Raw genomic sequence first — 55,591 nt, 5'->3', positions numbered from 1 at the left:
CGCAAACTGCGCCGTACCGCGATGTACTCGTCCGCGGCGGTGCTTTCCGTTGTCGCGCTGGGCCTGGCCGGCGGCGGCGACGATGATGATGGCGGCAACGATACCGCCTCGGCCCTGACCCGTCTGGCCAGCGTGCCGCTGGGCGCCGAGATCACCGGCATGTTCCTGAACGACGAAGGCGACATGTTCTTCAACGTCCAGCATCCGTCATCCGCGAATGTCGCGCCCAACGACCTCGCGACCGTGGGTGTCATTGCCGGCGCCAACCTGCATGACCTGCCGGAGAACTTCACTGAATCGCCGGTGCCCACCACGGCCCTGGAAAAGCAGAGCGTGATGACCGCCGTCGGCCAGTACCAGCCCCTGGGCCAGGAAGGCCAGACCTTCGGTGGTGACCTGCCGTTCGGCCTGGGCGCCATCGTGGCGGCCGATGGCGTGACCCGCGTCGCCCTCTCCGACGACCCGGACTTCAACGCCTACCTGCCCGACGCCACCGCTGCGGCCGGTGAGACCCGCGGCTACCTGTTCAGCAACTGGGAATACCGTCCCGGCGGCATGAGCCGCCTGCACATCGAGAAGGATTCCGGCAGCGGCGGCTGGCGGGTGCTCGAGGCCCTGAACATCGACTTCTCGGCCGTGCAGGGTACCTGGGTCAACTGCTTCGGCACGCTGAGCCCCTGGGGCACCCCGCTGACCTCCGAGGAGCTCTATTTCGACGATACGTCGATCTGGAACGACGGGACGGACAGCGGTGTGCAAAACCTCGCCGCCTATCTCGGTTACCCGACGGATGGCACCGGTGCCTGGCCGAATCCGTACCGCTACGGCTACATCGTCGAGATCACCAACCCCGGGGAGGCCGCGCCCGCACCGGTGAAGCTGTTCGCCCTCGGTCGCTACTCTCACGAGAACGCCGTGGTCATGCCCGACCGGCGCACCGTCTACCTGAGCGACGACGGTGGCAACGTGGTGTTCTTCAAGTTCGTGGCGGATACCGCGGACGACCTGAGCGCCGGTACGCTGTATGCCGCCCAGGTCACCCAGGATGCGGGCGTGACCGACCCGGCCGAAGCCGGCTTCGACATCACCTGGATCGAGCTGGCCCACGGCGATGCCGCCACCATCGAAACCTGGATCACCGAGTACGACGGCGTGACGGTCGCCGGCTACGCCGACGGTGGCTCCAGCTACATCTCCGACGCCGATGTCTGCGCCTGGGCGGAAGACAAGGCCGGTGTGGATCTCGCCTGTGACGCCACCGGTGGCGTTGCCACCGACGACCGCGCCGCGTTCCTCGAATCCCGCAAGGCCGCCGCCGCCCTGGGCGCCACCGCGGAGTTCAACAAGATGGAAGGCGTGAACATCAACTACGCCGGTGCGGCCGACGGTTCCATTCCGTACATGTACATGGCCATGTCCGACGTGTCCGGTGGCATGAGCGACGGTGCGGGCGACATCGCGGTCGATGCCAACCGCTGTGGCGTGGTCTACCGCATGGAGTTCGTGGACGCCGCCGGCGGCGACTACGACGTCACCCGCATGGAGCCGGCCGTTGCCGGTGGTCCGTACGACGCGGCGCTTACCGTCAACCAGTGTTCCGTCGACAACATCTCCAACCCGGACAACCTGCTGGTGATGAACGACGGTCGCGTCATGATCGGTGAGGACACCAGCCGCCACGAGAACAACATGCTGTGGGTCTGGAACCCGGCTGCCGCCGAGTAAGCACTAGGACCCAATCAGCATATCGGCTTTATTACCTTGGGGCGGCCTTGCCGCCCCTCTCTTTTTCATGCGAGGTGAACCCAGATGGCTACCGTTGCCTCCAGAGAACACCGTTTCCCGTACCGGCGGCTTGCCGCCATCGCGTTAATCCTTTTCGTGGCGACGCTGATCGCCTGCAACCAGGACGGGCAGAATGGCGACACCCAGGCCGAGGGCATCGAGCGCCTGTACAACGCCGAGGCCGTGGTGCCCCCCCAGTGCTATACACGCACCGAGGGGCGCTTCAATGCCTGTTATACCTGTCATCAGACCTATCCCTTCGAGTCGCGTCCCAACGTCATGAACGACGGCGACCTGCAGGCCGAATACAGCTTCTCGGACACCGCGCTGACCAATCACTGGCGCAACCTGTTCGTCGATCGCAGTGCGGCCATCGCCGAGACGCCGGACGCCGAGATCCTCGCCTACGTCGAGGAGGACAACTACAGTGACCTGCCGGCGCGGCTGCGCGAGCGGGGCTGGGGCGGGTACATACCCGATATCGAAAACCTGCATCTCGGCCCGGAGGCATTCGACGCCGCCGGGTTTGCGAAGGACGGCAGCGGCTGGGTCGCCTTCAACTACAAGCCGTTGCCCAGCACCTTCTGGCCGACCAACGGGTCGACCGACGACGTCATGATCCGTCTGCCGGAGGCCTTCCGTACCGACATCGGCGGGCAGCCGTCCCGGCCGGTCTACCAGGCCAACCTCGCGATCCTCGAGGCCGCGATCAAGTCGCTCGACCGGATCGAGACGGTGCCCCTCGACGAGGCGGTGCTCGGTGTCGATCTCAACGGTGACAATGCCTGGACCGTGGTGACCGAGATCGAGCGACCCGCCTACTACGTGGGCGCGGCCGAGACGGTGAGCGTCGCCGAGATGCTGTACCCCGAGGGCACCGAGTTCATTCACACGGTGCGCTACGTGGGTGTCGACGACACGGGTGAGATTCACGTGCCCAGGCGCATGAAGGAACTGCGCTACATGTACAAGCTGCGCTTCATGCCACCGGAACTGCTGGAGTCCGTGTACGACCGCGAGCATCAGGAAAAACTCGAAGGCCTGTTGCCCACGTACGTGAACCTGGGCGATCGGGGCATGGACAACGGTTTCGGCTGGCTGGTGCTCGGCTTCATCGAGGACATGCAGGGGGAGCTGCGTCCGCAGACACACGAGGAACAGCTCTTCTGCATGGGCTGCCACACCACCATCGGTTCGACCATCGATCAGACGTTCTCGTTTGCCCGCAAGATCACCGGCCCGGCGGGCTGGGGCTACATCGACCTGCGTGGCATGCAGGACGCGCCCAACATCGGCGAGATCGACGGCGAGATCCTCACCTATCTCAAGCGCGTGGGCGGCGGCAGCGAGTTCCGCGAGAACGAGGAGATGCGCGAGCGCTGGTTCAACGAGGACGGCAGTGTCGACGAGGCCGCCGTGGCCGCGGCCGATGTCTATACGCTCATCACGCCCAGCCGCGAGCGTGCCCTGGCGTTGAACAAGGCCTATCGCGTCATCGTGCGGGAGCAGAGCTACATCTACGGGCGCGACGCGACGATCACGCCGGCGGTGAACGTCTACGACGTGGTCGATCCCGAGACCGCGCCGACCCTGCCGCCCGAGTACCAGTACGCCTGGGACATTCGCCTGGACTGGTCCGCCCCGAACTGACGGCCCGACCCGCGTTCGCTGGTATCATGGCCCTCGATTTCTCATCGAGGGCCTTTTTTTGACCGCTGCAACCCAATCGCCGGCACCGATCACCGACCTCAAGGGCGTCGGGCCCAGGCTCGCCGAGAAGCTGGAGCGCCTCGGCGTGCACACGGTGCAGGACCTGCTGTTCCACCTGCCGCTGCGCTACCAGGACCGCACGCGCGTGGTGCCCGTCGGCAGCCTGCGGCCGAACCAGGAGGCGGTGGTGGTCGGCACGGTCGATCACACCGAGGTGGTGCTGCGCCGTAGGCGCATGCTGCTCGCGCACCTGTCCGACGGCACGGGCGCGATCCTGCTGCGCTTTTTCCACTTCAGCCGCGCCCAGCAGGAGGGGCTTGCCCGCGGCACGCGCATCCTCTGTTTCGGCGAGGCCCGCGCGGGGGCCAAGGGCCTGGAGATGGTGCACCCGGAGTACCGGCGCCTCGCTCCGGACGAGGACCCGGCGGCCGACGAGGCCCTCACGCCCATCTATCCCACCACCGAGGGCCTGCACCAGATCGGGCTGCGCAAGCTGAGCGACCAGGCACTGGAAGCCGTGGACACCCTGCCCGACCTCTTGCCCGAGGCCCTGGTCGACCAGGCCGGCCTGCCGGGGCTGCACGCGGCCCTGCGCTACGTGCACCGCCCGCCGCCGGAGGCCAACGTGGCCGAGCTCCTGGACGGCCGTCACCCGGCCCAGCAGCGCCTGGCCCTCGAAGAGCTGGTGGCGCACAACCTGAGCCTGATGCGCATGCGCGCGCGCGTCGACCGCCAGCCCGCGCCGGTGATCGACGACGGCGAGGCCCTGGTGGGGCGGTTCCAGGCCGCACTGCCGTTCGCGCTCACCGGCGCCCAGCGGCGGGTCATCGACGAGATCCGTCACGACCTCGCCGCCGGCCACCCGATGCTGCGCCTGGTGCAGGGCGACGTCGGTTCGGGCAAGACGGTGGTCGCCGCCTCCGCCTGCCTGTTCGCGGTGGCCAGCGGCTACCAGGCCGCCGTGATGGCCCCCACCGAGATCCTGGCCGAGCAGCACTACGCCGCCTTCCGCCAGTGGCTGGAACCGCTGGGCATCGAGGTGGCCTGGCTCTCGGGCAAGCAGAAGGTGGCCGCGCGCCGCGCCATGCAGGAGAAGGTCGCGGGCGGCGACGCCCGGGTGGTGGTGGGCACCCACGCCCTGTTCCAGGGCGAGGTGGCCTTCCACGACCTGGGCCTCGTGGTGATCGACGAGCAGCACCGCTTCGGTGTGCACCAGCGCATGGCCCTGCGCGAGAAGGGCGCGCAGGACGGGCGCCATCCGCACCAGCTCATCATGACCGCCACGCCCATCCCCCGCACGCTGGCCATGACCGCCTACGCCGACCTGGACTATTCCGTGATCGACGAGCTGCCGCCGGGGCGCACGCCCATCAAGACCGTGGTGCTGGCGGACAGCCGCCGTGACGAGGTGGTCGCGCGGGTGGCTGCCGCCTGCGCCCAGGGCCGTCAGGCCTACTGGGTGTGCACGCTCATCGAGGAGTCCGAGGCCCTGCAGGCCCAGGCCGCCGAGGACAGCTATGCGCAGCTTTCGGAGGCCCTGCCCCAGCTGTCCATCGGCCTGGTGCACGGACGCATGAAGCCGGCCGAGAAGGAGGGCGTGATGCAGCGTTTCAAGACCGGCGCGATCGACCTGCTGGTGGCCACCACCGTGATCGAGGTGGGTGTCGACGTGCCCAACGCCTCGCTGATGGTGATCGAGAATGCCGAACGCCTGGGCCTGTCGCAGCTGCACCAGTTGCGCGGCCGCGTGGGGCGCGGCACCGCCGAGTCGAGCTGTGTGCTCCTGTACCACCCCCCGCTGTCGCATACCGCGCGCCAGCGCCTGCAGGCCATGCGCGAGACCACCGACGGCTTCGAGATCGCCCGCATCGACCTCGAACTGCGCGGCCCGGGCGAGGTGCTGGGCACCCGCCAGACCGGCATGATGCAGTTCCGCATCGCCGACCTCCTGCGTGACCAGGCCCTGCTGCCCCGGGTCCAGCGCACTGCCGAGCGGCTGTTGCGCGACCACCCCGAGCACGTCGACCCGCTCATCCGCCGCTGGGTGGGAGAGGCGGTGCAGTTCGGCAATGTGGGGTAGCGGCGGCCGCTGTCCGTGATCCGTTGTTGAAAGGCGGGTTTGCTACAGAGGGCACAGAGGTCACAGAGTAAAATCGTCGGCATACCAGTCTCTGTGGCCATTGGGCGCGCCCGCCGCGCTGGACCCCCGCCTCCGCTGGGATGACGATGTACAGACAACGGACAACGGACAACGGACAACGGACGAACCCCATGCACCTCCACCACGCCCACCCCTGGTCCGTCACCCCCGCCGAGGCCCGCGCCATCCAGGCGCGGCTGCGCGGGTATGTGGTCACCGAGGACCGGCTGGATCCGGTGCGACAGGTGGCGGGGGTGGACGTGGGCTTCGAGGACGGAGGGCGGACGACGCGGGCGGCGGTGGCCGTGCTGACCTATCCGGGGCTGGAACCGCGGGAGGAACGGATCGCGCGGGTGCCGACCACCTTTCCCTACGTGCCGGGCCTGCTGTCGTTTCGCGAGATCCCGGCCGTGCTCGCCGCGCTGGCGCTGCTTCCGGCCCTGCCCGACCTGATCCTCTGCGACGGGCAGGGCATCGCCCATCCCCGGCGCCTGGGCATCGCCAGCCACCTCGGTGTGTTGCTGGACCTGCCGACCATCGGCGTGGCCAAGTCGCGCCTGCTCGGCACCCATGCCGAGGTGCCGCTGGAGAAGGGGGGCTGGGTGCCGTTGCTGGACGGCGGGGAGGCCATCGGCGCGGTGCTGCGCACGCGGGCGAACGTGAAGCCCGTCTACGTCTCGCCCGGACATCGCGTCTCGCTGCCCACCGCCATCGACTACGTGATGGGCTGCCTCACCCGCTACCGCTTGCCGGAGACGACGCGCCGGGCCGACCGGCTGGCGTCCGGGCGTTGACTCTCACCAGTGCAGGGCGCGCAGCTGCGCGGTCTTTTTCACCTGGTGGTCGTGCATGCGTGCCAGGATGTCGGCAAGGGTCTGCACCGCGCGCGTGACATAGGGTCCCTTGTTCAGCATCACGCACTCGGCACGGTTGGCCATGGCCGCGTCGGTGAGCTCGGGGCGCGAGACCGTCCCCTTCTTCACCAGCGTCTCCAGCACCTGCGTGGCCCAGACCACCGGGATGTGTGCGGCCTCGCAGATCCACAGGATCTCCTCCTGCATCTCGGCCAGGCGCTCGGGCCCGAGCTCCACGGCCAGGTCGCCGCGGGCGATCATGATGCCCAGCGGATGTCGGCCGATGGTGGAAAGAATGATATCAGGCAGGTTGCGCACCGCCTGGCGGGTCTCGATCTTGGCGATGATCGGCATACCGGCCGCGTCCCGCTTCGCCAGTTCCTGCATCAGCAGGCGCATGTCCTCAGCGCTCTCGACGAAGGAATATCCCACGGCATCGGCCTCCCGGGCGACCATGTCCAGGTCGGCCAGGTCCTTCGGCGTGAGCGAGCAGCCATGCATCGGGTTCTGCGGGAAATTGATGCCCTTGTCCGCGCGGATGAGACTGCCCCCGGGCCTGGCCTGGGTGATGCGCAGGAGCAGTCCTTCCTCTCGCACCTCCAGCACCTGCGCGCCGATGGTGCCGTCATCGAACCAGACCGGGTCGCCTGGCGAGACGGGCGGCAGGGCGAGTTCGCCCATGCAGCCGATGGTGGCCGGCGTGGAGACGTGGCCGGCGGCATCGACCCGGGCCGGGTGCCCGGGCGCCTGGTCGCGGCGCAGTAGCAGGGGGTCGTCCCGATACACCCGCAGCTCGACCGGCTCCAGCGTGAAGCCGGTGAAGTGGAAGCCGTCCTCGTGATTCGCCTTGCGCCCCTGTGCCCGCCGTTCCAGGCGTACGCGGGTGCCGGCGTCGATGTAGCAGGACTTGCCGCAGCTGCCCAGCCAGCGGCCGGGCCCGAGTTCGCGCTCGATGGTGATGGCACGCTGCTTGGCACGGGTATCCTCGAAGGCGAGCCGGTCACCGACACGCAGCTGGGCACCGAGGGCGGCCGGCAGGCCCAGGCGGGCGTCGGTATCCGGCACCAGGCCGCCCTCGTCGATTTCCGACGTACAGAGCAGCACCGTGGCGGGGCGGCGAATCACGCCGCGTACGTCGCGGTGGGGGCGGATGTGCAGTGGGCGCGTGTAGGACTCGAGCGGGCCGGTGCGCAGCTTCGGGCCCGCCAGGTCCATGACGACCTGGCAGGGACGGCCGAGTTCGGCCGCCTGCGCCCGCACGTGCCTGACCATGCGCTGGCGCAGCTCCGGGGTATCGTGGGCACAGTTGATGCGCGCACAGTCCATGCCGGCCTGTAGCAGCTCGCGCACGTGGACTGGGTCCTCGGCGGCCCGGGTGGCGAGCGTGACCATGATACGCACCGCCCGTGCGGGGTGTGAAAGGCCGAGCACCCGCTCGGCATGGCGTGCCAGCCGGTCGCTCCCCTCCTCGAAGCCGACGGTGGGGCAGGCGGGCCGAGCCATGGGCGGGTCGCGCTGTAGTGCGCGTGAAAGCAGCTGGATCACCTGGTCGATGGTGCCGAGCACGTGCGCCTCGCTGCGCCCGAGCGAGGAGAGGCCGTTGCGCGCCAGCGCCTGCTGCAGCGGACGCCGGTCGAATTCGCGCAGGGCCAGGTACTGCGCGAGATTGCAGGCGCTGTCGCGCGAGCCCGGCAGCTCGAAGCCGTCCGTGTATGCCGCCAGGCGTTCCACCGAGCGTCGGTCGAGATGGGTACGCAGGGCCAGCAGCTCGTCGAGCAGGGCCTGTAGTTCCGCGGTGTTGGCGGTTGGTGTGTTCTGGTGGCTCTCGCCCATGCGGCCACTCTTAGCAGGCGGCGGTGACAGTTTGATGTCACCGTGACCTGTCGGGTGACTGTCACAAACACGGACTATGCTCGTGGGATGTCCAGTCTCCCGCACACCGCATGAACCGGCTGCACGAGAATGCGCTGACACGTCCGGCGCCCGAGGTCGTGCTCGGCCTGATGACGGAGCGGTTTGCCGAGGCAGAGGAGGCGCTGGCGCGGATCCAGATCGATGGCGACGAGGAGGCGGTGCACGATTTTCGCGTGGCCGTGCGTCGCCTGCGCTCGCTCGAGCGGGCCTATCGGCCCTGCCTGGCCGGCGGCGCATTGCGCAAGCTGCGCAAGCGCCTGGCGCGGGTGACGGAGGCGACGGGTCGTGCGCGTGACCTGGAGGTGCAGCTCGCCTGGCTGGCGCAGGAGCGCGAAATCATGCGGCCCCACGAACGGGTCGGTTTCGACTGGCTGCAGCAGCGCCTGGGGGCGGCCCGGCAGGCCGAGCGTCGGCGCCTGCGCAAGCGGATCGGCAAGCATTTCGGCAAGCTCAGCGCGAGCTTCGCCCGGTTGCGTCCCGGCGGGAAGGAGCATCAGCCTTTCGCGGCGGCGGTCGCCGGACGGGTGCAGGCGGTGATGGACCGGCTGGGGGTATCGCTGCGTGCGTTGCGCACCGTGGATGATGCCCGCTGTGCGCATCGCACCCGCATCGAGGCCAAGCGCCTGCGTTACCTGGTGGAGCCCCTGTGCGGCCTGCTGGCTCCGGCCGACGAGGTGGTGGATACGCTCAAGACCCTGCAGGACCTGCTGGGCGAGGTGCATGACCGGCAGGTCCTGCGCCTTATGCTGCGCGAGGCCGCCGAGCAGGCGGGGGCCGAGCATTTCCGCCGGCTGATCGAACTCTCGGCGACCCATGATCCGGAGGACCCGCTGTGTCAGGCAGCGCGCGAGCAGGATGAACGGGCGGGCCTCGCCCGGCTGGCGCGCGAGGCGGCCGAGCAGCACGACGACCTGATGCTCAAGCTGCGTGCGCAGCTTGAATCCGGTCTGATCGCCGAGCTCGAGGGCCGGGTCGGTGGGCTGCTGGATGCACTCGACGCCGCCTGACGGCGGCGGCCTTCTCTACGCGCTCAGTCCCCGGCCCTGGCGTAGGTCCCCACCAGTTCCGCCTGGGCGATGACGTGATCGATCATGGCCTCGGTGATGTCGAGCTTGGTCAGGCCCTCGCGTTCGTCGATCACGGTATCCAGGGCGTAGAGCTTGAAGAAGTAGCGGTGTCGGCCGATGGGCGGGCAGGGGCCGCCCCAGTCGTTGCGCTGCCAGTCGTTCAGGCCCACGGCGGCGCGCGGCGGGGTGGTGGTGGCCTCGTCCAGGCCGGTGAGGTCGGGCGGCAGGTTGTACAGCACCCAGTGTACCCAGGTACGCTGCGGCGCCTTCGGGTCCGGCGCATCCGGATCGTCGACGATGAGCACCAGGCTTTTCGCCTTCGCCGGCACCTCCTCGAAGATCAGCGGCGGCGAGACGTCCTCGCCCTCGCAGGTGTAACGTGCGGGGATCGGCTGGTTGTGCTCGAACGCCGTGGAACGGATGCGCATGGGGTCTCCTCGACTGCTTTGCGATTCGCCGACTATAGCCGACCGCGGCCGTTCAGTCGCCCCGCCGCGACCAGACCGCGGCGAGCGCCGCCCCCGAGAGGTTGTGCCAGACCGAGAACAGGGCGCCGGGCAGGGCCGCGGCCGGGGCGAAGTACTTGGCGGCCAGGGCCACGGCCAGGCCGGAGTTCTGCATGCCGACCTCGATGGCCAGGGTGCGCGCGATGCGGCGGTCGAAGCCGAACAGCCGTCCCGCGGCATAGCCGGCCGCGAGGCCAAGGGCATTGTGCAGGATCACGGCGAGCAGCAGCAGGGCGCCGAGGCCGGCCAGCCGGTCGGCGTTCAGGGCCACCACGATGGCGATGATGAGCACGATGGCGGCGATGGAGACTGCCGGGAACACCTGCTGGACGGCAGCGAGCCGCCGGCCGAGGAGGGTGTTGGCCGCCACGCCCAGCGCCACGGGCAGGAGGACGATCTGCGCCACCGAGACCAGCATGGGCCCGACCGGCACCTCGATACGCTGACCCACGTACAGCCAGGTGAGCAGCGGGGTGGCCAGCACGGCGAGCAGGGTGGAGAGCGTGGTGAGCGTGATGGAGAGCGCCACGTCGCCGCGCGCCAGGTAGCAGATCACGTTGGAGGCGGTGCCGCCCGGGCTCGCGCCCACCAGCACCAGCCCCGCCAGCAGCGCGGCCGAAAGCCCCAGCGCCTCGCCCACTCCCCAGGCCGCCAGCGGCATGACCAGGAACTGCAGCCCGAGCCCCAGGCCGATCAGCCCCGGGCGCCCGAGTGTCTCGCCGAAGTCCGCGGGGCGCAGCGTCATGCCCATGCCGAACATCACCAGCGCGAGCAGCCAGGGGATGGCGGGCTTGAGGGCGGCGAAGGGCGCGGGCAGCGCCCAGGCCAGCAGGGCGAAGCAGATGGCCAGGAGCGGGAACAGCAGGATCGCACGCATGCGGGGGTCAGGCCAGGTAGATGGCGTCACCGTCCACCCGCAGCGGCACGGGCGTGAGGTGCTGTCGCTTGCAGGGTCCGCCTATGCACAGGCCGTCCTCGATGCGAAACAGCGCGGCATGGGTGGCGCACATGATGTACTCGCCCTCGCCGTCCAGGTACTCGTCGGGCTTCCAGTCCAGCGGGCCGCCGGTGTGCGGGCAGCTGTTGCGGTAGGCATGGACGGCCTGGCCGCGACGCACCAGGAAGATCTCGGTGGGCGCGCCGTCGATCACCACCTCGAAGCCCTTCGAGCCCGGATCGGCGAGGTCCTGGATGTGGCAGAGTGCGTCGGTCATGGGCTCAGAAGGCAAGCTGGTTGGTATCCAGACCGGTGAAACCCGCCTGGCCCACCTTGTGGCCGGCCAGGCGGCAGGCCATGGTGAGCGCCGCCCCCAGCGGGTGGCCCGAGGCCAGCGCGGCGATGAGCCCGGCGTTGAAGGTGTCGCCCGCGCCCAGGGTGTCCAGCACCGCGGGCGGCGGGAAGGCGGGACTCCGGTAGCGCTGGCCGTTGCGGTCGCGGCCGATGGCGCCGTCCCCGCCCCAGGTGCAGGTCCAGATCGCCTGCGGTGCCTTCGCCTGCCAGGCATCGAGGAAGGCCTCGGGGTCGTCGAAGCCCGCGGCGCGGGCGAAGGCGCGCGAGCAGAGGATGACGTCGGCATGGGGCAGCAGGCTCTCGATGCCGTCGCGGTGCTTCTCCAGCTCCAGCGATACGGGCTGGTCGGCGAGCCGGCGCCGCGCGGTGGCGAGCATGCGCTCGGTCTCGGCCGGATTGCGGCCCTCGAAGTGCAGCCAGTCGAAGGCCTCGACGGGGATCCCGGCGAACTGCGCGTAGTCGAACTCCGGCAGGTTGCGGTAGTGCACGATGGTGCGCGAGCCGTTGGTCTGGTTCAGGCAGATGTAGGAGGTGGGCGACTTGCCGCCCTCGACGCGGGCGCAGTAGCGTGTGCTCACGCCGTGGTTGGCGAGGTCCGCCTCGATGCGGTGGCCGTCCGGTTCGTCGGCCAGCACCCCGGCGAAGTCCACCCGGTGGCCGAGCTGGGCGAGCACCACGGCGGTGTTGGCGGCGTTGCCGCCACGCGCGATGCGCTGACCCGTGGCGCGCAGCTCCTCGTCCTCCTGCGGGTAGTGGTCGACGAGGTTGACGATGTCCAGGGTGGCGATGCCGACGGCGAGGATGTGGCTCATGCGCGTGGGAGACCTTCAGCGGTGTGACAGGGGCGGCGACGAGAGGCTAACCTAGCACAAACCGGCATCCCAGATGGAGCCGGCAACCCGGACGGAGGAATGGACGATGGCGAACAAATCCCGCTTTGCCACCGCGAACGAGGCCGAGGCCGTCTTCTACGGCAGCATCGAGGCCGGTGACCTCGACATGCTCATGCAGGTCTGGGCGGACGACGACGGCATCCTCTGTATCCACCCCGGCGGCGGACGCCTGGCCGGGCGCGCCGCCATTCGCGAGAGCTGGCGCTCGATCCTAGCCAACGGCAGCGGCATGCGCTTCGTGCTGACCGACGAGCAGGCCACCCTCGACGAGGACCTGGCCGTGCACGCCGTGAAGGAGACCATCACCCTCAGCAACAACTCGCAGGGCGTGATGCTCGCCACCAACGTCTATCGCCGGGTGGGCGACAGCTGGCGCCTGATCATGCATCATGCTTCCCCCGAGCCGCCCCGGCAGGAGGCCGAGGCGCCCCCGCCGTCCCGCGGCACCCTGCACTGACAGCGATCGACCATGACCGAGACCGTCTTCCATACCCCCGACGAGGCCGAGGCCGCCTACTACGCCGCCTTCGAGGCCGCCGACCTCGACGCCATGATGAACGTCTGGGCCGAGGACGAGGCCATCGTCTGCGTGCATCCCGTGGGCGGGCATCACCTGCGCGGCCAGGGTCACGTGCTGGAGGGCTGGGTGCACGTCTTCTCGCGCGAGCTCGACATGAAGATCACCCTGAGCGACGTGGTGAAGACCGTCACCGGCGACCTGGCCGTGCACTCGGGGCTGGAGAACATCGTGCGCGCAGGCGACCCGAGCGTGAGCGGCGTGGTTGTGTTCACCAACGTCTACCGGCGCTACGAGGACGGCTGGAAGATGGTCCTGCACCACGCCTCGCCGGGCCCGCGCGAGATCACGGTCAAGGCCCCCGAGGGCTTCATCGACGACTACGACGCGAGCCGCCTGCACTGATCAGTGCAGTTCCCGCTCCGGCGCCTCCAGCCGCGCATCGTCGAAGGCCGCGTCGATGGCGCGGATGAGGGCGGCCAGTTCCGCATACCCTGCCTGCGAGGCCCCTTCCTGCTGGTAGCTCAGGCGCAGCGGGCCCAGCGCGTTCACCAGCGCCGCACGTTCCACCCGCGTATCCACCGAGCTGACGGCACACCAGTCGACCAGCGTCTTCAGCAACGGGCCATAGGCCGCATCCGGATGCACGCCCTCCTGTACGGCGGCGAAGGTCTCGGCCGGCGCGCCGGCGAGCACGCGGTGGTCGCAGTAGGTGTCGATGCGGCGCAGGAATTCGGCGAAGGTCATGGCCTCAGGCGTCAGGCGTTCGTTCGGCCGCCTGGCGGTGGTTGAAGTGGCGGGCCAGGGTCTCGCGGTGGTGGATGACGAACAGGGCCAGCAGGATGGTGGGGATGCCGAGCCCCGTGGTGTAGAGGAAGAAGAAGAACCAGCCCTGCGCCTCGACCACCAGACCCGAGAAGCCGCTGATGATCTTGGCCGGCAGGGTCATGAGCGAGCTGAACAGGGCGTACTGCGTGGCTGTGTAGGCGCGGTTGGTGAGGCTGGAGAGATAGGCGATGAAGGCCGAGGTGGCGAAGCCCGCGCCGAGGTTGTCGGCGCTGATCACCACGGCCAGCATCACGAGCGTGGGTTCGGAGATCGCCAGCAGCGAGAACAGCAGGTTGGTGGCGGCCACCAGGATGGCGCCGACGAACAGCGGCCACATCACCCCGAAGCGCGCCACGGCCAGGCCGCCGGCCAGGGCGCCCACGATGGTCATGACGAAGCCGAAGAGCTTGGCGATGTTGGCGATGTCTTCCAGGCTGTAGCCCAGGTCGAGGTAGAACGGGTTGGCCATGGCGCCCATGCTGATGTCGCTGATGCGGTAGATGGCGATGAGCAGCAGGATGGCCAGCCCGTACCAGCCGGTGCGGGTGAAGAACTCCACGAACGGCCCGATCACCGCGCGCGCGAACCAGGCCGCGACGCGTCGCGGCCGGCCCTCGCCCAGCCCGTCGAGGTGCAGGGCGCGGTTGATGCCGGCCTCGAGCTCGCTCACCGCCTCGCTGTGCGCATGCACGGGCTCGCGGATCAGCAGCGTGGTGACGATGCCCACCAGCATGAGCGCGGCCATGACGAGGTAGCTCAGGCTCCAGGAGAGGTAGCTCGCCAGGTAGAGCGCGCCGGCCCCCGAGGCCAGCGTGGCCACGCGGTAGCCGAAGACATAGGCCGCCGCCATGGCGCCCTGCTGCGCATCGGCCGCCGCCTCGATGCGGTAGGCGTCGATGGTGATGTCCTGGGTGGCCGAGCTGAAGGCGACGAACAGCGCGATGCCGGCGAAGAGCCCGAGCTGGGCGACCGGGTCGGTGAGGGCCAGCAGCACCAGCCCGCCGGCGATGCCGAGCTGGGCGGCGAACATCCAGCCGCGGCGCTGGCCGAGCAGGCGCGAGAGCAGCGGGAAGCGCAGCCGGTCCACCACCGGCGCCCAGAAGACCTTGATGGAATAGGTGATGCCGATCCAGGCGAAGAAGCCGATCACGCCGCGCTGCACCCCGGCCTGTGCCAGCCAGGCGGTGAGCGTGGAGAACACCAGCAGGAACGGCAGCCCGGCCGAGAAGCCGAGGAAGTTCATCGCCACCACCTGCGGGCGCGTGTAGACGCGCAGGGCCTCGCCCCAGTTGCGGGCGCGGGCGTTGCCGCGGGGCGCCGGGCGTCCGGTTTCGTGCGAGGGTGGCGTGGGTGCTGGCATAATGATCGGCAAGCTTACCAGAACCCCGCCCACTGCCGAGCCCCCGAATGGATGCCGTCAACCAGCTGATCCTCGTCGCCGCCGGGCTGCTGCTCATCAGCATCCTCGTCAGCGTGCCCTCGCGCCGGGTCGGCATGCCGCTGCTGCTGGTGTTCCTCGCCCTGGGGATGCTGGCCGGCGAGGAGGGGCCGGGCGCGATCCGCTTCGACAACTACCAGGCCGCCTATCTCATCGGCTCGGTGGCGCTGGCCATCATCCTCTTCGACGGCGGCCTGGGCACGCGGGCGGCGAGCTTTCGCGTCGGCCTGCGCCCGGCACTGAGCCTCGCCACCCTGGGGGTGCTGATCACCGCCGGCGTCACCGGGCTGGTGGCGACCCTGGTGTTCGACCTCAACTGGCTGCAGGGCCTGCTGGTGGGCGCCATCGTCGGCTCCACCGATGCGGCGGCCGTGTTCGGGCTGCTGCACGCCCAGGGCCTGCGCCTCAAGGAGCGTGTCAGCGCCACCCTGGAGATCGAGTCCGGGGCCAACGATCCGATGGCGATCTTCCTCACCGTGGCCCTGGTCGAGCTGCTGGCTGCAGGGGCCACCGGGCTGGACGCCGGGGTGCTGGTGATGCTGGTGCAGCAGATGGGGCTGGGCCTGGTGTTCGGCTACGGCGGCGGGCGCCTGCTGGTCTATGTCATCAACCGCCTGCCCCTGGCCACCAGCCTCTATCCCCTGCTGGCGCTGGCCGGCGCCCTGGTGATCTTCTCCTTCACGCTGAATCTGGGCGGCAGCGGCTTTCTCGCCGTGTACGTGGCGGGGCTGGTGCTGGGCAACCGGCCGCTGCAGGCCAACCTCGGCATCCAGCGCTTTCACGACGGCATCGCCTGGCTGGTGCAGATCGCGATGTTCCTCATGCTGGGCCTGCTGGTGACGCCCAGCGCACTGCTCTCGGTGGCCCTGCCGGCCCTGGCGGTGGCGCTGGCGCTGATCTTCATCGCCCGCCCGCTGGCCGTGTTCATCTCCCTGGCCCCCTTCGGCTTTCCGCTCAAGGAGCAGCTGTTCGTCGGCTGGGTGGGGCTGCGCGGGGCGGTGCCGATCATCCTCGCCCTGTTCCCGCTGCTGGCCGACTTGCCCAACGCCCAGCGCTATTTCGATGTGGCCTTCTTCGTGGTGCTGGTCTCGCTGGTGCTGCAGGGCTGGACGCTGGCCCCCGTGGCCCGCTGGCTCGGGCTGGAGGTGCCGGCCACCCCGGGCTGGCACCGGCGCCTGGAGCTCGACCTGCCCGGCCAGATCGATTACGAGATGGTGGTCTACATGCTGACCGAGGACAGCCCGGCCCTGGGGGAGACACCAGCCGGCCTGTCGCTGCCGCCGGGGACCAGCGTGGCCGGCCTGATCCGCGGCGACAGGGTGGTGTCGGGCTGCGAGGCCGAGCGGCTCGCGGTGGGCGACCAGCTGCTGCTACTCGCCCGCGGCGACGACGTGGAGGCCCTGGACCGCCTGCTGGCCACGGCGAAGGTGCCGGAGCACCTGCGCGAATCGCGCTTCTTCGGGGAGTTCGTGCTCGATGCGGGCGCCACGCTGGGCGACGTGGCTGCCGTCTACGGCGTGGACGTGGCGGACGGGGCGCGGGCCACCACCCTCGCCGATTATCTCGCCCAGGCCTTCAAGCGCCGGCCCGTGGTCGGCGACCGCGTGCCGCTGGGCAACCTCGAGCTGGTGGTGCGCGAGATGGAGGGCGAGGTCATCACGCGGGTGGGCCTCAAGCTCACGCGCTGAGGGTGACCGTAGGCAGGCCGCCTCAGATCGTCCAGTCGTAGTCCATGATCAGCGGGGCGTGGTCGGAGAAGCGCTCGTCCTTGTAGATCGATGCCGACTGCACCTTGTCCTGCAGGCCGGGGGTGATGACCTGGTAGTCGATGCGCCAGCCGACGTTCTTCGCCCAGGCCTGGCCGCGGTTGGACCACCAGGTGTACTGCTCTGCCTCCTGGTTGACCACGCGGAAGGCATCGACGAAGCCGGCGCGGCCGAAGAGCTCGTCCATCCAGGCCCGCTCGTGCGGCAGGAAGCCGGAGTTCTTCTGGTTGCCCTTCCAGTTCTTGAGGTCGATCTCCTTGTGGGCGATGTTCCAGTCGCCGCAGATCACGTACTCGCGGCGCTTGCGCCGCAGGCCCTTGAGGTAGTCCATGAAGTAGGCCATGAAGCGTTCCTTGGACTCCTGGCGGTGGTCGCCGGAGGAGCCGGAGGGGGCGTACAGCGAGCAGACCGAGAGCTTGCCGAAGCGCGCCTCGATGAAGCGCCCCTCGTCGTCGAACTCGGGCGCACCCATGGCGGTGATGACCTCGTCGGGCTCGCGGCGCGCGTACAGTGCCACGCCGCTGTAGCCCTTCTTCACCGCATCGACGTAATAGCAGTAGTAGCCCTGCGGCCAGAAGGCCTCGTCGCCGAGCTGGTGTTCCTGGGCCTTGGTCTCCTGGATGCAGACCACGTCCGCGTCCTGCCCGGGCAGCCAGTCGAAGAAGCCCTGGCGCGCGGCGGCGCGGATGCCGTTGGTGTTGACGGAGATGATGCGCATGGCGTTCCGGCGGTGGTTGGCAAAGCCGGGACTGTATCGGCGCCCGCCGGGACTGTCAAAAGCCGGCCTGTCCGGCGTCGGGCGAGCTGCTACAATGGCGGCCCTTCGATCCATGCCAGCAACGGGCCGTCAAGATGAAAGACTACCAAAAAGAATTTCTCGGTTTCGCCATCGGTCAGGGCGTGTTGCGCTTCGGCGAATTCACCCTGAAGTCCGGGCGCACCAGCCCCTATTTCTTCAACGCCGGGCTGTTCAACACGGGCGGGGCACTGGCTCGCCTCGGGCGCTACTACGCGCAGGCCATCGTCGATGCCGGCATCGGGTTCGACATGCTCTTCGGTCCGGCCTACAAGGGCATTCCGCTGGCGGCGGCCACCGCCATCGCGCTGGCCGACCACCACGGCCGCGACGTGCCATACTGCTTCAACCGCAAGGAGGCCAAGGATCACGGTGAGGGCGGCAACCTCGTCGGTGCGCCGCTGGCAGGCCGCGTGCTCATCGTCGACGACGTGATCACCGCCGGCACCGCGATCCGTGAATCGGTGGACATCATCCAGGCGGCGGGCGCCACGCCCGCCGGCGTGCTGATCTCGCTCAACCGCCAGGAACGTGGCCGCGGCGAACTGTCGGCCATCCAGGAGGTGGAGCGCGACTACGGTCTGTCGGTGGCGAGCATCGTGGACCTGTCCGACCTGCTGGCGTTCATCAAGGACCAGCCGGGCGAACTGGCCGGGTTCGTGGACCGGGTGGAGGCCTACCGCGCCGAGTACGGCGTCTGAGCGGGCGGTCGCGGATCGGCGGGCAGGGCGTCCGTCGCTCCGCTATCGCCTGGTGCCGTGTGGCGGGCATGGCCCGCCCTATCAAATACGTCGGCAACGGTCCTTCCCCGGGCACAGGGCGGCCTGTGGCCGCCGCGCACCGGACCGGATGGCAGGCTCTGTCAGCCGATGATGAGCTTGGCGCCCACCGCGAGCGTCACGACCTCGAAGCCGCGCTTGATCCAGCGGTTGCCCTTCTTGATGGCCAGGTGCGCGCCGAGGTAGCCCCCCAGCAGCGAACCCAGCAGCAGGGCCGGCAGCCAGTCCCAGGCGATCTCGCCGAGCAGGCCGAGCGTGAGTGCCCCCATCCCGTTCCAGAACAGCCCCACCAGGATCAGCGTGTAGGTGACGGCGGCACGGTAATCCAGCCCGAACCAGCCGATCAGCCAGAGCGTGACGAACAGCCCGGTGCCCGAGGTGAGCGAGCCGTTGAGCGCGCCAATCAGGAACAGAACGCTACCGCCTATCAGAAAACCCCGCCGGTCGCGGTGCTTTCGGCGGGCCTCCTGCCCTAGACTGGGGCGCAGGATGGAATAGATGCCGAGCGCACTGGTGAGGATGCCCAGGGCGATCTCGGCCGCGCGGTCCGGTACCGAGAGGATGATGCTGGCCCCGAGCACCACCCCGGGCAGGCCGCAGATCAGGATGAAACCGGCGAAGCGCCAGTCGATGCCCCCCTCGCGCCGGTGACGCAGGGTGGCGCCAAGGCCGAGGGCCACGCTCGCGACCTTGTGGGTGGCCAGGGCGACGGGAAACGGCAGGCCGAGAAAGATCAGTGCCGGCAGCTGGACGAGGCCCGCGCCCCCGCCCGAGAAGGCGGAAAACAGGTTTGCGACGAGCGCGATGACAAACAGCCAGAATTGCTGGACGAGATCCAAGATGTGGCCCCGGGATGAATGGTGGGGCCGCCTAATCTGCTCTATAACAAGGCGGAGTGCAATGAACGTCAGGAGAGTACGGGTGATGCGCCACACGGCAATCGCGCTGGTCATTGCCGGGACACTGGTCTCGGGTAATGCCTGGTCGGCGCTGTATCGCTGGGTGGACGAGGACGGCACCGTGCACTACAGCGACAAGCTGCCGCCCGAGGCGATCCAGCGTGAACGCGAGGTGCTGGACGACCAGGGCCGGCGGGTGAACATGTATCCGGCGGCCAAGACCCCGGCCCAGAAGGCCGAGGAGGCGCGTCAGCGCGAGGCGGCCGCGGCCGAGCAAGCACGTCTGGACGAAGAGAAACGCAAGGATCGTGTGCTGCTGCAGACCTTCACCACTGTGGAGGAGATCGAGATGGCGCGCGACGACCGCCTGGCCCAGATCGAGGCGCAGATCGCGATCACCGAGAGCAAGCTCGAACGCCTGCGTCGCGAGCAGAACCAGCTCAAGCAGCGGGTCGAGGCCATCGAGAAGCAGGGCAACCCGGTGCCGCCGCAGCTGCAGGAAAACTACGACACGGCCCGTCAGTCGCTGCTCGACAACGAGAAGTTCCTGCAGGAGCGCCGTGCCGAGCACACCGAGCTCGCGGAGAAATTCGCCGCCGACATCGAGCGGTTCAAGGTGCTGAAGGCCGAAGAGGCGGACGGCGGGCCCCGCTAGGCCCCGCCGTCTGCGCGGCTCAGCTGCGGATCAGGGTACCGACGCCCTGGTCCGTGAACAGCTCCAGCAGTACCGCGTGCTCCACGCGTCCATCGATGATGTGCGCGGTCTTCACCCCCGAGGCCACCGCATCCAGCGCGCAGCGGATCTTCGGCAACATGCCGCCGTGGATGGTGCCATCCGCGATCAGGTCCTCCACCGCGCTGGCCGACAGCCCGGTCAGCAGCTTGCCTTCCTTGTCCAGCACGCCCGGCGTGTTGGTCAGCAGCATGAGCTTCTCCGCCCCCAGTACCGAGGCGAGCTTGCCGGCCACCAGGTCGGCATTGATGTTGTAGGAGGTGCCGTCCTCGCCCACGCCGATCGGCGCGACCACCGGGATGAAGTCGCCGTTATCCAGCATGTGCACGATGCCGGGGTCGATGGAGGCGACCTCGCCGACATGTCCGAGGTCGATGATCTCCGGCTCCTGCAGCTCCGGTGACTTGCGCGAGATTTTCAGCTGGCGGGCGCGGATCAGGCCGCCGTCCTTGCCGGTCAGGCCGACGGCGCGTCCGCCGATCTGGTTGATCAGGTTGACGATCTCCTTGTTCACCAGCCCGCCCAGCACCATCTGCACCACGTCCATGGTCTCGCGGTCGGTGACGCGCATGCCCTCGACGAACTCGGACTTCTTGCCGAGCTGTTCCAGCAGCCTGCCGATCTGCGGCCCGCCACCGTGAACGATCACCGGGTTGATGCCCACCTGCTTGAGCAGGACCACGTCACGCGCAAAGCTCTTCTTCAGGTCTTCGTCCACCATCGCGTTGCCGCCGTACTTGATGACGACGGTCTTGTCGGCGAAGCGCTGGATGTAGGGCAGGGCCTCGATCAGGACCCGGGCGATGTTGTGGGCGTTCTTGGTGTCCATGGGCTCGGTGTCGGTAAGGGATTCAGTGGGGCACAAGTATACGGGATTGCGTCGCCGGTTCAGAACGGCAGGGCCAGCGTCGGGTCCACGGCCAGCAGCTTTTGCCGGAAGAGGTCCTGGATCCGGGCGAGGTGGGCTGCCTCGTCCGCCTCGAAACGCAGCGTGAGCGTGGGCGTGGTGTTGGAGGCGCGTACCAGGCCGAAACCCCAGGGGAAATCCGCCCGGATGCCGTCGAGGCAGCTGACCTCGGCGCCGGGAAAGGCGACGTCCTCGCTCAGGCGCTGCATGAACTGGTGCTGCGCGCCCTCGTGGTCGAAGCGGATCTGCAGTTCGGGGGTGGCCGGGTCGTGGGGCAGTACCGCGAACTGCTGGCTGACGGGCGCGGGGTCGGCGGCCAGGATCGTCAGCAGCCGGGCACCGACATAGATCGCGTCGTCGAAACCGTACCAGCCGTCGCGATAGAAGAAGTGACCGCTGAGCTCGCCGGCCAGCAGGGCGCGGGGCTCCTCCGCGAGCCGGGCGCGCAGGAAGGAGTGGCCGCTGCGGCTCATCAGCGACTCGCCGCCATGGGCGCGGATCACGGCGGGCAGGTGGCGCGAGCACTTGACGTCGTGGATGACCACGGCCCCCGGGTGTCGTGCCAGCAGGTCGATGGCCAGGCGCATGAGCACGCGATCGGGCCAGATGATGTCCCCCCGTTCATCCACCACGCCCAGGCGGTCGCCGTCGCCGTCCAGCGCCAGGCCGAGGTCGCAGCCCTCGCGGCGCACCGTGTCGATCAGGTCGGCGAGGTTCTCCGGCCGCGACGGGTCGGGGTGATGGTGGGGGAAGCGGCCGTCCACCTCGCAGTGGCACTCCACCACCTGGCAGCCGAGCCGGCGCAGCACCGCGGGGGCCACCGCGGCGGCGATGCCGTTGCCGCAGTCCAGCGCCACCTTAAGCGGGCGGGCCAGCCGCAGGTCGCGCAGTACGCGATCGAGGTAGGCGGCCGTCACCTCGGACTGCCTCAGGCCGCCCTGGCCGTGCGTGTAGTGTGCCTCCTCGATGCGTGCCCGCAGGTGCTGGATGCCGTCCCCGTGCAGGGCGCGGCCGGCCAGGGTGAACTTGAAGCCGTTGTAGTCGGACGGGTTGTGGCTGCCGGTGACCATCACGCCGGTACCGGTGCCCAGGTGCTCCAGGGCAAAGGAGAGCACCGGCGTGGGCACCTCGCCCAGGTCGATGACGTCCACGCCGCACTGGCGCAGACCCGCGATGAGGGCGGTGGCCAGGGGCTGGCTGGAGGGGCGCGCATCGCGTCCCACCACCACCTCGGGGAAGTCGCGCGCCCGTACCTCGCTGCCGAAGGCCCGGCCCAGTTGCCGGGCGATGCCGGGGGTCAGCGTCTCGCCGACGCGGCCGCGCACGTCATAGGCGCGAAACAGGCTCGCGGGGACGCCGGGCATCAGGCCTGTCAGTGGCGGCCCGAGGAGCCGAAGCCGCCTTCGCCGCGCTCGCTCTCGTGGAATTCGTCCACGACCTCGAGCTGCGCCTGCACGACCGGTACGAACACGAGCTGGGCGAGGCGCTCGCCGGGGGCCAGGCTGAAGGCCTCGCGGCCGCGGTTCCAGCAGGAGACGAAGAGCTGGCCCTGGTAGTCCGAGTCGATCAGGCCGACCAGGTTGCCGAGCACGATGCCGTGCTTGTGACCCAGCCCGGAGCGCGGCAGGATCGTCGCCGCCAGGCCCGGGTCGCCGATGTGGATGGCGATGCCGGTGGGTACGAGGTGGGTGTCGCCCGGCTCGAGGGTGATGGCCTCATCGAGGCAGGCGCGCAGGTCCATGCCGGCCGAGCCGGGGGTGGCATAGGCGGGCAGGGGGAATTCGCTGCCGATGCGGGGATCCAGGATCTTGACTTCTACCTTGTGCATGCGGGTCTTTCGTGGGATGGGCGGGGTGGCCATTGTTGCCCCGGCAAGGGTGAAAATCCAGTCCGCTCAGGGCGAGACATGGCGCAGCGGGACGACCCTGCCCGGTGTCGCGTCCAGGCGATCGGCGATCACGGCCACCAGCTCGCGTGCAAGCTGCGTCTTGCTCGCCCGGGGCAGCGAGTGCTGGCCGTCGGCCCAGAGGAGTTCGAGGGCATTGTCCTCGGTGTCGAAGCCGAGCCCCTCCCCGACGGCATTGGCGGCGATCAGGTCGAGGCCCTTGCGCACGAGCTTGTCGCGCGCGTGGGCGAGCAGCTGCTCGGTCTCGGCGGCAAAGCCCACCACGAAGGGGCGCGACGCCAGGGCCGCGACGCCGGCCAGGATGTCGGGGTTGCGCACGAGCTCGAGGGCGAGGTGCTCGCCGGTCTTCTTGATCTTCTGCCCGGCGACCGCATCCACGCGGTAATCGGCCACGGCCGCCGCGCCGATGAACACGTCGGCTCCCGGAATGGCGGCCATCACGGCGGCCTGCATCTGCGCCGCCGTCTCCACGTCGATGCGCTCGACCCGTGCCGGGGTTTCCAGTGCCACGGGGCCGGCGACCAGCACCACCTCGGCCCCGGCCTCGGCAGCCGCCTCGGCCACGGCAAAGCCCATGCGCCCGGAGCTGCGGTTGCTGATGTAACGCACGGGATCGATGGGCTCGCGGGTGGGCCCCGCCGTCACCACCACCCGGCGCCCGGCGAGCCGGCCGGTCTCGAACAGCCCCGCGAGGCCCGCGAGGAGGGCCTCCGGCTCCAGCATGCGCCCCTCGCCGGTCTCGCCGCAGGCCATCTCGCCCGCGGCCGGCCCGAGCAGTGTCACGCCACGGGTGGCGAGCGCCTCGCGGTTGGCCTGGGTGGCCGGGTGGGCCCACATCTGCGGATTCATGGCCGGGGCCAGTGCCAGCGGCGCGCGGGTGGCCAGGCACAGGGTGGCGAGGAGGTCGTCGGCCTCGCCCTGGACGAGCCTGGCCATGAAATCGGCGGTGCAGGGCGCGATCAGGACGGCATCGGCCCAGCGCGCCAGTTCGATATGCCCCATGGCCGCCTCGGCCTCGGGGTCCATCAGGTCGGTATGCACCGGGTGTCCGGACAGGGCCTGGAAGGTCAGCGGCGTGACGAAGCCCTGCGCCGCCGCGGTCATCGCCACGCGCACCTCCGCCCCCGCCTGGCGCAGGCGGCGGGTGAGCTCGGCGGCCTTGTAAGCGGCGATGCCACCGGTGACGCCGAGCAGGATGTGTTTGTTGGTGAGGCGCTTCATATTGCGGAGTTTACCAGAGGGTGGTGTCCGCCGTGCCATCGGGGCGGTGAATCGACGCCCGTCGTCCGTGGTCAGCGGGTGGTTGTAGAGGTGGTCTAGCCACAGAGGTTTGGGGGATTCGATTTTCCGCTGTGGCGCCAGAGATTGTCGAACGACGGACAAATCCCCTATCCTCGGTCTTTCCCAGGGACGCGGATGCGGGAGACAAAGGAATGCCCATCACCGACTGGCCGGTCGACGAGCGGCCGCGCGAAAAACTCATTCACCGCGGGGCCGAGGCCCTTTCCGATGCCGAGCTGCTGGCCATCTTCCTGCGCACCGGGGTGCGGGGGAAGACGGCCGTGGATCTCGCCCGCGACCTCATCGAGACCTTCGGCGGCCTGCGCCCCCTGCTCAATGCCGACGAGCGGGCCTTCTGCGCCGCCCGGGGGCTGGGGCGGGCCAAGTACGTGCAGCTGCGGGCGGTGCTGGAGATGGCGCGCCGCCACCTCTTCGAGCAGCTGCGGCGCGGCGAGGCCCTGGGCGGACCGGAGGACACGCGCCGTTACCTCTCCGCGCGCATGCGCGACTATCCCTACGAGGTCTTCGCCTGTCTCTTCCTCGACAACCAGCACCGCGTGCTGGCCTTCGAGGAGCTGTTCCGTGGCACCATCGACGGGGCCAGCGTGCATCCGCGGGAGGTGGTGACCCGCGCCCTCGAGCACCGGGCCGCCGCCCTCATCTTCGCCCACAACCACCCCTCCGGCGTGGCCGAACCGTCACAGGCCGACCGGCGCATCACCGAGCGCTTGCGGGACGCCCTCGGCCTCGTCGACATCCGCGTGCTGGATCACTTCGTGGTGGGGGAGGAGGTGGTGTCGTTTGCGGAGCGGGGGTTGTTGTAGGTGCTCGATGTGTGGGCCCGGGGTGGTTTCGTCCGCGTTTACCTTTTGAGTTCTTTTCCATCTGTGCCGCGCGCGGACGAGTCGCTTTTCTTTGCTCGCCCAAAGAAAAGCGACGCAAAAGAAAGGGCGCCCCACTATCTCGCCCTTCGGGTTTCACTCGGCACGTCCGTGTGCCTCGCCGCTTCGCGGCAGCCTTCGGCTGTGTTAATCGGCAGTCCAGCCGATTAATCCTGCGCTTCTCGCTCCAGACGGGGTTCCGCAGACGGGCCGTCCCTGGCCCGACTGCGGAATTGCGCGCGTCCTGCGCGCAACCCTTCGGGCCTGTCCGTCTTCCGCTGCGATGCTCGGCGAGATAACGGGGCCCACTAACCGCTTCGATAGACCGTCGTGCTGACTGGGCGATCTCTGTTGCAACTAAACGTTGTTGGTATCGCAGCTGATGGAATCCAGTGCGGTCAGTAGCTGATCGACATCCCTCTCGTCATGCGCCGCCGACAACGTCACCCGCAACCGCGCCGTCCCCGCCGGCACCGTGGGCGGGCGGATGGCGGTGACGAGGATGCCCTGTTCCCAGAGGGCCTCGCTCATGGCCAGTGCGGTCTGGTTGTCGCCGACGAGGAGGGGCTGGATCGGGGTGGGGGAATCCATGAGCGTGAGGCCGAGCTGGGCCGCGCCTGCGCGGAAGCGGGCGACGAGATCCTGCAGCTTCTCGCGCCGCCAGGGCTCGGCATCCACGAGCTTCAGCGCCGCGCGCGTGGCCTCGGCCACGGCCGGGGGCTGGGCGGTGGTGTAGATGTAGGTGCGCGCGGTCTGGATGAGGTATTCGATGAGGTCCTCGCTGCCGGCGACGAAGGCGCCGGCGGTGCCCAGGCCCTTGCCCAGGGTGCCCATGAGGATGGGTACCTCGTCCGGTCCGAGACCGGCGGCCTCCAGGGTGCCGCGGCCGTGCTCGCCGAGCACGCCGAGGCCGTGGGCGTCGTCGACCATGAACCAGGCGTCGTGGCGGCGGCAGGCCTGTGCCAGCTCGGTGACGGGCGCGAGGTCGCCGTCCATGCTGAACACGCCGTCGGTGAGTACGAGCTTCTCGCCGGCCTCGCGCGCGCCGAGCCTGCCGGCCAGGGCGGCGGCGTCGTTGTGCGGATAACGCATGAGGCGCGCGCCGCTGAGCAGGCCGGCATCGAGCAGCGAGGCGTGGTTGAGGCGGTCCTCGAACACGGCGTCGCCGCGCCCGACCAGGGCGGCGGCCACGCCGAGGTTGGCCATGTAGCCGGTGGAGAAGAGCAGGGCGCGTTCGCGGCCGGTAAAGGCGGCGAGTTCCTCTTCCAGGGCGTGATGGGCGCGTGTATGGCCGTTGACGAGATGGGCGGCGCCACTGCCCACGCCGTAGGTGTCGGCGCCCCGCTTGAAGGCGGCAATGATCTCCGGGTGATTGGCCAGGCCCAGGTAGTCGTTGGAGCAGAAACTCAGCACCTCGCGCCCGTCGATCACCATGCGCGGCGTCTGCGGGCTGTCGACCGTGCGGCGGCGGCGATAGAGGCCCGCCTCGCGGCGGGCGGCGAGTTCGGCACGCAGGTCCTTCATGGCAGGCGGCCCGTGCGCAGGGTGAGGGGCCAGCGCACCCTGCGGCTCGTGGTCCAGATCGGTGCCAGTTCATCGAGCAGCGACGCGACCGGGTCGTGGCCGCGCGCCTCGACATAACGCCTGGTGGCCGACCAGGTGCGCAGGTAGCCGCCGAGCGCTGCGAGTCCCCACTCGGCCTGCATGGCGAAGTGGGGTGCCTCGATCGGTTCGAAGGGAAACGACAGGTCGCGGTAGCCGGTCTCGACGTGGCGGCGTTCGAAGGGCCACCAGGGGCCGACCACCTCGCTGTAGAAGTGCCATAGCCGCGCGTCGATGACGGGGTCGTCCGTGAGCAGGCGGCTGTAGCTCCAGGCGGCGATCACCCCGTCCGGTGCCAGCACGCGACGGGCCTCGGCATAGAAGGCGTCGAGCCGGAACCAGTGCAGGGCCTGGGCGACGGTGATGAGGTCCACGCTGGCGGGGGCCAGGCCGCTGGCCTCGGCGGGGGCGACGCGAAACTCCACGCCCGGATGCGCCGGTGCCGCCTCGATCTGCGCCGCCGCCGCATCGGTGGCGATGACGCGGTCGAAGCGCACGGCGAGATCACGGGCGGCTTGGCCGCTGCCGGTGGCGCAGTCCCAGGCGAGGCAGCGGGCAGGGGCCTGATCGGCCAGCCAGTCGAACAGGGCGGCGGGGTAGGTGGGGCGGTGGCTCGCGTAATCGGCAGCCACCGCCGAGAAGTGATCCGGAAACCCGCTCATCGGCGCCCCTTCGCTCAGTGGGCGGCGGCCTTTGCGGGGGTGTCGCCCTTGTCTGCGTGCTGGTGACAGGTCTGCGGGTCCAGCCAGTGCAGGCCGAGGCGCTCGAACAGCCGGCGGTCGTGCTCGGCCTCCGGGTTGTCCGTGGTGAGCAGCTTTTCGCCGTAGAAGATCGAGTTGGCGCCGGCGAAGAAGCACAGGGCCTGCATCTCGTCGTTCATCTCCGTGCGGCCCGCGGACAGGCGCACGAAGGAGGTGGGCATGAGGATGCGAGCCACGGCGATGGTGCGCACGAAGTCGAAGGGGTCGAGCTTGTCGGTGCCGGCCAGCGGCGTGCCCGCGACCTGCACCAGGTTGTTGATCGGCACCGACTCCGGGTGCTGGGGCAGGTTGGCCAGCTGGCGCAGCATGGAGGCGCGGTCACGCACCGATTCGCCCATGCCGAGGATGCCGCCTGAGCAGACGTGGATGCCGGCGTCGCGCACGTGCTCCAGGGTATCCAGGCGGTCCTGGTAGTCGCGGGTGGTGATGATGTTGCCGTAGAACTCGGGCGAGGTGTCGAGGTTGTGGTTGTAGTAGTCGAGCCCCGCGTCCTTCAGGCGCTTCGCCTGGCGGTCTTCGAGCATGCCGAGCGTCACGCAGGTCTCCATCCCCAGCGACTTCACGCCCTCGATCATGGCCACGACCTTCTCCAGATTCCTGTCGGTGGGGTTGCGCCAGGCGGCGCCCATGCAGAAGCGGCTGGCGCCGTTGTCTTTCGCGCGCCGGGCCGCCGCCATGACCTCGTCCAGCGGCAGCAGGCGTTCCTTTTCCAGCTCGGTCTCGTACTTGGCGCTCTGCGGGCAGTAGGCGCAGTCTTCCGGGCAGGCGCCGGTCTTGATCGAGAGCAGCGTGCTCACCTGCACCGCGTTGGGGTCGAAGTGCGCGCGGTGGATGCCCTGGGCACGGAAGATGAGGTCGTTGAACGGCAGGGCGAACAGCGCCTCGATCTCGTCCGTCGTCCAGTCGTGTCGCAGTTCAGCCATGGGGGTTCTCCGGAATGAGGGTGTCTTCCCAGGTCTCGCGATTGATGCGGATGATGTCCCAGATGGACCAGGGAATGATGATGCTGGCGCTGATCGCCCAGTAGACCAGGAAGTAGATGATCTCGGGCGGGAAGAAGGTGCCCACCACGATCAGGGCGCCCACCAGGGCGTAGAAGCGGTAGGCCGCCCACTGGGTATAATGGCCGACGCGCGGGTTCGGGTGATGCCGGTTGAGGGCGTAGAGCAGCATCGAGCCGCCGAACCACAGCACGATGGGCACGATGGCCAGCACGGTGGCGAAGATGGTGCCGTACCCGGTGGCGCCCAGTCCGAAGACCAGCGGCGTGCCGGCCATGGTGAGCGCGACGATGTTGCCGTAGTTGAAGAGCTTGGCCGCGCCGCGGCAGGATTTCGCGCTGAGGGTGCGCGCGTCCTGGGTGCTGGTATCGGTCATGATGCTGGGTCCACCGGAGGCTGTGGGCGGGAGAGACTGCAGTCTATCCACTTGGGATGGGCTGTCAACCGAGCAGGGATGCGGATGGTTTACAAGTGGTTAAATTCTGTTCTGTGGGCGTTGTATCCGCCGGTGTGCGTGGTCTGTGAGCAGGCCCTGCCGGCTTCCGCGGTGGCAGGGGATCTCTGCGACCCCTGCTGCGACGCCCTGCCCTGGCGGCGCGGGCCGGTCTGCGGGCAATGCGGCCAGGCCCTGGAGGGTCACGAGGCCCTGCGTTGCGGGGCCTGCCTGGCGCGCCCGCCCGCCTTCGATCGCCTCTTTGCCCCGCTGGCCTACGAGAGCCCGGTCGGCGCCCTGATCACGGATTTCAAGTTCCATGGCCGCCTGGCGCCGGGGCGGGTGCTTGCCGGACTGTTGACCGATGCCGTGACGGCGGCCGTGGCAGATGCCGGGCTGCCCCTGCCCGAGGCGCTGGTGCCGGTACCCCTGCATCCCGCGCGCCTGGCCCGGCGCGGCTTCAACCAGGCCGTGGAGCTCGCCCGGCCGCTGGCCGGCGCGCTGGATCTGCCCCTGCTCACGGCGGGCATCCGGCGCCAGCAGGACACCCCCGCCCAGTCCACCCTGACGGCGAAGGCCCGACGCAGCAACCTGCGCCAGGCCTTCGCCGTGAGCGGCCCCGTGCCGGCGCGGGTGGCCATCGTCGATGACGTGGTGACCACCGGCGCCACCGTGGAGGCGCTGGCCCGGGTGCTGCGAGGCGCGGGGGCGGAGCAGGTGCAGGTCTGGGCCCTGGCCCGGGCCTGAGGGCCTCAGCGCAGGGCGAGATCGGCCGCCAGCCCGAGGAACACGGCGAGGCCAAACCAGTTGTTGTGCAAAAATGCGCGGAAGCAGACGGCGGGCTCGCGGTGGCGGATCAGCCACTGCTCGTAGCCGGCCAGGACCGCGGCGGCGGCTAGGCCGAGGTAATAGGGCAGGCCGAGCCCGCTCAGCAGCCCCACGCCGACGAGCAGGGCCAGCACGCCGAGCTGCAGCAGGCCGATGACGAGGCGGTCGTGGCGGCCGAACAGGATGGCGGCGGACTTGACCCCGATCTTGAGGTCGTCGTCGCGGTCCGACATGGCGTACATGGTGTCGTAGGCCGTGGTCCAGAGGATGTTGGCGACGAACAGGAGCCAGACCGGTGCGGGCGGCAGGGTGCCGGTCTGGGCCGTCCAGGCCATGGGGATGGCCCAGCCGAAGGCCACGCCCAGGTGGACCTGCGGCAGGTGGTGGAAGCGCTTCATGAAGGGATAGCTCGCCGCCAGGGCCACGCCGGCGAACGAGAGCAGGATGGTGAGGCGGTTGAGGGTGAGCACCAGGGCGAAGGCGGCGACCGACAGCAGGGTGAAGACCGCCAGTGCCTCCTGTGCCGTGATCTCCCCGGCCGCCAGCGGCCGCTGGCGGGTGCGGGTCACGTGCGGGTCGATATCGCGGTCGGCATAGTCGTTGATCGCGCAGCCCGAGGAACGCATCAGCACCACGCCGGCCACGAAGACGAAGAGCACCCACGGGTCCGGCAGGCCGCCGGCCGCCAGCCACAGCGACCAGAGCGTGGGCCACAGCAGCAGGAAGATGCCGATCGGGCGGTCGATGCGCACCAGGCGTGCGTAGGCGCCGAGGCGCTGGCCGGGACTGAGGGTGGTGGTCGGTTGGGTCATGGTGTCGTGAAGCCGTGATCAATGCTGCTAAAGTGTATCAAAGCCTATCCCTCAACGAGACAGACGAGACCCGATGACCAACACCCACTACGATCTCATCGCCATCGGCGGCGGCAGCGGCGGCCTCTCCGTGGCCGAGCGTGCGGCCGCCTACGGCAGGCGCTGCGCCGTGGTCGAACGCGGCCGGCTCGGCGGCACCTGCGTGAATGTCGGCTGCGTACCGAAGAAGGTGATGTGGTATGGCGCGAGCCTTGCCCATGCCCTGCACGAGGCGCGCGACTACGGCTTCGACGTCGAGACGAAGGGGTTTGCCTGGAACGAGCTGGCGCTCAGGCGCGAGGCCTATATCGGCGGCATCAACGGCTGGTATCACACCTACCTGGAGGACTCGGGGATCGACGAGCTGGTGGGGCACGCCCGCTTCGTCGACGCCCATACCCTGGAGATCGACGGCAGGCGCTACACCGCCGATCACATCGCCATCGCCACCGGCGGCCGGCCGACCGTGCCGGAGATCGAGGGGGCGGAGCTTGGTATCACCTCCGACGGCTTCTTCGAACTCACCGAGCAGCCGCGCAACGTGGCCGTGGTGGGTGCCGGCTACATCGCCGTCGAGCTGGCCGGCATGCTGCACGGGCTGGGTGCGCAGGTGTCGATGTACCTGCGCCGCGAGCACTTCCTGCGCAGTTTCGACGCCATGCTGCGCGAGTCGCTGATGGAGCAGATGCTGGAGGACGGCATCAACATCTTCCCCCGCACCCAGGTCGAGCGGGTCGTGCGCGCCGAGGATGGCACGCTCACCCTGGTCTGCGACCAGGGCATGCACACCGAGGGCTTCGACTGCGTGATCTGGGCCATCGGTCGCGACCCCAACACCGACGACATCGGCCTGGAACATGCCGGCGTGATCCGCGACGGGCACGGCTTCATCCCGGTGGACGGCTACCAGAACACCAACGTCGCGGGCATCTACGCCCTGGGCGACATCACCGGCCGTGCCCCGCTGACGCCGGTGGCCATCGCGGCCGGCCGCCGTCTGGCCGACCGCCTGTTCGGCGGCAAGCCGGAGCGGCGGTTGGACTACGAGAACATTCCCACCGTGGTCTTCTCGCATCCGCCCATCGGCACCGTGGGCCTCACCGAGGACGAGGCGCGCGAACTGCACGGCGAGGGGGTGAAGGTCTACCAGACGCGCTTCACCTCCATGTATCACGCACTGACCGAGCGCAAGGTGAAGACGGCGATGAAGCTCGTCACCGTGGGGGCGCGCGAGAAGGTGGTGGGCTGCCACATCATCGGCCCGGGTGCCGACGAGATGCTGCAGGGGTTTGCCGTGGCCATCCGCATGGGGGCGACCAAGCAGGACCTCGACGACACGGTCGCGATCCATCCGACCAGCGCCGAGGAACTGGTGACCATGCGATGATGAGGGAGGTGGGATGATCCGTCGCTTCGAGGCCTTCGAGCCCATCCTCGAGGCCGGCGCCTGGGTGGACGAGACGGCGCTGGTGGTGGGAGACGTGACCCTGGGGGCGGACAGTTCGGTGTGGCCGATGAGCGTGGTGCGGGGCGACGTCAACTTCATCCGCATCGGTGCGTGCACCAACATCCAGGACGGTTCGGTACTGCACGTCACCCACGACAGCGAGGCGGCCCCCGGCGGCCATCCGCTGGAGATCGGCGACGAGGTGACGGTGGGGCACCGGGTCACGCTGCATGCCTGCCGTATCGGCAACCGCTGCCTGATCGGTATGGGGGCCATCGTGCTCGACGGAGCGGTGGTGCCGGACGAGACCCTGGTCGGCGCGGGTTCGCTGGTGCCGCCGAGGCGGGAGCTCGAGGGCGGCTATCTCTGGCTGGGCAACCCGGTGCGGCGGGTGCGCGCGCTCACCGACGCCGAAAAGGGCTATCTGCGCTATTCCGCCGAACATTACGTCCGGCTGAAGAACCGTCACGCGGGGGGCTGACGCCGCCCGCGTGACGGCCCGGGTGCTTACTGCGTGAGCGGGATCAGGGTGAGCTCCACGCGGCGGTTCAGCGCGCGGCCCTCCTCGCTGGCGTTGCTGGTGAGCGGGCGCAGTTCGCCGAAGCCGATCGGGTCCAGGCGGGCCGGGGCAATGGCCTGGCTCTCAAGGTAGCGGGCCACGCTCAGGGCACGGCGTTCGGACAGCGCCTGGTTGTAGGCCTCGCTGCCGGTGCTGTCGGTGTGGCCGGCGATCTCGATCAGGGTCTTGTCGTATTTCTTCAGGATCAGGGCCACGGAGCGCAGGGTCTCGTAGAACTCGGGCTTCACCTCCGAGCGGTCGACGTCGAAGGTCACGTTGCTCGGCATGTTGAGGATGATGTTGTCGCCGTCGCGGATCACGCTCACGCCGGTGCCTTCCATCTGCTGCAGCAGTTCGTATTCCTGTCGATCCATGTAACTGCCGACCGCACCGCCGGCCAGTGCGCCCACGCCGGCGGCGATCAGCGTGCGCTTGTTGCGGTCACGGCGGTCCTGGTCGCGGGCGCTGATGTTGCCGATGACGGCGCCGGCCAGCGCGCCGATGATCGCGCCCTTGGTGGCGCTGCTGGTCTTTTCCTCGCGCGTGTAGGGGTCGAGGGTGGTGCAGCCGGTGACCACCAGGCTGGCGGCCAGCAGGCCGAGGGTGGCTCCGCGTAGCTTGAGCGACATGTTTGATCTCTCCAGTAATGACGGCGATGGATTCGGTGGCAAGCATAGCGCCTCCTGCGCGTCCTGCCTGCCGGTGTTATCACATGACGAAGCTTAACCCTGCCTGAGCGCGGCGATCACCGGCGCGGTCTCCGGTCGCAGGCCGCGCCAGAGGTAGAAGGACTCGGCCGCCTGTTCCACCAGCATGCCGAGTCCGTCCAGGGCGAGCGCGGCCCCCTGTGCCCGCGCCCATTCGACGAAAGCGGTGGGGCGGTCGCCGTAGACCATGTCGTAGCCGCAGCCGCCAGGGACGAGAACCCCCTCGGGCAGGGGCGGCAGTTCACCCTGCAGCCCGGCGGCGGTGCCGTTGATGATCACGTCGAAGGGCGACTGGGATGCGAGCGCATCGAGGCCGCCGCCGTCGATGCTGCCCAGGTCGGCGAAATCGCGGGCGAGCTGCACCGCCTTTTCTGCCGTACGGTTGGCGATGAACACGGTCTCGGGGCCGGTGGCCAGCAGGGGCTGCAGGATGCCGCGCACCGCGCCACCCGCACCCAGCACCAGCACCCGCCGGGCGGCGAGGGGCACGTCGTGATTGGCGGTCAGATCGCGCAGCAGGCCGATGCCATCGGTGTTGTCGCCGCGTATGAGGCCGTTGTCGAGAAAGCTCAGGGTATTCACGGCCCCGGCACGCTCGGCGGCCTCGCCGCGCACCGTGGCCATCAGCCAGGCCTCCTGCTTGAAGGGCACGGTGACGTTGAGCCCGCGCCCGCCGGCCTCGCGAAAGGCGCGTACCGTGCCCGCGAAGTCATCCAGCGGGGCGAGCAGTGCCTCGTAGCAGAGATCCTCGCCGGTCTGCTCGGCGAACAGGGCGTGGATGCGTGGCGACTTGCTGTGGGCGATCGGGTTGCCGACCACGGCGTAGCGGTCGGTCATGGTCTAGCGCCCCTCGCGCAGCCAGCGGGCGGCGTCCCTGGCGTAGTAGGTCAGGATGGCATCGCCGCCGGCGCGTTTCATGGCGGTGAGCGCCTCCAGCACGCAGGCGCGTTCGTCCAGCCAGCCGTTCTGCGCGGCGGCCTTGAGCATCGCGTACTCGCCGCTCACCTGGTAGACGAAGGTCGGCACGCGGAATTCGTCCTTGATGCGGCGCACGATGTCGAGGTAGGGCATGCCGGGCTTGACCATCACCATGTCGGCGCCTTCCTCGAGATCCAGCGCCACCTCGTGCAGGGCCTCGTCGCTGTTGGCGGGGTCCATCTGGTAGCTGTACTTGTTGCCGGCGCCGAGGTTGCCGGCCGAGCCGACGGCATCGCGGAAGGGGCCGTAGAAGCTCGAGGCGTACTTGGCGGCGTAGGCGAGGATGCGGGTATTGATGTGCCCGGCCTCTTCCAGGGCGATGCGGATCTCGCCGATCCGCCCGTCCATCATGTCGGAGGGGGCGACGATGTCGGCGCCGGCCTCGGCATGGGACAGGGCCTGCTGGACCAGCACCTCGACGGTCTCGTCGTTGAGGACGTAGCCGGTGTCGTCGATCAGCCCGTCCTGGCCGTGGAGGGTGAAGGGGTCCAGGGCGACGTCGGTGATCACACCGAGTTCGGGGAAGCGTGTCTTGAGGGCGTGCACGGCGCGCTGGGCCAGGCCCTCCGGGTTATAGGCCTCGGCGGCATCCTCGGATTTCTTCTCCTTGGGCGTGACCGGGAACAGGGCCACGGCCGGGATGCCAAGCTCGAGCAGGGTCTCGGCCTCGGCCAGCAGCAGGTCGATGGACAGGCGCTCCACCCCCGGCATGGAGGCGACCGCCTCGCGCCGGTTATCGCCTTCGAGGACGAAGACGGGGTAGATGAGGTCGTCGCAGGTCAGCTGCGTCTCGCGCATCAGGCGACGGGAGAAGGTGTCGCGCCGCATGCGGCGCGGACGGCTCATGGGGAAATAGCCTGGGTGTTGTGCCACGTGTGACTCCGTAAACCGAGCGAATCAGGCCGTCAGGCGAGGACAGCGCCCATGGCGTCCTCCACCTCGATCGGCAACCCTGCCAGCCGCCACTCGGGGAAGCCCCGGGCCAGCCGCTGGACCCTGAAACCCTTGCTCTCGAGGTGCTGTGCCGCCTGGAAGGCAGGCGGCGACAGCGCGCCTCGGCAGTAGACCACCACGGGCCGCGCGCGCGGGATCTCGTGCAGCTGACGGTCGAGCTCCCGCAGGGGGAGGTTTCGTGCCGTCGGCACGTGTCCGCGGGCAAACTCCTCGGCCGGGCGCAGGTCGAGCAGCGTGACCTCGTCCAGCCGGGCGTGCAGGTCGGTGGCGGAGATGGCGCCCTGCCGCAGATCGGCGCCGAGATGACGTGTCATCAGCGGCCCCACTTCGGCGAGGGCGTCCTGTGCCAGGAGCTGCACCGTCTCCAGCAGCTGGCCGATGCGCAGGTCGTCCGTCAGCCGGTAGAAGACGTGCTGTCCCTGCTTGCGGGCCTTCACCAGCCCCGCCCCGCGCAGCAGCTGCAGGTGCTGCGAGGTGTTGGCCAGGGAGAGGCCGGCCAGCTGCGCCAGCGCCTCCACGGAACGTTCGCCCTGGGCCAGCAGGTCCAGTAGCGCGATGCGGTGTCCGTTGCTCACGGCCTTGCCGACGCGGGCGAACTGGCCATAGAGCTGATGGTGGAATTCCTGGTTCATGTCGTGCTCCTTCCTTAAGCAACATCGCGACATGCGTCGCGCACCGTCGTCCCTGACATGCTTCCTGCCATGGCCGCGGTCAACGCGGAACGCAAGATCGTCCAGAGGATAACCCATTCATTCTGGGGGTGCGAGGAACCCCCGCCCTGTCGTCGGGGTCGCAATACCCATAGAATCCGCGTTGCAGGCCCCCTCGGCCGCGATACTGGTCAACCCACTGAACGAGAAGGATGAGTCTCATGCGTGACAAGACGGCGATGAAATCCCTGGCCCTGACCCTGGGCGCCACCTTTACCGGCTCGCTGGCCGGCCAGGCGGTGGCGGCCGATGCCAATCCCTTCGCCCTGAGCGATCTGGGCGAGGGCTACATGGTGGCCGATGCCCACGGCGAGGGCCGCTGCGGCGAGGGCAAGTGCGGTGGCGCCATGCAGCAGGACAAGGCCCAGGAAGGCAAGTGCGGCGAGGGCAAGTGCGGTGGCGCCATGCAAAAGGAGAAGGCGCAGGAAGGCAAGTGCGGCGAGGGCAAGTGCGGTGGCGCCATGCAGCAGGACAAGGCCCAGGAGGGCAAGTGCGGCGGCAATCGCTAGCCGTTGGCAGGAGCCTCACGCAGGACGCCCGGCGATGCCGGGCGTCTTGCGTTTCGGGCCGCTCTCAGGCCCAGTCGCGGGGCAGCAGGTAGTCGGTGTAGAGCCTTTCCTCGGCACTGCCGGGTTCCGGGTGCCAGTCGTATCGCCACTTCACCAGCGGCGGCAGCGACATGAGGATGGACTCGGTGCGCCCGCCGGACTGCAGTCCGAACAGCGTGCCGCGGTCGTAGACCAGGTTGAACTCCACGTAGCGGCCGCGGCGATACAGCTGGAAGTCGCGTTCGCGTTCGCCGTAGGGGGTGTCCTTGCGCCGGCGCACGATGGGCAGGTAGGCCTTGAGGTAGTGGTCGCCCACGCTCTGCATGAAGTGGAAGCTGCGCTCGAAGCCCCATTCGTTGAGGTCGTCGAAGAACAGCCCGCCGATACCGCGCGGCTCGTTGCGGTGTTTGAGGAAGAAGTACTCGTCGCACCACTGCTTGTAACGCGGATAGACGTCCTCGCCGAAGGGGGCGCAGGCGGCCTTCGCCGTGCGGTGCCAGTGTACGCAGTCCTCGTCGAAGCCGTAGTAGGGGGTGAGATCGAAGCCGCCGCCGAACCACCAGATCGGGTCGGCGCCTTCCTTCTCGGCGATGAAGAAGCGCACGTTGGCATGCGAGGTCGGCACGTAGGGGTTGTGCGGGTGGATGACCAGCGAGACCCCCATGGCCTGGAAGCGGCGTCCGGCCAGTTCCGGGCGATGGGCCGTGGCCGAGGCCGGCAGGTTCTCGCCAAAGACATGCGAGAAGTTCACCCCGGCCTGTTCGAGGACGGCGCCGTCGGTCAGCACGCGGGTGCGGCCACCGCCGCCGCCCTGCCGGTCCCAGGCGTCTTCGTGGAAGCTCGCCTGGCCATCCTCGATGGCGAGGTCGGTGCAGATCGCGTCCTGCAGGGCGAGCAGGTAGTGCTTGACGGCATCGGTGTCGGGCTGGCTCATGGGGCTACTCGCAGTCGGCGGTGATGGCGATTACTGGCCGGGACGCAGGATTGTACCGTCCCGGGCATCGCGAATCTCGGTGGGGCGGTCGAGCCCACCGGTGGGGGCGTCGAGGATGAGGTCCACGGCCTCGCCGAGGGCCTCCGTGACCTCGGCGGCCGAGCGCGCCGGCGACTGGCCGGCCAGGTTGGCGCTGGTGGAGACCAGCGCCGTGCCGGCGGCCGCGCAGAGGGCGCTGGCGACGGGGTGGCTGGTGACGCGCACCGCGATGCTGTCGTGCTCGCCGCGCAGCCAGCGCGGGGTGGTCGCTGGCGTGGGCACCACCCAGGTGACGGGCCCGGGCCAGGTCGGCAGGATGCGCGCCCGCAGGGTCTCGGTGAGCGGGGTGATGTAGGGGGCGAGCTGCTCGAGGTCGGCGGCCAGCAGGATCAGGCCCTTGCCCTCGGGGCGCTGCTTGAGCGCCAGCAGGCGGCGCACCGCCGCCTCGTTGGCCGGGTCACAGCCCAGGCCATAGACGGCCTCGGTGGGGTAGGCGAGGATGCCGCCCTCGCGAATCAGGGCGGCGGCGCGTTCGATGTCGTCGGTGCGGATCACGGCCGGGCAGGCTCAGCTGGCGCTCTTCTTGGCCGCCTTTTTCACGGATTTCTTTTTCACCGACCGCTTCTTCTTTGCGGCCGCCTTCTTTTTCGGGGCGGCCTTCTTCTTGGCCGCGGCCTTTTTCTTCACGGCACCGCGGCGCTTCTTCACCGGGGCCTCGGCCAGCAGTTTCTGGCATTCCTCGAGCGACAGCGACTTGGGGTCGCGGTCCTTGGGGATGCGGGCATTCTTCTCGCCATCGGTGATGTAGGGGCCGTAGCGCCCGTTCAGCACCTGGATGCCCTCGTCCTCGAAGACGCGGATGATGCGGTTGGCGTCGGCGATCTTCTTTTCCTGGATCAGCTCCAGGGCGCGGGGCAGGTCGATGGTGTAGGGATCGTCCGGGGCCTTGATGGAGACGTACTTGCTGCCGTACTTCACGTAGGGGCCGAAACGCCCGATGTTGACCAGCACCGGTTCGCCTTCCGGCGTCTCGCCCAGCTCGCGGGGCAGATCGAACAGTGCCAGGGCCTCGTCCAGCGTGATGCTGTCCATCTTCTGGCCCGGGCGCAGGCCGGCGAAGCGGGGCTTCTCCTCGTCGTCGCGGGTGCCGATCTGCACGAAGGGCCCGTAGCGGCCCATGCGCACGGACACGGGCTTGCCGGTCTCGGGGTCGGTGCCGATCTCGCGGGCCTGTACGGCCTCCTCGCGCGTGACCGACTGCTCCTTGTCCTCCACCAGTTCCTTGAAGGGGTCCCAGAACTCGCGCATCACCGGGATCCAGTCCTTCTCCCCGCGCGAGATCTCGTCGAGCTCGTCCTCGAAGTGCGCCGTGAAGTCGTAGTCGACGTACTTGGTGAAGTGTTTCGTGAGGAACTTGTTGACGATCTTGCCGACTTCTGTCGGGAAAAAGCGCCGGTTGTCCAGTTCCACGTATTCGCGGTTCTGCAGGGTGGAGATGATGGAGGCATAGGTGGAGGGGCGGCCGATGCCGTGCTCCTCCAGGGCCTTGACCAGGCTCGCCTCGGTATAGCGCGGCGGCGGCTCGGTGAAGTGCTGTTCGGTACGGATGGCCAGGAGCTCGACCTGCTCGCCTTCGGTGAAGTCCGGCAGCAGGCGGTCCTCGTTGTCGTCCGGGGTGCTGGCGTCGTCGCGGTCCTCGAGGTAGACGGCCATGAAGCCCGGGTCCACCACCGTGGAGCCCGTGGCACGGAACAGGTTGCCCTCGCCACAGGCCAGGTCGATGGCCACCGTGTCCATGGTGGCGTGGATCATCTGGCAGGCGACGGTGCGCTTCCAGACGAGCTCGTAGAGCCGCAGCTGGTCGCGCGAGAGGTACTGCTTGACGTCTTCCGGAGCCCGGTGGGCCGAGGTCGGGCGGATCGCCTCGTGGGCCTCCTGGGCATTCTTCGACTTGGTCTTGTAGAGGCGCGGCGCGTCCGGGAGCTTGTCCTTGCCGTAGCGCTGGACGATCAGCGCGCGCAGCTCGTCCAGGGCCTCCTGGGCCAGGTTGACCGAGTCGGTACGCATGTAGGTGATCAGACCGGTGGTGCCCGATCCGCCCAGGTCAATGCCCTCGTACAGCTGCTGGGCCGTACGCATGGTGCGGCTGGCGGAAAAGCCCAGCTTGCGCGAGGCCTCCTGCTGCAGGGTGGAGGTGGTGAACGGCGCGGCCGGGTTGCGGCGGCGCTGCTTGCGCTCGACCTTCTCCACCGTGAGCTTGCCGGCCCCGGCCTGGATGAGCCGGTCGTGGGTGCTGCGGGCCTGGGTCTCGCTGGTGATGTCGAACTGCTCCAGCTTCTTTCCCTCGAGCAGGTTCAGCTTGGCGTTGAAGGGCTGGCCTTCCTTCGCGGCATCGGCCTCGATGGTCCAGTATTCCTGGCTCCTGAAGGCCTCGATCTCCTCCTCGCGCTCGCAGATCATGCGCAGGGCCGGGCTTTGCACGCGGCCGGCGGAGAGCCCGCGGCGGATCTTCTTCCACAGCAGGGGTGAGAGGTTGAAGCCGACCAGGTAGTCCAGGGCGCGGCGTGCCTGCTGGGCGTCGACCAGGGCGTGGGAGAGCCCCCTGGGGTGTTCGATGGCCTCCTTCACGGCGCGCTGGGTGATCTCGTGGAAGACCACCCGGTGCACCTGCTTGTCTTCCAGCAGGCCGCGCTCCTTGAGGAGTTCGTAGAGATGCCAGGAGATGGCCTCGCCCTCGCGGTCGGGGTCAGTCGCCAGGTAGAGGGCGTCGGCCTGCTTGAGCTTCTTCGCGATGGCGTCGACGTGCTTCTCGTTGCGTTCGATGACGTCGTACTTCATGGCGAAGTCGTGCGCCGGGTCCACCGCGCCTTCCTTGGGCACCAGGTCGCGGACATGGCCATAGGAGGCCATGACGGTGTAATCCTTGCCCAGGTACTTCTCGATGGTCTTGCCCTTGGCGGGCGATTCAACAATGACGAGGTTTTTGCTCATGCCGCCCCTGTGTCTTTGCGGTCAGTGGAGGCGAGGGGCGACGTCGTCAAAGACCATCTCCTCGAGCCAGCTGTAGGCGGTTTCCTGGCCGGGCTGGTTGAACAGCACCATCATGACCACCCATTGCAGCTGTTCGAGGTCGACCTCTTCGCTCTCCAGGGCCATGACCCGCTCCAGCACGCGTTCGCGTGCCGTGGGGTCGAGGACCCCGCGCTGTTCCATGGTGAGCAGGAAGCTGCGGGAGGCCGGGTCCAGCCGGTGTTCTTCCTGGCGCGACAGTACCCGCGGGCCATCGCCCACCGGCGCCAGCGTGTCTTCTTCGGGTTGCGAGGCGAGCCCTTCCAGCCAGTCGAAGGCCTTGTCGATCTCGTGATGCCGGAAGCCCGCGTCCGACAGCTGCGCATGCAGGTAGTCGCGGTCCGGCTCGATGTCCGTGTCCTCGTCGACGTAATTCTCGAAGAGGTACATCAGTACATCCAGGACATTTTCCTTCATTATCAATCTCTTGGCTTGATTCGCTCGTAGCGCCCTCCGTCCAGCGACGCCACCAGGTTGCGCAATTCGAGTACCAGCAGCATGGAGGAAACGGCTTCCGTGGTCAATCCGCTGCGCTGGACGAGGGTGTCAATGGGGACGGGATCATACCCCATACACATTAATAAGTGGTGATACTCGGCGTCGAGTTCAACATCGGGTGGTGGTTCTGACGCCAGCGGCGGGTCAACGGGGCGCAGGTCGAGCTCCTCGAGGATGTCGCGGGCCTGCTCCACCAGCTTGGCCCCCTCGCGGATCAGCCGGTGGCAGCCGCGTGCCAGCGGGTTGTGGATGGAGCCGGGGATGGCGAAGACCTCGCGGCCCTGCTCGGCGGCCAGCCGGGCGGTGATGAGCGAGCCACTCTTGAGGGCGGCCTCCACCACCAGGGTGCCGAGGGACAGACCGCTGATGATGCGGTTGCGGCGCGGGAAGTGCTCGGCACGCGTACCGGTGCCGATGCTGAACTCGGAGACCAGCGCACCCTGCTCGGCGATCTCGTGGGCCAGTGCCCGGTGCTGCGAGGGATAGACCCGATCGAGGCCGGTGGCCGCCACCGCGATGGTGAGGCCGGGGGCTGCCAGGGCGCCACGGTGGGCGGCGGCGTCGATGCCGAGCGCCAGCCCGCTGGTGATGGTGAGCCCGTTCGCGGCCAGGTGGCGGGCGAAGTCGTGGGCGGTATCGCGCCCGCCCGGCGTCGGACTGCGGCTGCCGACGATGGCCAGCTGCGGGGTGAGCAGCAGCCGTGGCTCGCCGGCGACGAACAGAAAGGGCGGGGCATCCGGGAGTTCGGCCAGGCGCGGGGGATAGCCCGGGGCCTGTCGCGCGAGCAGGTGGTGGCCCTCGCCGGCCAGCCAGTCCAGGTCCGGGCTGGCGTCGGCGGGATCCGCCCGGCGCGCGGCCTCTGTCTGGCGCTCGTTCAGCCCGAGGGCCAGCAGGGCGTCGGGACTCGTCCGGCGGATGGCGGCCAGCGAGCCGTAGTGGTCGGTGAGTCGGGCGAAGGCGCGCGGCCCGATGCCGGGGGCGCGCCAGAGGGCGAGTCGGTCGGCGAGTTCGGTGTCCGTCAGTCCGGCGGGCATCCTGCCCTCGCCTGTTGCCGTCAGGGGTTGTTGACCGTGTCGCCCACGCGGATGGGGCGGGTGGTCTCCATGATCAGGCCGTAACTGACCTTCTCGAAGGTGCGGAAGATCATCAGGATGCCGACCCGCTCGCCCGGCAGGGTCACGGTCTGCTGGCTGCGCGGCGCGAAGCTGTCGCGTACCGTGCGCCCGGCCTGGTTCACCGCAAGCACGTGGCCCTTGGCCAGGCCGTCGCGCTCACCGCGGTTCAGCACCACCACCTGGTTCTGGCCGGTCTGGGTGATGGCATCGAACAGGGAGATGATCTCGCCCTCGACCCGATCCTTGGGGGAGTGCGGGATGAAGGTGTGGGTGATCGTGTCCTCGATGGGCATCAGGCGGTCGCCACGCAGGGCCTCGCGCACGGTGTTTTCCAGGTCCACGCTGGCGAGCTCGCCCTCATGGGTCTGCAGCAGACGGGCCTCGCCGACGTGGATGGCCTCCCAGCCCAGGCTCTCGCCGGTCTGCGGATCGCGCAGCTCCTGGCCGGGGCGGTAGACGCTGTAGCGGCGGACCGCCTGCGACGGCTCGATGCCGCGCACGTAGACCTTTTCGTTCGGGCCGTAGACCAGGCGGTTGTCCTGGGAGTCGAGGATGTAGGGGGCGTCTTCCAGGGTGTCCCTGTCCACCACGCGCGGATGCACGATGAACTGGTGGATGGTCTGGATCGGCACGGTCTCGTCGCCGCGATCGGCCGGGCCGGTGCGGATGGTCGGTTCGAGCTTCTCGCGCTGCAGGCCCTCGACACGCGGGCCGCCGTTGACGGCCAGCATCGGCCTGCCGTCGATATAGAACAGGGTGATGACGTCGCCCGGATAGATCAGGTGGGGGTTGGCGATCTGCGGATTGACGTGCCAGATCTCCGGCCAGTACCAGGGATCCTTGAGGAACTTGGTGGAGATGTCCCAGAGGGTGTCGCCCTTCTTCACCACGTATTCCTGCGGGGCGCTGGGTTTGATCTCGACCTTGGGGGCCGGTGCCGGGGCGGGGGCGGCTGCCGGGGCTGGCTCGGCCTGCGGGGTCGGCGCGGACGCGCATCCTGCGACAAACAGCGCTAGAATAGACAACGCGACCGGAATCTTCCGTGCCAGATGGCGCTTGGGCGTAGCCAACATGTATCCCCCTTGAAACTTGAAGCGGCTAGACGGCGTCTAACGGGTTCGCAGCCGACCGTAAACGGCATGGCAGGCTGGACCGGTTTGTTAGTAGTATATCTAGTATGATCATAACTTTAGCAGAAAAACTTGTAAAACCGCACGAAATTTAAAGCGCACCCTATGGCCATTCTGGAAATTCTGCATTTTCCCGATCCGCGACTGCGCAAGCATGCGCAACCGGTCGCCGAGGTCGATGACGAGATCCGTCAGATCGTGGACGACATGTTCGAGACCATGTATGCGGCGCCGGGCATCGGCCTGGCGGCGACGCAGGTCAACGTCCAGAGGCAGATCATCGTCATCGACGTCTCCAAGGATCAGAACGAGCCCCTCGTCCTGATCAACCCCGAGATCGTCTCCCGCGACGGCGAGGAGGAGATGGAGGAGGGCTGCCTGTCGGTGCCGGGCTATTACGAGACGGTGCAGCGCGCCGAGCGCATCCGTGTGCGGGCCCTGGATCGCGACGGCCAGGCCTTCGAGCTGGAGACCGACGACCTGCTGGCCGTGTGTATACAACACGAGATGGATCACCTGGCCGGCAAGCTGTTCGTCGACTACCTCTCGCCGCTCAAGCGTCAGCGCATCCAGAAGAAGCTGGAAAAGGCCGCCCGCCAGGGAACCCTGCCCCGCAACACCGAGAAGGCGGCCATCTGACCCGTTCCGGACCGGGGCCTGGCGAGACCGCCAGGCCCCGCCCTTCCTAGATCACCGAGGTTCGCGATGTCCGAATCCCTGCGTATCGCCTACGCGGGCACGCCCGATTTTGCGGTGCCCGCCCTCAAGGCCCTGATCGATTCCCGCCACGAGGTGGTGGCGGTCTATACCCAGCCGGACCGCCCGGCCGGGCGCGGGCGCAAGCTCAAGGCCGGCCCGGTCAAGACCGTTGCGCAGGCAGCAGGCATCCCCGTCGAGCAGCCGGTCAGCCTGCGTGAGGCAGAGGCGCAGGCCCGGCTCGCCGGCTATGCCCCGGACCTGATGGTGGTGGCGGCCTACGGTCTGATCCTGCCGCAGGCGGTGCTCGATATCCCGCGCCTGGGCTGTCTCAACATCCATGGCTCCCTGCTGCCGCGCTGGCGTGGTGCGGCCCCCATCCAGCGGGCCATCCTCGCCGGCGATGCCGAGACCGGTATCACCATCATGCAGATGGATGCGGGGCTCGATACCGGCGACATGCTGCTCAAGCGCACCGTGCCCATCGTCCCCGGACAGACCGCACAGATGCTGCACGACGAACTCGCGGCGGTGGGCGCCGAGGCCCTGCTCGAGGCCATCGAGGGGCTGCTGGCCGGGCGCCTGCGGCCCGAGCCGCAGGATGCGGCGCAGGCCACCTATGCCGAGAAGCTGCACAAGGAGGAGGCGGAGATCGACTGGACGCAGCCGGCAGATGTCCTCGCCCGCCGGGTCTGTGCCTTCAATCCCTGGCCCGTGGCCCAGACCCGGCGGGGTGGCGAGCCCCTGCGTCTCTGGGAGGCGCGGGCCATTGACGGCGAGGGCCCCCCGGGCAGGGTGGTGGCCGAAGGTCCCGAGGGCATCGATATCGCCTGCGGGCGAGGACTGCTGCGCGTCACCCGCCTGCAGCTGCCGGGCGGAAGGCCCCTGGCGGTACGGGACTTCCTCAACGGCCGTACCCTGGCCGGCGAGGTGCTGCCCTCGTGACGCCGCGCGCCGCGGCCCTGGACTGTCTGCTGGCGGTGGCCGAGCGTGGCGAATCGCTGTCGCGCGCCTTGCCGCCGCTGCTGGCGCAGATCCCGGAGGCGCGCGATCGCGGTCTGGCGCAGGAACTGAGTTATGGCGCCCTGCGCTGGTACCAACGCCTCGAGGCCCTGCTGGGGGAGCTCATCACGCGACCGCTGAAGCCGCGTGACCGCGACGTGCTGCACGCCGCGCGCCTGGGTGCCTACGAGCTGCTGTACCTCGACACGCCGGACTATGCGGTGGTGAACGAGTACGTGGAGCTGGTCAAGCGGCGGGGCAAGCGCTGGGCGGGCGGGCTGGTCAACGCGGTGCTGCGACGCCTGATGCGCGAGCGCGCGGCCCTGGAGACGCTGGTCGACCGGGAGCCGGCGTCGCGCTACGCGTATCCGCACTGGCTGCTCGAGCGATTGCGCGCCGCCCACCCGGATGCCTGGGAAGGGCTGCTGGCTGCCGGCAATCAACGCCCGCCCATGACCCTGCGCATCAACCTCGCGCAGGGCTCCCGCGACGCGTACCTGGCGCGCCTGGCTGAGGCCGGCATCGAGGCCGAACCGCATCCCCTGGTAACCAGTGCGGTGAGCCTGGCCACGCCGGTCGATGTCGCCCGGCTGCCCGGCTTTGCCGAAGGTGCGGTGTCGGTGCAGGATGCCGCCGCGCAGCTCGCCGGCAGCCTGCTGGCCCCCCGTCCCGGCGAGCGCGTGCTGGATGCCTGTGCCGCGCCCGGTGGCAAGACCGCGCACCTGGCCGAGACGGCGGGCATCGGCCTGGATGCCATGGACATCGACGCCGAGCGGCTCGCGCGCGTACAGGAGAACCTGGATCGGGCAGGCGCCCGGGCCCGGCTGATCGCGGGCGACGCGTCCAATCCCGCCGCCTGGTGGGACGGGCAGCCCTACGACCGCATCCTGCTGGACGCGCCCTGCTCGGCGACCGGCGTGATTCGCCGCCACCCGGACATCAAGCTGCATCGCCGACCGGGCGACATCGACGAGCTGGTGCGACGTCAGGCCGGCATCCTGGAGGCGCTCTGGCCGTTGCTCGCGCCGGGCGGTATGCTGTTGTACGCCACATGTTCGGTGCTGCCGGAGGAAAACAACCGGCAGCTTGAGACATTTCTCGCACGCCACGTGGACGCCCGGGAGTTGCCGATAGAGGCCGCCTGGGGGCGTGCGGTATCGGTGGGGCGTCAGATCCTCACCGGCGACTCCGGGATGGACGGTTTCTACTACGCTGGCCTGACAAAGACTTGACGCATACGTCCCACAACTGGCCGCGACTGCGCAGGGCCCTGATCGGACTGGGCCTGCTCGCGGGCCTGGTCGGTTCGCCCCTTGCCCTGGCGGCACAGGAGGCCCCGCCGTTCGTCGTCAATGCCGTCTATCCACGCAACGTCGACGGCGTCATCCGCATCGACGCCGACGTGCGCTACAGCCTGAATCCGGTGCTGCGGGACGCCCTGCACAATGGGGTGGACCTGGTCATCGAGATGGAGCTGCGTGTGCAGCGCCTGCGCGACTGGTGGGTCAACGAGGACGTGGCCGAGCTGGTGCAGCGCTATCGCCTGGGCTACTACACCCTGAGCCGGCTCTACGTCGTGCAGAACCTCAATACCGGCGTGCAGACCACCTATCCCTCCCTCGGCTCCGCCCTCTATGCCCTGGGTGCCCTGCGTGACTTCCCGCTGATCGATACGTCCCTGCTGCTGCCCGGGGAACACTACCGGGGCGGCCTGCGGGCCCGCCTGGACATCGACCAGCTGCCCCTGCCCCTGCGGGTGCGCGCCTATGCCTCCGAAGACTGGCGTCCCGCCAGCGAGTGGTACGAATGGTCTCTGCCCTGAGGCGATTCGCGACCGGCGTACTGCCCATGCTCGGGCTGTTCGCCCTGCTGCTGATCTCGCTCTACGTGATGAGCGACGCGGCCCAGAACTCGGAGCGCTTCGGCCGGCTGTACGTGTGGTTGCTGCTCATCAACACCATCGTGCTGATGGTGCTTACGGTGATGATCGGCGTGAACCTCTTCGACACGGTGCGTCGCGTGATGCAGCGGGAGGCCGGCTCACGGCTGACCCTGCGCCTGGTGGTGATGTTCATCGTCCTCTCGCTGGCCCCCGTTTCGATCGTCTACTACTTTTCCGTCAAGTTCATCGAACGCGGTATCGACAGCTGGTTCGACGTGCGTGTGGAGGGGGCGCTCAATGACGCCCTGGATCTCAGCCGCACCTCGCTCGATTACCGCCTGCGCCGCCACCTCAAGCAGGTGGAGGCGCTGGCCCGGGAGCTGCGCTATGTCACCCCCCCGATGGCGCCGGCCACACTCAGCGAGCAGCGGCAGCGTGTGGAGGCCTCCGAACTAACGCTGTTCGGCGAGGTGACGCGCATCATCGCCGTGAGCAGCGACGACACCACGCTGGTGGTGCCGCAGTTCCCGGCCGAGGAGATCGTGCTCATGCTCAAGCAGGGGCAGAACTACGTGGGCCTGGAGCCGCTGGCCGAGGGTGGCCTGCGGGTACGCGTGGTGGTGCCGGTGCCGCGCGCCGATCCCATTTCCGAACAGCGCATGCTGCAGGCGCTGTTCGGCGTCGATCCGCGCATCGGCCGCCTGGCCGACAGCGTCAGCGGTGCCTTCGAGGCCTACAAGGAGCTGGCCTATGTGCGCAAGCCGCTGATCCAGAGCTACACCATCACCCTCTCGCTGGTGTTGCTGCTGTCGGTGCTGTTCGCCGTGTGGACGGCCTTTTATTCCTCGCGTCGGCTGATGGCGCCCATCCGCGAGCTGGCCGAGGGGACCAAGGCGGTGGCGGCCGGCGAGTTCTCCAAGAAGCTGCCGGTGGGCAACCGCGACGAACTGGGTTTTCTGGTGCGCTCCTTCAACCAGATGACCGCCCGTCTGGCCTCGGCGCGGGACGAGGCCGACCGCAGCCGCGGGCAGCTCGAGCGCCAGCGCACCTATCTCGAGGCCGTGCTGCGCCACCTCTCGTCCGGCGTGCTGACACTGGATCGCAACCTGGTGCTGCGCATGAACAACGCGGCGGCAGACCAGATCTTCGGTTTCGAACTCGAGCACCACATCGGCCGGCCGCTGGCCGATATCGCACGACACTTCAAGGGCATGGAGCGCTTCTACGAGAGCATCCTCCCCATGCTGCTGGGCGATGCCAGCGAGTGGGAGGAGCAGGTGCTGCTGTTCGGCGGGGCGGGCTCGCGCACCCTGATCTGCCGCGGGGTGCGGCTCTCCGACCAGAACGCCATGCGCGGCGGTCACGTCATCGTCTTCGACGACGTGACCGAGCTGATCCGGGCGCAGCGCGATGCGGCCTGGGGTGAAGTGGCCCGGCGCCTGGCCCACGAGATCAAGAACCCGCTCACACCCATACAGCTCTCGGCCGAGCGTCTGCAGCGCAAGCTCATGCCGCAGCTCGGGGAGAGGGATGCTGACATGCTGGCCCGCTCCACGCGCACCATCGTGCAGCAGGTGGAGGCCATGAAGGCCATGGTCAACGCCTTCAGCGATTATGCCCGCGCACCGGCCATGCAGCTGGCCACGCTCGACTTCAACAGCCTGATCAGCGAGGTTGCCGACCTCTATCGCTCCAACAGGCGACGCGTGCGCCTACGACTGGACCTGGATACCAGCATGCCCTATATCGAGGCGGACGTCGGTCGCCTGCGACAGCTGCTCAACAACCTGGTGCAGAATGCACTGGATGCCATGGAGGGGCAGGGCGGTGGCGAGCTGCTGCTCTCCACCCGCTGCATGGAGGAGACCGGTTGCCGCTTCGTCGAGTTCGCCACCACCGACACGGGCCCCGGCGTGCCGCAGGAGATGCTGCACAACCTGTTCGAGCCCTACGTCACTGGCAAGATCAAGGGCACCGGCCTGGGGCTGGCCATCGTCAAGAAAATCGTCGAGGAACATGGTGGTATCGTGTGGGCGGAGAACCGCCTGCAGGGCGGGGCACGCATCGTCATTCGCCTGCCGGTGGTGCGCGTCGCCGACGAACTGGTGAACGGCATCACCGCTGTCCCGGACGAAGAGAAGGAATCATGACCGCAGACCGCATCCTCGTCGTGGACGATGAACCGGATATCCGTAACCTCGTGCGCGAGATCCTCGAGGACGAGGGCTATGAAGTGGCCGTGGCGGAGAATGCCGCCGCCGCGCGCGAGGAGCGCCGGCACCGTCGGCCGGATCTCATCCTGCTCGACATCTGGATGCCGGACATGGATGGCGTCAGCCTGCTCAAGGAGTGGCGGGAGAGCGGTGGCCTGCCCTGTCCGGTGATCATGATGTCGGGCCATGCCACCGTGGAGACCGCAGTGGAGGCCACCCGCCTGGGGGCCTACGACTTCATCGAGAAGCCCATCTCGCTGGCCAAGCTGCTGATCACCGTGAGCCGCGCCCTGCGCACCGAGCAGCTGACGCGCGAGAACCAGGGACTCAAGCGCGAGATGGGGCGCGTCATCGAGCCGGTCGGCGCGAGCGATGTGATGCGCAAGCTGCGCGATCAGGTCGGACGTCTCGCCCAGCATGCCACCTGCGTCCTCATCACGGGCGAGCCGGGTGCCGGCAAGGAGACAGTGGCGCGTTATCTCCACTCGCGCAGTGCCCGTCGCGACCGGCCCTTCGTCGCCGTCACGGTGGCCTCGCTGTCGCCCGACACCTCGGCCGAGGAACTGTTTGGCAGCCAGCAGGGCGACCGCATCCAGTACGGCCTGCTGGAACAGGCGGGCGGCGGCGTGCTGTTTCTCGGCGGTGTCGGTGACATGGATCTGCAGACCCAGGGGCGCCTGCTGGACGCCCTGGAAGGCGAGGCCTTCACCCGGGTGGGCGGCAACGAGCGGGTCGAACTCACCGCGCAGATCATCGCCTCCACCGATCACGATCTGCGCGAGGCGGTCAGGTCCGGGCGTTTTCGCGACGACCTCTATTACCGGCTCAACGTGGTACCGCTGGTCGTGCCGCCGCTGCGCGAGCATGCCGCGGATGTGCCTGAACTGCTGAACTTCTACGTCGATCTGCTCAACAGCCAGGAAGGTCTGCCCTATCGACGGTTCTCCCTGCGTGCACAGAATCGCCTGGTGCACTACGACTGGCCGGGCAATGTGCGCGAGCTGCGCAACCTGGTGCAACGATTGCTGATTCTGGGTACCAGCGAGGAGATCGGTGCGGATGAAGTCGAGGCGGCCCTCGGGCAGCGGCGCGAGGCCGAGGCAGCATCGATGCCGGTCGAAGATGCGTTTCTCGACCTGCCACTGCGCGAGGCGCGCGAGCGCTTCGAGCGTGATTATCTCCTGCAGCAGCTCGACCGCGTCGGCGGCAACGTGAGCCGGCTCGCCGAGCGCGTGGGGATGGAACGCACGCACCTTTATCGTAAGATGCGCGCGCTGGGGATCGATCCGAAACAGGCAGGTAACGAGAAATGAAGATACTGATACTCGGTGCCGGGCAGGTGGGCAGTTCACTGGCCTACAGCCTGGCCAGCGAGGCCAACGACATCACCGTGGTCGATACCCGCCCCGAGATCCTGCGCGACCTGCAGGACCGGCTGGATCTGCGTACCGTGGTCGGGCAGGGCTCCCATCCCAGCGTGCTGACGCAGGCCGGTGCCGAGGACGCGGACATGCTCATCGCCGTGACCAATTCCGATGAGACCAACATGATCGCCTGCCAGGTGGCGTACACGCTCTATCACACGCCGACCAAGATCGCGCGCGTGCGTGCCCCCGAGTACCTCGCAGCCAAGCGGCTGTTTCATCAGGATGCGCTGCCTATCGACGTGCTCATCAGTCCCGAGGAGCTCGTCACCGAGTACATCCAGAGCCTGATCGAGCACCCGGGTGCGCTGCAGGTGCTGGACTTTGCCCAGGGGCGCGTGCAGCTGGTGGCGGTGAAGGCCTACTACGGCGGCAAGCTGGTGGGCAACGAGCTGCGTGCCCTGACCGAGCACATGCCCGGCATCGAGGCGCGGGTGGCGGCGATCTTCCGGCGCGGCCGGCCCATCCTGCCCGAGGGGCCCACCGTGATCGAGCCGGACGATGAGGTCTTCTTCATCGCCGCGAAAAAGCATATCCGTGCCGTCACCAGTGAGCTGCGCAAGCTCGACAAGCCATACAAGCGCATCATGCTGGCCGGCGGCGGCAATATCGGCCGGCGCCTGGCCCAGCTCATGGAGCGGGACTACCAGGTCAAGCTCATCGAGCGCGCCAGGCGCCGTGCCCGCATGCTCTCGGAGACCCTGGACCGCACCATCGTGCTGCACGCGGATGCCGCCGATGGTGAGCTGCTGGTGGAGGAGAACATCGAGAATACCGACGTGTTCTGCGCCCTGACCAACGACGACGAGGCCAATATCCTCTCAGCCATGCTGGCCAAGCGCCTGGGGGCGCGCAAGGTGATGTCGCTGATCAACCGTCCGAGTTACGTGGACCTGGTGGAGAGCGGCACCATCGACATCGCCATCTCGCCCCAGCAGGTGACCATCGGCGCCCTGCTGACCCATGTGCGCCGCGGCGATGTGGTGGCGGTGCATTCGCTGCGGCGTGGTGCAGCCGAGGCCATCGAGGCCGTGGCCCACGGCGACCCCGGCAACTCGAAGGTGGTGGGCAAGCGCATCGAGGAGATCAAGCTGCCGCAGGGCACCACCATCGGCGCCATCGTGCGCGGCGAGGAGGTGCTGATGGCCCATCACGACACGGTCATCGAGTCCGAAGACCATGTCATCCTGTTCCTGGTGGACAAGCGGCGCATCGGCGAGGTCGAGCGCCTGTTCCAGGTCGGCATCACCTTCTTCTGAGGGCCGCGCGTGCAGCTTAACATCGTCCAGCGCATCGTCGGTCTCCTGCTCATGGTGTTCAGCTTCTCCATGCTGCCGCCGGTGGCGGTGGAGCTGATCTACCGCGACGGCAGCATCTGGCCCTTTCTCGACGGCTTTTTCATCATCCTCGGCGCCGGCCTGTTGCTATGGCTGCCGGTGCGTCGCCTGAAAAAGGAGCTGCGCCTGCGCGACGGGTTCCTGGTCGTGGTCTCCTTCTGGCTGGTGCTGGGCCTGGTCGGCGCCCTGCCGTTGTATCTCTCCGAGGAGCTGGCGGTCAGCATCACCGATGCCGTGTTCGAGTCCATGTCCGGCCTCACCACCACCGGTGCTACGGTGATCGTGGGGCTGGACGAGCTGCCGCATTCCATCCTCTTCTACCGCCAGCAGCTGCAGTGGATGGGCGGCATGGGGATCATCGTGCTGGCCGTGGCGGTACTGCCCATGCTGGGCGTCGGGGGCATGCAGCTGTTCCGTGCCGAGACGCCGGGGCCGGTGAAGGACAACAAGCTCACGCCGCGCATCACCGAGACGGCCAAGGCCCTGTGGTACATCTACCTCGGGCTCACCATCGCCTGCGGCACGGCCTACTGGCTGGCCGGCATGGAGGTCTTCGACGCCATCAGCCACGCCTTCTCCACCGTGGCCATCGGGGGCTTCTCCACCCACGACGCGAGCATGGGCTATTTCAACAGCCCGCTGATCGAGATGATCGCGGTGGTGTTCATGGTGCTCTCGGGCGCCAACTTCGCCCTGCATTTTCTTGCCTGGCGGCGCGTCAGCCTCAGGCCCTATGCCAGCGACCCGGAATTCCGCGTCTATTTCTCCATTCTGTTCGCGGTGGCGGTGGTCACCTCGGGTTATCTCTATTTCACCGGCACCTTCAGTGATCCCGCCAGTGCCGTGCATCACGGCGTGTTCCAGGCCGTGTCCATCGGCACCACCACGGGCTTCACCACGGCCGCCTATCATTACTGGCCGGGTTTCCTGCCCGTACTGCTGCTGTTCGTGAGCTTCATCGGCGGCTGCGCCGCCTCCACGGGCGGGGGGCTCAAGGTGATCCGCTTCATGCTGCTCCTCAAGCAGGGCATGCGCGAACTCAAGCGCCTGGTGCATCCCAGTGCCCAGTTCACGGTCAAGGTCGGGCGCAAGCCCATGGACGACCGGGTCATCGAGGCGGTGTGGGGCTTTTTCTCGGCCTATATCGCCGTGTTCACGGTGATGATGCTGCTGCTCATGGCCTCGGGCCTGGACCAGGTGACGGCCTTCTCGGCGGTGGCCGCGAGCATCAACAACCTCGGCCCAGGGCTCGGTGACGTGGGTTCCCACTACCGCGACATCAACGACTTTTCCAAGTGGGTGCTGTGCCTTGCCATGCTGCTCGGCCGCCTGGAGATCTTCACCCTGCTGGTGCTGATCACGCCGGCCTTCTGGCGGCGCTGATGGACGACGAGGAGGCCCGCTGGGACGCCCGTTACCGCGAGGCCGACCCCGCGCCCGCCCGCCCCGCAGACGTGCTGACGGCCCATGTGCACCTCCTGCCGGCCCAAGGCGAGGCCCTGGACCTGGCCTGCGGGCTGGGTGCCAATGCCCGGTTACTGGCCCAGCGTGGTCTGCAGGCCCATGCCTGGGACCGCTCCTCGGAGGCCATCGGCCGGCTCTCTGCCCTGGCGCGTGCACAGGGGCTGCCCATCCAGTCGCGGGTGCGCGACGTGGTGGCCGAACCGCCGCCGGCCGGGACATTCGATGTCATCGTCGTGGCCCATTTCCTGGAGCGCGCGCTCTTCCCCTCACTCGCTGCCGCCCTGCGTCCCGGCGGCCTGCTCTTCTACCAGACCTGGACCCGCGAGGCGGTCACCGGGCGCGGGCCTGCCAATCCGGCCTATCGCCTGGAACCCGGTGAATTGCTGCGGGCTTTTGCGGGCCTGCGCGTGCTGGCCTATCGTGAGGAAGGATGTGTGGGCGATGTCGCCGGGGGGCTGCGGGACCAGGCCTGGCTGGTGGCGATGAGGCCAGGGGGGCCGGCATGTGAGACCCCGGAACGTGAGGCCCCGGAAGATGAGAGCTGAACCATGGGCATGATCGAGAACTTTGAACAGATGCTGGCGTCCGGGCAGGACAACGCCCTGCTGCGTTTTTCGCTGGGCAATGCCTACCTGCAGGCGGGGGAGGCGCGGGCGGCCGTGACCCACCTGCGCGAGGCCGTGGCGCAGGACCCGCAGTACTCCGCGGCCTGGAAGCTGCTCGGCAAGGCGCTGATGGAGGCGGGTGAGCCGGCCGAGGCGGCGGAGGTCTATACGCGCGGTATCGAGGTGGCCGAGGGCCGGGGCGACAAGCAGGCGGCGAAGGAGATGCAGGTCTTTCTCCGGCGCGCCCGCAAGGCGCTGGCGCCCTGACGCCCCTGCCGCTTCAGGAGGCGCTGCGCCGACGGGTCCGTGGCGTTTCCCGGGCCGGCTCGGGCAGCCCCTCCTCGATCAACGGGCGCATGGCCGTGAGCAGGCTCCTGAACAGGCGCGGATTCCCGCGCTCCTCGCCGGCCAGCAGCTCCTTCATGTGCTGGCGCTGGGTGGGCATGTCGAAACAGGCCGGGCAGCTGTCCGCCACCACCGGCAGGTCGGTCGCCCGGGCGAAGTCGGCGGTCTGGCGTTCGCGCACGTAGATCAGCGGGCGGATCACCCGCAGGTCGCCGTCGTTGACCACGTAATGGGCCTTCATGGTCTTGAGCTGGCCGCCGTGGAAGGCGGACATGAGAAAGCTCTCGGCCAGGTCGTCCAGGTGCTGGGCCAGGGCCAGCACGTTGTAGCCCTCGCGGCGCGCCGTGTTGTACATGGTGCCGCGCTTCATGCGGGCGCAGAAGGCGCAGTAGGAGTCGTTGTCCATGTGTTCGGTGGCCAGCTCCAGGATGGGCTCGCGCCGGTAGAAGTACGGCACGCCCAGGGCCTCCATGTAGGGGATGAGCACCGAGGGGTCGAAGCTGTCGGACTGGGGGTCTACCGTCACCGCCCCCACCGCGAAGCGGATCGGCGCGCGGCGCTGAAAGTGCAGCAGCAGGTGCAGCAGCGAGAGCGAGTCCTTGCCGCCGGACAGGCCGAGCAGCACGCGGTCGCCGTCGCGGATCAGGCCATAGTCGCCGATGGCGCGGCCGACCTGGCGCAGCAGGGACTTGGGCGGGGTGACGGGTGTGATCATGCGGGGGAAGATACGGCCGGGGCCCCCGGGGTGCAAGTGACGGGCGGCTTGTCCGGGAGGGCCCTTGTTTTCCAGGGCCCCAAAAAGAAGAACCCCGACCGTCCGTTGGTCGGGGTGAGGCCATCCTGGCATAGGTGATTGAAGCGAGTTTCCTTTGGTCCCTCGTGGCGTCGTGCCACCCCCGACGGTGTTACCCTCCTGGCCCGCCCGGTGGTCTCCCTGACCGGTACTCCTCCCTGAGTGGCTGCCATACTCTCATGCAGGGTCTACCCTCACCAGTCGGGGATGGTAGACAGGGTTTGTAGGAATATTCCTACATGTCGCAGGAAGACAAAGGAGGCAAGCCATGATCGGTCGCAAGAACGTCGTGTTCGGTTTTCTGTTTCTGGTCCTCACCGCTGCCCTCGGGCCCTATATGGTCAGCCAGTTCGACGCCGTGGGCGAGGCGCAGGCGGTGCGCAATGTCGCGATGTCGGAGCTGCGGCTGCGGGTGGATGGCGGATTCATGGACGAGACCACGCTGGAGACGCTGAGTGCGGACGCGATCGCCCGCGCCAATGCCGAGGCCATTCTCGCCCTGAATACCGGCCTCAATGCCCGCGCGCCCATCGACGCCATCAAGAGCGGTCCCCATGCCCATGGCAACCTGGAGGCCCTGCTCAACATTGCCGTGGGTGTGGTGCTGGTGTTCCTGGCCGTGCCGGTCTGGTTCAAGCAGCTGATCAGCTGGGTCTTCATCGTGGGCACGCTGCTGCACTCGGGTGCGCTGTATCTCATGGTGTTCAACATCGGCTGGGCCGGCGTGGTGCTGGATACGGGTATCGGCCCGATCCTCATCCTGCTGGGACTGCTG

The 55,591-nt window shown here is 68.5% G+C and carries 55 protein-coding genes (1 of these 55 running past the window's edge); 26 read left to right on the top strand and 29 right to left on the bottom strand.

What is annotated here, in order from left to right:
• Positions 1-21 precede the first annotated feature (21 nt).
• The 4 genes from HUJ28_04090 to nfi all read left to right on the top strand — a co-directional run bounded on the left by HUJ28_04090 (position 22) and on the right by nfi (position 6,429).
• Entirely contained in the window at positions 22-1,725 is a 1,704-nt protein-coding gene (locus HUJ28_04090; protein MBD3618630.1) for a DUF839 domain-containing protein, read from the top strand.
• An 84-nt stretch (positions 1,726-1,809) separates the two neighbouring features.
• Complete coding sequence (locus tag HUJ28_04085; protein MBD3618629.1) at positions 1,810-3,435, top strand: hypothetical protein; 1,626 nt, start codon at positions 1,810-1,812, stop codon at positions 3,433-3,435.
• A gap of 58 nt (positions 3,436-3,493) precedes the next feature.
• Positions 3,494-5,575: an ATP-dependent DNA helicase RecG gene (gene recG / locus HUJ28_04080; GenBank protein MBD3618628.1), complete on the top strand. Its 2,082-nt coding sequence runs from the start codon at positions 3,494-3,496 to the stop codon at positions 5,573-5,575.
• Between the two features lie 191 nt (positions 5,576-5,766).
• The gene (gene nfi / locus HUJ28_04075) at positions 5,767-6,429 is read left to right on the top strand and encodes a deoxyribonuclease V (GenBank protein MBD3618627.1); all 663 of its coding nucleotides are present in this window, start codon (positions 5,767-5,769) and stop codon (positions 6,427-6,429) included.
• A gap of 3 nt (positions 6,430-6,432) precedes the next feature.
• On the opposite strand, the gene HUJ28_04070 is transcribed toward nfi, so the two are convergent.
• A complete protein-coding gene (locus HUJ28_04070) occupies positions 6,433-8,322 on the bottom strand; it encodes a pyruvate kinase (protein MBD3618626.1) in 1,890 nt (629 codons plus the stop codon).
• 110 nt (positions 8,323-8,432) lie between these two features.
• Between HUJ28_04070 and HUJ28_04065 the strand changes: the two genes are divergently transcribed.
• On the top strand, positions 8,433-9,410 hold the full coding sequence (locus HUJ28_04065; GenBank protein MBD3618625.1) for a CHAD domain-containing protein: 978 nt from the start codon (positions 8,433-8,435) through the stop codon (positions 9,408-9,410).
• Positions 9,411-9,433: 23 nt separating this feature from the next.
• Here the strand turns inward: HUJ28_04065 and HUJ28_04060 are convergent, their stop codons facing one another.
• From HUJ28_04060 to HUJ28_04045, 4 genes are read right to left on the bottom strand one after another with little or no spacing between them, the layout of a single operon-like run.
• Entirely contained in the window at positions 9,434-9,898 is a 465-nt protein-coding gene (locus HUJ28_04060) for a YbhB/YbcL family Raf kinase inhibitor-like protein (protein MBD3618624.1), read from the bottom strand.
• Positions 9,899-9,950: 52 nt separating this feature from the next.
• Positions 9,951-10,853: a bile acid:sodium symporter family protein gene (locus HUJ28_04055; protein ID MBD3618623.1), complete on the bottom strand. Its 903-nt coding sequence runs from the start codon at positions 10,851-10,853 to the stop codon at positions 9,951-9,953.
• Between the two features lie 7 nt (positions 10,854-10,860).
• Complete coding sequence (locus HUJ28_04050) at positions 10,861-11,190, bottom strand: Rieske (2Fe-2S) protein (protein MBD3618622.1); 330 nt, start codon at positions 11,188-11,190, stop codon at positions 10,861-10,863.
• Positions 11,191-11,194: 4 nt separating this feature from the next.
• Positions 11,195-12,079, bottom strand: a complete 885-nt coding sequence (locus tag HUJ28_04045) for a carbohydrate kinase (GenBank protein MBD3618621.1) — start codon at positions 12,077-12,079, stop codon at positions 11,195-11,197.
• A 106-nt stretch (positions 12,080-12,185) separates the two neighbouring features.
• Here HUJ28_04045 and HUJ28_04040 point away from each other — a divergent pair, with 106 nt between their 5' ends.
• Positions 12,186-12,617: a nuclear transport factor 2 family protein gene (locus HUJ28_04040; protein MBD3618620.1), complete on the top strand. Its 432-nt coding sequence runs from the start codon at positions 12,186-12,188 to the stop codon at positions 12,615-12,617.
• A 12-nt stretch (positions 12,618-12,629) separates the two neighbouring features.
• Complete coding sequence (locus HUJ28_04035) at positions 12,630-13,082, top strand: nuclear transport factor 2 family protein (protein MBD3618619.1); 453 nt, start codon at positions 12,630-12,632, stop codon at positions 13,080-13,082.
• Here HUJ28_04035 and HUJ28_04030 read toward each other — a convergent pair whose 3' ends face one another.
• A complete protein-coding gene (locus tag HUJ28_04030) occupies positions 13,083-13,424 on the bottom strand; it encodes a hypothetical protein (GenBank protein MBD3618618.1) in 342 nt (113 codons plus the stop codon).
• Positions 13,425-13,428: 4 nt separating this feature from the next.
• Positions 13,429-14,865, bottom strand: coding sequence for an AmpG family muropeptide MFS transporter (locus HUJ28_04025; protein ID MBD3618617.1), 1,437 nt, complete (start codon positions 14,863-14,865; stop codon positions 13,429-13,431).
• A 47-nt stretch (positions 14,866-14,912) separates the two neighbouring features.
• Here HUJ28_04025 and HUJ28_04020 point away from each other — a divergent pair, with 47 nt between their 5' ends.
• On the top strand, positions 14,913-16,631 hold the full coding sequence (locus tag HUJ28_04020) for a potassium/proton antiporter (protein ID MBD3618616.1): 1,719 nt from the start codon (positions 14,913-14,915) through the stop codon (positions 16,629-16,631).
• A gap of 22 nt (positions 16,632-16,653) precedes the next feature.
• Here HUJ28_04020 and xth read toward each other — a convergent pair whose 3' ends face one another.
• On the bottom strand, positions 16,654-17,427 hold the full coding sequence (gene xth, locus HUJ28_04015; GenBank protein ID MBD3618615.1) for an exodeoxyribonuclease III: 774 nt from the start codon (positions 17,425-17,427) through the stop codon (positions 16,654-16,656).
• Between the two features lie 134 nt (positions 17,428-17,561).
• Here xth and pyrE point away from each other — a divergent pair, with 134 nt between their 5' ends.
• Positions 17,562-18,206: an orotate phosphoribosyltransferase gene (gene pyrE / locus HUJ28_04010; GenBank protein ID MBD3618614.1), complete on the top strand. Its 645-nt coding sequence runs from the start codon at positions 17,562-17,564 to the stop codon at positions 18,204-18,206.
• A gap of 161 nt (positions 18,207-18,367) precedes the next feature.
• On the opposite strand, the gene HUJ28_04005 is transcribed toward pyrE, so the two are convergent.
• Positions 18,368-19,237 (bottom strand): sulfite exporter TauE/SafE family protein, encoded by an 870-nt coding sequence (locus HUJ28_04005; GenBank protein MBD3618613.1) that lies wholly within the window; start codon positions 19,235-19,237, stop codon positions 18,368-18,370.
• Between HUJ28_04005 and HUJ28_04000 the strand changes: the two genes are divergently transcribed.
• Positions 19,209-19,838, top strand: a complete 630-nt coding sequence (locus tag HUJ28_04000; protein MBD3618612.1) for a DUF4124 domain-containing protein — start codon at positions 19,209-19,211, stop codon at positions 19,836-19,838. The two genes, HUJ28_04005 and HUJ28_04000, sit on opposite strands and share 29 nt — an antisense overlap.
• 19 nt (positions 19,839-19,857) lie before the next feature.
• Here HUJ28_04000 and argB read toward each other — a convergent pair whose 3' ends face one another.
• From argB to coaBC, 4 genes are all read right to left on the bottom strand, one after another.
• Positions 19,858-20,745 carry an acetylglutamate kinase gene (gene argB / locus HUJ28_03995; GenBank protein MBD3618611.1) on the bottom strand — a complete coding sequence of 296 codons (888 nt, stop codon included), beginning with the start codon at positions 20,743-20,745 and terminating at the stop codon, positions 19,858-19,860.
• A 59-nt stretch (positions 20,746-20,804) separates the two neighbouring features.
• Complete coding sequence (locus tag HUJ28_03990; protein ID MBD3618610.1) at positions 20,805-22,187, bottom strand: phosphomannomutase/phosphoglucomutase; 1,383 nt, start codon at positions 22,185-22,187, stop codon at positions 20,805-20,807.
• Positions 22,188-22,195: 8 nt separating this feature from the next.
• On the bottom strand, positions 22,196-22,651 hold the full coding sequence (dut, locus tag HUJ28_03985; GenBank protein MBD3618609.1) for a dUTP diphosphatase: 456 nt from the start codon (positions 22,649-22,651) through the stop codon (positions 22,196-22,198).
• A 66-nt stretch (positions 22,652-22,717) separates the two neighbouring features.
• Positions 22,718-23,950 (bottom strand): bifunctional phosphopantothenoylcysteine decarboxylase/phosphopantothenate--cysteine ligase CoaBC, encoded by a 1,233-nt coding sequence (coaBC, locus tag HUJ28_03980; GenBank protein MBD3618608.1) that lies wholly within the window; start codon positions 23,948-23,950, stop codon positions 22,718-22,720.
• A gap of 212 nt (positions 23,951-24,162) precedes the next feature.
• Between coaBC and radC the strand changes: the two genes are divergently transcribed.
• Positions 24,163-24,834, top strand: coding sequence for a DNA repair protein RadC (gene radC, locus HUJ28_03975; GenBank protein MBD3618607.1), 672 nt, complete (start codon positions 24,163-24,165; stop codon positions 24,832-24,834).
• A gap of 414 nt (positions 24,835-25,248) precedes the next feature.
• Here the strand turns inward: radC and bioF are convergent, their stop codons facing one another.
• From bioF to HUJ28_03955, 4 genes are read right to left on the bottom strand one after another with little or no spacing between them, the layout of a single operon-like run.
• Positions 25,249-26,415 carry an 8-amino-7-oxononanoate synthase gene (bioF, locus tag HUJ28_03970; GenBank protein ID MBD3618606.1) on the bottom strand — a complete coding sequence of 389 codons (1,167 nt, stop codon included), beginning with the start codon at positions 26,413-26,415 and terminating at the stop codon, positions 25,249-25,251.
• On the bottom strand, positions 26,412-27,155 hold the full coding sequence (locus HUJ28_03965) for a class I SAM-dependent methyltransferase (protein MBD3618605.1): 744 nt from the start codon (positions 27,153-27,155) through the stop codon (positions 26,412-26,414). The genes bioF and HUJ28_03965 overlap by 4 nt, the downstream gene beginning before the upstream one ends.
• A gap of 14 nt (positions 27,156-27,169) precedes the next feature.
• Positions 27,170-28,177 carry a biotin synthase BioB gene (bioB, locus tag HUJ28_03960; GenBank protein ID MBD3618604.1) on the bottom strand — a complete coding sequence of 336 codons (1,008 nt, stop codon included), beginning with the start codon at positions 28,175-28,177 and terminating at the stop codon, positions 27,170-27,172.
• Positions 28,170-28,631, bottom strand: coding sequence for a hypothetical protein (locus tag HUJ28_03955; protein MBD3618603.1), 462 nt, complete (start codon positions 28,629-28,631; stop codon positions 28,170-28,172). The genes bioB and HUJ28_03955 overlap by 8 nt, the downstream gene beginning before the upstream one ends.
• Before the next feature lie 78 nt (positions 28,632-28,709).
• Between HUJ28_03955 and HUJ28_03950 the strand changes: the two genes are divergently transcribed.
• Complete coding sequence (locus HUJ28_03950; protein MBD3618602.1) at positions 28,710-29,435, top strand: ComF family protein; 726 nt, start codon at positions 28,710-28,712, stop codon at positions 29,433-29,435.
• Between the two features lie 5 nt (positions 29,436-29,440).
• On the opposite strand, the gene ubiA is transcribed toward HUJ28_03950, so the two are convergent.
• Positions 29,441-30,328: a 4-hydroxybenzoate octaprenyltransferase gene (gene ubiA / locus HUJ28_03945; protein ID MBD3618601.1), complete on the bottom strand. Its 888-nt coding sequence runs from the start codon at positions 30,326-30,328 to the stop codon at positions 29,441-29,443.
• Positions 30,329-30,401: 73 nt separating this feature from the next.
• On the opposite strand from ubiA, the gene gorA reads away from it, so the two are divergent.
• The gene (gene gorA, locus HUJ28_03940) at positions 30,402-31,754 is read left to right on the top strand and encodes a glutathione-disulfide reductase (protein MBD3618600.1); all 1,353 of its coding nucleotides are present in this window, start codon (positions 30,402-30,404) and stop codon (positions 31,752-31,754) included.
• Between the two features lie 13 nt (positions 31,755-31,767).
• Positions 31,768-32,295 (top strand): gamma carbonic anhydrase family protein, encoded by a 528-nt coding sequence (locus tag HUJ28_03935; GenBank protein ID MBD3618599.1) that lies wholly within the window; start codon positions 31,768-31,770, stop codon positions 32,293-32,295.
• 26 nt (positions 32,296-32,321) lie between these two features.
• On the opposite strand, the gene HUJ28_03930 is transcribed toward HUJ28_03935, so the two are convergent.
• From HUJ28_03930 to HUJ28_03915, 4 genes are all read right to left on the bottom strand, one after another.
• Positions 32,322-33,002 (bottom strand): OmpA family protein, encoded by a 681-nt coding sequence (locus HUJ28_03930; GenBank protein ID MBD3618598.1) that lies wholly within the window; start codon positions 33,000-33,002, stop codon positions 32,322-32,324.
• Positions 33,003-33,095: 93 nt separating this feature from the next.
• A complete protein-coding gene (gene aroE / locus HUJ28_03925; protein ID MBD3618597.1) occupies positions 33,096-33,917 on the bottom strand; it encodes a shikimate dehydrogenase in 822 nt (273 codons plus the stop codon).
• Positions 33,918-33,920: 3 nt separating this feature from the next.
• Positions 33,921-34,931, bottom strand: coding sequence for a porphobilinogen synthase (gene hemB / locus HUJ28_03920; GenBank protein MBD3618596.1), 1,011 nt, complete (start codon positions 34,929-34,931; stop codon positions 33,921-33,923).
• 32 nt (positions 34,932-34,963) lie between these two features.
• Positions 34,964-35,644 carry a metalloregulator ArsR/SmtB family transcription factor gene (locus HUJ28_03915; GenBank protein ID MBD3618595.1) on the bottom strand — a complete coding sequence of 227 codons (681 nt, stop codon included), beginning with the start codon at positions 35,642-35,644 and terminating at the stop codon, positions 34,964-34,966.
• A gap of 239 nt (positions 35,645-35,883) precedes the next feature.
• Between HUJ28_03915 and HUJ28_03910 the strand changes: the two genes are divergently transcribed.
• The gene (locus tag HUJ28_03910) at positions 35,884-36,231 is read left to right on the top strand and encodes a hypothetical protein (GenBank protein ID MBD3618594.1); all 348 of its coding nucleotides are present in this window, start codon (positions 35,884-35,886) and stop codon (positions 36,229-36,231) included.
• 64 nt (positions 36,232-36,295) lie between these two features.
• On the opposite strand, the gene hemF is transcribed toward HUJ28_03910, so the two are convergent.
• From hemF to HUJ28_03880, 6 genes are read right to left on the bottom strand one after another with little or no spacing between them, the layout of a single operon-like run.
• Entirely contained in the window at positions 36,296-37,204 is a 909-nt protein-coding gene (gene hemF, locus HUJ28_03905; protein MBD3618593.1) for an oxygen-dependent coproporphyrinogen oxidase, read from the bottom strand.
• Between the two features lie 30 nt (positions 37,205-37,234).
• The gene (locus HUJ28_03900) at positions 37,235-37,795 is read right to left on the bottom strand and encodes a threonylcarbamoyl-AMP synthase (protein ID MBD3618592.1); all 561 of its coding nucleotides are present in this window, start codon (positions 37,793-37,795) and stop codon (positions 37,235-37,237) included.
• 15 nt (positions 37,796-37,810) lie between these two features.
• Positions 37,811-40,234, bottom strand: a complete 2,424-nt coding sequence (locus HUJ28_03895; protein MBD3618591.1) for a DNA topoisomerase I — start codon at positions 40,232-40,234, stop codon at positions 37,811-37,813.
• Between the two features lie 21 nt (positions 40,235-40,255).
• Positions 40,256-40,729 carry a DUF494 domain-containing protein gene (locus HUJ28_03890; protein MBD3618590.1) on the bottom strand — a complete coding sequence of 158 codons (474 nt, stop codon included), beginning with the start codon at positions 40,727-40,729 and terminating at the stop codon, positions 40,256-40,258.
• Positions 40,730-40,731: 2 nt separating this feature from the next.
• A complete protein-coding gene (dprA, locus tag HUJ28_03885) occupies positions 40,732-41,844 on the bottom strand; it encodes a DNA-protecting protein DprA (GenBank protein ID MBD3618589.1) in 1,113 nt (370 codons plus the stop codon).
• A 20-nt stretch (positions 41,845-41,864) separates the two neighbouring features.
• Positions 41,865-42,998, bottom strand: a complete 1,134-nt coding sequence (locus tag HUJ28_03880; protein ID MBD3618588.1) for a LysM peptidoglycan-binding domain-containing protein — start codon at positions 42,996-42,998, stop codon at positions 41,865-41,867.
• Positions 42,999-43,160: 162 nt separating this feature from the next.
• Here HUJ28_03880 and HUJ28_03875 point away from each other — a divergent pair, with 162 nt between their 5' ends.
• The 10 genes from HUJ28_03875 (at position 43,161) to HUJ28_03830 (ending at position 53,945) form a co-directional block, all read left to right on the top strand.
• Positions 43,161-43,694 (top strand): peptide deformylase, encoded by a 534-nt coding sequence (locus HUJ28_03875; GenBank protein ID MBD3618587.1) that lies wholly within the window; start codon positions 43,161-43,163, stop codon positions 43,692-43,694.
• Between the two features lie 66 nt (positions 43,695-43,760).
• Positions 43,761-44,696: a methionyl-tRNA formyltransferase gene (locus HUJ28_03870; protein MBD3618586.1), complete on the top strand. Its 936-nt coding sequence runs from the start codon at positions 43,761-43,763 to the stop codon at positions 44,694-44,696.
• On the top strand, positions 44,693-45,985 hold the full coding sequence (rsmB, locus tag HUJ28_03865) for a 16S rRNA (cytosine(967)-C(5))-methyltransferase RsmB (protein MBD3618585.1): 1,293 nt from the start codon (positions 44,693-44,695) through the stop codon (positions 45,983-45,985). The genes HUJ28_03870 and rsmB overlap by 4 nt, the downstream gene beginning before the upstream one ends.
• A 26-nt stretch (positions 45,986-46,011) precedes the next feature.
• Complete coding sequence (locus tag HUJ28_03860) at positions 46,012-46,575, top strand: DUF4390 domain-containing protein (GenBank protein MBD3618584.1); 564 nt, start codon at positions 46,012-46,014, stop codon at positions 46,573-46,575.
• Positions 46,560-48,785, top strand: a complete 2,226-nt coding sequence (locus HUJ28_03855; GenBank protein MBD3618583.1) for a HAMP domain-containing protein — start codon at positions 46,560-46,562, stop codon at positions 48,783-48,785. The genes HUJ28_03860 and HUJ28_03855 overlap by 16 nt, the downstream gene beginning before the upstream one ends.
• Positions 48,782-50,161, top strand: coding sequence for a sigma-54-dependent Fis family transcriptional regulator (locus HUJ28_03850; protein MBD3618582.1), 1,380 nt, complete (start codon positions 48,782-48,784; stop codon positions 50,159-50,161). The genes HUJ28_03855 and HUJ28_03850 overlap by 4 nt, the downstream gene beginning before the upstream one ends.
• On the top strand, positions 50,158-51,531 hold the full coding sequence (trkA, locus tag HUJ28_03845; protein ID MBD3618581.1) for a Trk system potassium transporter TrkA: 1,374 nt from the start codon (positions 50,158-50,160) through the stop codon (positions 51,529-51,531). Before HUJ28_03850 ends, trkA begins: the two co-directional genes overlap by 4 nt.
• A gap of 9 nt (positions 51,532-51,540) precedes the next feature.
• Positions 51,541-52,992 carry a potassium transporter gene (locus HUJ28_03840; protein MBD3618580.1) on the top strand — a complete coding sequence of 484 codons (1,452 nt, stop codon included), beginning with the start codon at positions 51,541-51,543 and terminating at the stop codon, positions 52,990-52,992.
• The gene (locus HUJ28_03835; protein ID MBD3618579.1) at positions 52,992-53,618 is read left to right on the top strand and encodes a class I SAM-dependent methyltransferase; all 627 of its coding nucleotides are present in this window, start codon (positions 52,992-52,994) and stop codon (positions 53,616-53,618) included. Before HUJ28_03840 ends, HUJ28_03835 begins: the two co-directional genes overlap by 1 nt.
• Positions 53,619-53,621: 3 nt before the next feature.
• The gene (locus tag HUJ28_03830; protein MBD3618578.1) at positions 53,622-53,945 is read left to right on the top strand and encodes a tetratricopeptide repeat protein; all 324 of its coding nucleotides are present in this window, start codon (positions 53,622-53,624) and stop codon (positions 53,943-53,945) included.
• Between the two features lie 13 nt (positions 53,946-53,958).
• Here the strand turns inward: HUJ28_03830 and HUJ28_03825 are convergent, their stop codons facing one another.
• Positions 53,959-54,738, bottom strand: coding sequence for a tRNA 2-thiocytidine biosynthesis protein TtcA (locus HUJ28_03825; GenBank protein ID MBD3618577.1), 780 nt, complete (start codon positions 54,736-54,738; stop codon positions 53,959-53,961).
• Between the two features lie 346 nt (positions 54,739-55,084).
• On the opposite strand from HUJ28_03825, the gene HUJ28_03820 reads away from it, so the two are divergent.
• On the top strand, positions 55,085-55,591 hold the 5' portion of the coding sequence (locus HUJ28_03820; protein MBD3618576.1) for a hypothetical protein. 54 nt of this gene lie beyond the right edge of the window; 507 of the gene's 561 nt are visible here — the first part of the coding sequence; the start codon lies at positions 55,085-55,087; its stop codon lies off the right edge, out of view.

Source organism: Chromatiales bacterium, from assembly GCA_014762505.1.
Lineage (GTDB): Bacteria > Pseudomonadota > Gammaproteobacteria > SpSt-1174 > SpSt-1174 > SpSt-1174.
This window is presented reverse-complemented; position numbering and strand designations above follow the sequence as displayed.

Coding starts and splice junctions, on each gene's coding strand:
- HUJ28_04090 (MBD3618630.1), top strand. CDS start 22: ATGTACTCGTCCGCGGCGGTGCTTTCCGTTGTCGCGCTGGGCCTGGCC.
- HUJ28_04085 (MBD3618629.1), top strand. CDS start 1,810: ATGGCTACCGTTGCCTCCAGAGAACACCGTTTCCCGTACCGGCGGCTT.
- nfi (MBD3618627.1), top strand. CDS start 5,767: ATGCACCTCCACCACGCCCACCCCTGGTCCGTCACCCCCGCCGAGGCC.
- HUJ28_04070 (MBD3618626.1), bottom strand. CDS start 8,322: ATGGGCGAGAGCCACCAGAACACACCAACCGCCAACACCGCGGAACTA.
- HUJ28_04065 (MBD3618625.1), top strand. CDS start 8,433: ATGAACCGGCTGCACGAGAATGCGCTGACACGTCCGGCGCCCGAGGTC.
- HUJ28_04060 (MBD3618624.1), bottom strand. CDS start 9,898: ATGCGCATCCGTTCCACGGCGTTCGAGCACAACCAGCCGATCCCCGCA.
- HUJ28_04055 (MBD3618623.1), bottom strand. CDS start 10,853: ATGCGTGCGATCCTGCTGTTCCCGCTCCTGGCCATCTGCTTCGCCCTG.
- HUJ28_04050 (MBD3618622.1), bottom strand. CDS start 11,190: ATGACCGACGCACTCTGCCACATCCAGGACCTCGCCGATCCGGGCTCG.
- HUJ28_04045 (MBD3618621.1), bottom strand. CDS start 12,079: ATGAGCCACATCCTCGCCGTCGGCATCGCCACCCTGGACATCGTCAAC.
- HUJ28_04040 (MBD3618620.1), top strand. CDS start 12,186: ATGGCGAACAAATCCCGCTTTGCCACCGCGAACGAGGCCGAGGCCGTC.
- HUJ28_04035 (MBD3618619.1), top strand. CDS start 12,630: ATGACCGAGACCGTCTTCCATACCCCCGACGAGGCCGAGGCCGCCTAC.
- HUJ28_04030 (MBD3618618.1), bottom strand. CDS start 13,424: ATGACCTTCGCCGAATTCCTGCGCCGCATCGACACCTACTGCGACCAC.
- HUJ28_04025 (MBD3618617.1), bottom strand. CDS start 14,865: ATGCCAGCACCCACGCCACCCTCGCACGAAACCGGACGCCCGGCGCCC.
- HUJ28_04020 (MBD3618616.1), top strand. CDS start 14,913: ATGGATGCCGTCAACCAGCTGATCCTCGTCGCCGCCGGGCTGCTGCTC.
- xth (MBD3618615.1), bottom strand. CDS start 17,427: ATGCGCATCATCTCCGTCAACACCAACGGCATCCGCGCCGCCGCGCGC.
- pyrE (MBD3618614.1), top strand. CDS start 17,562: ATGAAAGACTACCAAAAAGAATTTCTCGGTTTCGCCATCGGTCAGGGC.
- HUJ28_04000 (MBD3618612.1), top strand. CDS start 19,209: ATGCGCCACACGGCAATCGCGCTGGTCATTGCCGGGACACTGGTCTCG.
- HUJ28_04005 (MBD3618613.1), bottom strand. CDS start 19,237: ATGACCAGCGCGATTGCCGTGTGGCGCATCACCCGTACTCTCCTGACG.
- argB (MBD3618611.1), bottom strand. CDS start 20,745: ATGGACACCAAGAACGCCCACAACATCGCCCGGGTCCTGATCGAGGCC.
- HUJ28_03990 (MBD3618610.1), bottom strand. CDS start 22,187: ATGCCCGGCGTCCCCGCGAGCCTGTTTCGCGCCTATGACGTGCGCGGC.
- dut (MBD3618609.1), bottom strand. CDS start 22,651: ATGCACAAGGTAGAAGTCAAGATCCTGGATCCCCGCATCGGCAGCGAA.
- coaBC (MBD3618608.1), bottom strand. CDS start 23,950: ATGAAGCGCCTCACCAACAAACACATCCTGCTCGGCGTCACCGGTGGC.
- radC (MBD3618607.1), top strand. CDS start 24,163: ATGCCCATCACCGACTGGCCGGTCGACGAGCGGCCGCGCGAAAAACTC.
- bioF (MBD3618606.1), bottom strand. CDS start 26,415: ATGAAGGACCTGCGTGCCGAACTCGCCGCCCGCCGCGAGGCGGGCCTC.
- HUJ28_03965 (MBD3618605.1), bottom strand. CDS start 27,155: ATGAGCGGGTTTCCGGATCACTTCTCGGCGGTGGCTGCCGATTACGCG.
- bioB (MBD3618604.1), bottom strand. CDS start 28,177: ATGGCTGAACTGCGACACGACTGGACGACGGACGAGATCGAGGCGCTG.
- HUJ28_03955 (MBD3618603.1), bottom strand. CDS start 28,631: ATGACCGATACCAGCACCCAGGACGCGCGCACCCTCAGCGCGAAATCC.
- HUJ28_03950 (MBD3618602.1), top strand. CDS start 28,710: ATGCGGATGGTTTACAAGTGGTTAAATTCTGTTCTGTGGGCGTTGTAT.
- ubiA (MBD3618601.1), bottom strand. CDS start 30,328: ATGACCCAACCGACCACCACCCTCAGTCCCGGCCAGCGCCTCGGCGCC.
- gorA (MBD3618600.1), top strand. CDS start 30,402: ATGACCAACACCCACTACGATCTCATCGCCATCGGCGGCGGCAGCGGC.
- HUJ28_03935 (MBD3618599.1), top strand. CDS start 31,768: ATGATCCGTCGCTTCGAGGCCTTCGAGCCCATCCTCGAGGCCGGCGCC.
- HUJ28_03930 (MBD3618598.1), bottom strand. CDS start 33,002: ATGTCGCTCAAGCTACGCGGAGCCACCCTCGGCCTGCTGGCCGCCAGC.
- aroE (MBD3618597.1), bottom strand. CDS start 33,917: ATGACCGACCGCTACGCCGTGGTCGGCAACCCGATCGCCCACAGCAAG.
- HUJ28_03915 (MBD3618595.1), bottom strand. CDS start 35,644: ATGAACCAGGAATTCCACCATCAGCTCTATGGCCAGTTCGCCCGCGTC.
- HUJ28_03910 (MBD3618594.1), top strand. CDS start 35,884: ATGCGTGACAAGACGGCGATGAAATCCCTGGCCCTGACCCTGGGCGCC.
- hemF (MBD3618593.1), bottom strand. CDS start 37,204: ATGAGCCAGCCCGACACCGATGCCGTCAAGCACTACCTGCTCGCCCTG.
- HUJ28_03895 (MBD3618591.1), bottom strand. CDS start 40,234: ATGAGCAAAAACCTCGTCATTGTTGAATCGCCCGCCAAGGGCAAGACC.
- HUJ28_03890 (MBD3618590.1), bottom strand. CDS start 40,729: ATGAAGGAAAATGTCCTGGATGTACTGATGTACCTCTTCGAGAATTAC.
- dprA (MBD3618589.1), bottom strand. CDS start 41,844: ATGCCCGCCGGACTGACGGACACCGAACTCGCCGACCGACTCGCCCTC.
- HUJ28_03880 (MBD3618588.1), bottom strand. CDS start 42,998: ATGTTGGCTACGCCCAAGCGCCATCTGGCACGGAAGATTCCGGTCGCG.
- HUJ28_03875 (MBD3618587.1), top strand. CDS start 43,161: ATGGCCATTCTGGAAATTCTGCATTTTCCCGATCCGCGACTGCGCAAG.
- HUJ28_03870 (MBD3618586.1), top strand. CDS start 43,761: ATGTCCGAATCCCTGCGTATCGCCTACGCGGGCACGCCCGATTTTGCG.
- HUJ28_03855 (MBD3618583.1), top strand. CDS start 46,560: ATGGTCTCTGCCCTGAGGCGATTCGCGACCGGCGTACTGCCCATGCTC.
- HUJ28_03850 (MBD3618582.1), top strand. CDS start 48,782: ATGACCGCAGACCGCATCCTCGTCGTGGACGATGAACCGGATATCCGT.
- trkA (MBD3618581.1), top strand. CDS start 50,158: ATGAAGATACTGATACTCGGTGCCGGGCAGGTGGGCAGTTCACTGGCC.
- HUJ28_03835 (MBD3618579.1), top strand. CDS start 52,992: ATGGACGACGAGGAGGCCCGCTGGGACGCCCGTTACCGCGAGGCCGAC.
- HUJ28_03830 (MBD3618578.1), top strand. CDS start 53,622: ATGGGCATGATCGAGAACTTTGAACAGATGCTGGCGTCCGGGCAGGAC.
- HUJ28_03825 (MBD3618577.1), bottom strand. CDS start 54,738: ATGATCACACCCGTCACCCCGCCCAAGTCCCTGCTGCGCCAGGTCGGC.